54 protein-coding genes and 10 pseudogenes (2 of these 64 only partly in view) are annotated in these 56,861 nt (G+C 67.4%); 40 read left to right on the top strand and 24 right to left on the bottom strand.

From position 1 onward, the window contains the following. Positions 1–989, top strand: the 3' portion of a protein-coding gene (locus tag OG758_RS48680) for an AAA domain-containing protein (protein WP_326707986.1). It extends 349 nt beyond the left edge of the window; 989 of the gene's 1,338 nt are visible here — the last part of the coding sequence; its start codon lies off the left edge, out of view; the stop codon is at positions 987–989. Between the two features lie 389 nt (positions 990–1,378). Here the strand turns inward: OG758_RS48680 and OG758_RS48670 are convergent, their stop codons facing one another. Both OG758_RS48670 and OG758_RS48665 read right to left on the bottom strand, forming a co-directional pair. Then, positions 1,379–2,014 (bottom strand): hypothetical protein, encoded by a 636-nt coding sequence (locus OG758_RS48670; RefSeq protein ID WP_326707987.1) that lies wholly within the window; start codon positions 2,012–2,014, stop codon positions 1,379–1,381. Further along, a complete protein-coding gene (locus OG758_RS48665; protein ID WP_326707988.1) occupies positions 2,011–2,724 on the bottom strand; it encodes a hypothetical protein in 714 nt (237 codons plus the stop codon). The genes OG758_RS48670 and OG758_RS48665 overlap by 4 nt, the downstream gene beginning before the upstream one ends. Positions 2,725–2,899: 175 nt before the next feature. Here OG758_RS48665 and OG758_RS48660 point away from each other — a divergent pair, with 175 nt between their 5' ends. Further along, on the top strand, positions 2,900–3,328 hold the full coding sequence (locus OG758_RS48660) for a hypothetical protein (RefSeq protein WP_326707989.1): 429 nt from the start codon (positions 2,900–2,902) through the stop codon (positions 3,326–3,328). A 658-nt stretch (positions 3,329–3,986) separates the two neighbouring features. Here the strand turns inward: OG758_RS48660 and OG758_RS48655 are convergent. Further along, positions 3,987–4,322, bottom strand: coding sequence for a hypothetical protein (locus OG758_RS48655; RefSeq protein WP_326707990.1), 336 nt, complete (start codon positions 4,320–4,322; stop codon positions 3,987–3,989). Here OG758_RS48655 and OG758_RS48650 point away from each other — a divergent pair. Continuing rightward, the gene (locus OG758_RS48650) at positions 4,312–4,467 is read left to right on the top strand and encodes a hypothetical protein (RefSeq protein WP_326707991.1); all 156 of its coding nucleotides are present in this window, start codon (positions 4,312–4,314) and stop codon (positions 4,465–4,467) included. The genes OG758_RS48655 and OG758_RS48650 overlap by 11 nt on opposite strands. A 1,302-nt stretch (positions 4,468–5,769) precedes the next feature. Here OG758_RS48650 and OG758_RS48645 read toward each other — a convergent pair. The 4 genes from OG758_RS48645 to OG758_RS48630 all read right to left on the bottom strand — a co-directional run bounded on the left by OG758_RS48645 (position 5,770) and on the right by OG758_RS48630 (position 8,490). After that, entirely contained in the window at positions 5,770–5,949 is a 180-nt protein-coding gene (locus OG758_RS48645; RefSeq protein ID WP_326707992.1) for a hypothetical protein, read from the bottom strand. Positions 5,950–6,548: 599 nt separating this feature from the next. Then, positions 6,549–7,394 carry a hypothetical protein gene (locus OG758_RS48640; protein WP_326707993.1) on the bottom strand — a complete coding sequence of 282 codons (846 nt, stop codon included), beginning with the start codon at positions 7,392–7,394 and terminating at the stop codon, positions 6,549–6,551. Further along, the gene (locus OG758_RS48635; protein WP_326707994.1) at positions 7,391–8,203 is read right to left on the bottom strand and encodes a sigma-70 family RNA polymerase sigma factor; all 813 of its coding nucleotides are present in this window, start codon (positions 8,201–8,203) and stop codon (positions 7,391–7,393) included. Before OG758_RS48635 ends, OG758_RS48640 begins: the two co-directional genes overlap by 4 nt. Positions 8,204–8,271: 68 nt before the next feature. Further along, positions 8,272–8,490, bottom strand: coding sequence for a hypothetical protein (locus OG758_RS48630; RefSeq protein ID WP_326707995.1), 219 nt, complete (start codon positions 8,488–8,490; stop codon positions 8,272–8,274). 571 nt (positions 8,491–9,061) lie between these two features. Here OG758_RS48630 and OG758_RS48625 point away from each other — a divergent pair. The 8 genes from OG758_RS48625 to OG758_RS48595 all read left to right on the top strand — a co-directional run bounded on the left by OG758_RS48625 (position 9,062) and on the right by OG758_RS48595 (position 16,630). After that, positions 9,062–9,724, top strand: coding sequence for an AAA domain-containing protein (locus OG758_RS48625; protein WP_326707996.1), 663 nt, complete (start codon positions 9,062–9,064; stop codon positions 9,722–9,724). 125 nt (positions 9,725–9,849) lie between these two features. Beyond that, complete coding sequence (locus tag OG758_RS48620) at positions 9,850–10,059, top strand: hypothetical protein (protein ID WP_326707997.1); 210 nt, start codon at positions 9,850–9,852, stop codon at positions 10,057–10,059. A 332-nt stretch (positions 10,060–10,391) separates the two neighbouring features. Continuing rightward, on the top strand, positions 10,392–11,264 hold the full coding sequence (locus OG758_RS48615; RefSeq protein ID WP_326707998.1) for a serine/threonine protein kinase: 873 nt from the start codon (positions 10,392–10,394) through the stop codon (positions 11,262–11,264). A gap of 72 nt (positions 11,265–11,336) precedes the next feature. After that, positions 11,337–11,891 carry an ABC-three component system middle component 2 gene (locus OG758_RS49335; protein ID WP_442810406.1) on the top strand — a complete coding sequence of 185 codons (555 nt, stop codon included), beginning with the start codon at positions 11,337–11,339 and terminating at the stop codon, positions 11,889–11,891. A gap of 5 nt (positions 11,892–11,896) precedes the next feature. Further along, positions 11,897–13,921, top strand: a complete 2,025-nt coding sequence (locus OG758_RS48610) for a DNA recombination protein RecN (protein WP_326707999.1) — start codon at positions 11,897–11,899, stop codon at positions 13,919–13,921. A 972-nt stretch (positions 13,922–14,893) separates the two neighbouring features. Further along, positions 14,894–15,220: a hypothetical protein gene (locus tag OG758_RS48605; RefSeq protein WP_326708000.1), complete on the top strand. Its 327-nt coding sequence runs from the start codon at positions 14,894–14,896 to the stop codon at positions 15,218–15,220. Between the two features lie 267 nt (positions 15,221–15,487). Then, complete coding sequence (locus tag OG758_RS48600; protein WP_326708001.1) at positions 15,488–15,910, top strand: hypothetical protein; 423 nt, start codon at positions 15,488–15,490, stop codon at positions 15,908–15,910. 186 nt (positions 15,911–16,096) lie between these two features. Continuing rightward, complete coding sequence (locus tag OG758_RS48595; protein WP_326708002.1) at positions 16,097–16,630, top strand: NUDIX hydrolase; 534 nt, start codon at positions 16,097–16,099, stop codon at positions 16,628–16,630. On the opposite strand, the pseudogene OG758_RS48590 reads toward OG758_RS48595, so the two are convergent. Next, positions 16,608–17,950: pseudogene (locus OG758_RS48590) on the bottom strand (hypothetical protein). The gene OG758_RS48595 and the pseudogene OG758_RS48590 overlap by 23 nt on opposite strands. Before the next feature lie 126 nt (positions 17,951–18,076). Between OG758_RS48590 and OG758_RS48585 the strand changes: the two are divergent. The 12 genes from OG758_RS48585 to OG758_RS48530 all read left to right on the top strand — a co-directional run bounded on the left by OG758_RS48585 (position 18,077) and on the right by OG758_RS48530 (position 26,140). Beyond that, positions 18,077–18,307, top strand: a complete 231-nt coding sequence (locus tag OG758_RS48585; protein ID WP_326708004.1) for a hypothetical protein — start codon at positions 18,077–18,079, stop codon at positions 18,305–18,307. A gap of 385 nt (positions 18,308–18,692) precedes the next feature. Further along, positions 18,693–18,893, top strand: coding sequence for a DUF5999 family protein (locus OG758_RS48580; protein ID WP_326708005.1), 201 nt, complete (start codon positions 18,693–18,695; stop codon positions 18,891–18,893). Next, positions 18,890–19,555 carry a hypothetical protein gene (locus OG758_RS48575; protein WP_326708006.1) on the top strand — a complete coding sequence of 222 codons (666 nt, stop codon included), beginning with the start codon at positions 18,890–18,892 and terminating at the stop codon, positions 19,553–19,555. Before OG758_RS48580 ends, OG758_RS48575 begins: the two co-directional genes overlap by 4 nt. A gap of 107 nt (positions 19,556–19,662) precedes the next feature. Next, complete coding sequence (locus tag OG758_RS48570) at positions 19,663–20,688, top strand: thymidylate synthase (RefSeq protein ID WP_326715747.1); 1,026 nt, start codon at positions 19,663–19,665, stop codon at positions 20,686–20,688. Beyond that, complete coding sequence (locus tag OG758_RS48565; protein ID WP_326708007.1) at positions 20,685–21,245, top strand: nucleoside-diphosphate kinase; 561 nt, start codon at positions 20,685–20,687, stop codon at positions 21,243–21,245. The genes OG758_RS48570 and OG758_RS48565 overlap by 4 nt, the downstream gene beginning before the upstream one ends. 15 nt (positions 21,246–21,260) lie before the next feature. Beyond that, positions 21,261–22,439 carry a radical SAM protein gene (locus OG758_RS48560; RefSeq protein ID WP_326708008.1) on the top strand — a complete coding sequence of 393 codons (1,179 nt, stop codon included), beginning with the start codon at positions 21,261–21,263 and terminating at the stop codon, positions 22,437–22,439. After that, the gene (locus OG758_RS48555) at positions 22,436–23,041 is read left to right on the top strand and encodes a 3'-5' exonuclease (RefSeq protein ID WP_326708009.1); all 606 of its coding nucleotides are present in this window, start codon (positions 22,436–22,438) and stop codon (positions 23,039–23,041) included. The genes OG758_RS48560 and OG758_RS48555 overlap by 4 nt, the downstream gene beginning before the upstream one ends. Next, the gene (locus OG758_RS48550) at positions 23,038–23,643 is read left to right on the top strand and encodes an AAA family ATPase (RefSeq protein WP_326708010.1); all 606 of its coding nucleotides are present in this window, start codon (positions 23,038–23,040) and stop codon (positions 23,641–23,643) included. The genes OG758_RS48555 and OG758_RS48550 overlap by 4 nt, the downstream gene beginning before the upstream one ends. After that, positions 23,640–24,422: an aldo/keto reductase gene (locus OG758_RS48545; protein WP_326708011.1), complete on the top strand. Its 783-nt coding sequence runs from the start codon at positions 23,640–23,642 to the stop codon at positions 24,420–24,422. Before OG758_RS48550 ends, OG758_RS48545 begins: the two co-directional genes overlap by 4 nt. Beyond that, positions 24,419–24,931 carry a hypothetical protein gene (locus OG758_RS48540; RefSeq protein ID WP_326708012.1) on the top strand — a complete coding sequence of 171 codons (513 nt, stop codon included), beginning with the start codon at positions 24,419–24,421 and terminating at the stop codon, positions 24,929–24,931. The genes OG758_RS48545 and OG758_RS48540 overlap by 4 nt, the downstream gene beginning before the upstream one ends. A gap of 143 nt (positions 24,932–25,074) precedes the next feature. Continuing rightward, positions 25,075–25,518, top strand: a complete 444-nt coding sequence (locus OG758_RS48535; protein ID WP_326708013.1) for an NUDIX hydrolase — start codon at positions 25,075–25,077, stop codon at positions 25,516–25,518. Positions 25,519–26,002: 484 nt separating this feature from the next. Beyond that, on the top strand, positions 26,003–26,140 hold the full coding sequence (locus OG758_RS48530) for a hypothetical protein (RefSeq protein WP_326708014.1): 138 nt from the start codon (positions 26,003–26,005) through the stop codon (positions 26,138–26,140). 1,488 nt (positions 26,141–27,628) lie between these two features. Here OG758_RS48530 and OG758_RS48525 read toward each other — a convergent pair. Further along, positions 27,629–28,613: pseudogene (locus OG758_RS48525) on the bottom strand (UDP-N-acetylglucosamine--N-acetylmuramyl-(pentapeptide) pyrophosphoryl-undecaprenol N-acetylglucosamine transferase); the annotation flags it as partial. Positions 28,614–28,628: 15 nt separating this feature from the next. Here OG758_RS48525 and OG758_RS48520 point away from each other — a divergent pair. Both OG758_RS48520 and OG758_RS49330 read left to right on the top strand, forming a co-directional pair. Then, the gene (locus OG758_RS48520; RefSeq protein WP_326715746.1) at positions 28,629–29,459 is read left to right on the top strand and encodes a barstar family protein; all 831 of its coding nucleotides are present in this window, start codon (positions 28,629–28,631) and stop codon (positions 29,457–29,459) included. Positions 29,460–29,633: 174 nt separating this feature from the next. Further along, a pseudogene (locus OG758_RS49330) lies at positions 29,634–29,738 on the top strand (IS5/IS1182 family transposase); the annotation flags it as partial. 40 nt (positions 29,739–29,778) lie between these two features. On the opposite strand, the gene OG758_RS48515 reads toward OG758_RS49330, so the two are convergent. Then, complete coding sequence (locus OG758_RS48515) at positions 29,779–30,561, bottom strand: hypothetical protein (RefSeq protein ID WP_326708015.1); 783 nt, start codon at positions 30,559–30,561, stop codon at positions 29,779–29,781. 121 nt (positions 30,562–30,682) lie between these two features. Here OG758_RS48515 and fxlM point away from each other — a divergent pair. Next, positions 30,683–31,897, top strand: a pseudogene (gene fxlM, locus OG758_RS48510) (methyltransferase, FxLD system); the annotation flags it as partial. 308 nt (positions 31,898–32,205) lie between these two features. On the opposite strand, the gene OG758_RS48505 reads toward fxlM, so the two are convergent. The 3 genes and pseudogenes from OG758_RS48505 to OG758_RS48495 all read right to left on the bottom strand — a co-directional run bounded on the left by OG758_RS48505 (position 32,206) and on the right by OG758_RS48495 (position 34,654). Next, positions 32,206–32,586, bottom strand: coding sequence for a hypothetical protein (locus tag OG758_RS48505; protein ID WP_326708016.1), 381 nt, complete (start codon positions 32,584–32,586; stop codon positions 32,206–32,208). A gap of 645 nt (positions 32,587–33,231) precedes the next feature. Next, positions 33,232–33,969: pseudogene (locus OG758_RS48500) on the bottom strand (pentapeptide repeat-containing protein); the annotation flags it as partial. Between the two features lie 7 nt (positions 33,970–33,976). After that, the gene (locus OG758_RS48495) at positions 33,977–34,654 is read right to left on the bottom strand and encodes a transposase (RefSeq protein WP_442810405.1); all 678 of its coding nucleotides are present in this window, start codon (positions 34,652–34,654) and stop codon (positions 33,977–33,979) included. Here OG758_RS48495 and OG758_RS48490 point away from each other — a divergent pair. Continuing rightward, positions 34,636–35,175 (top strand): helicase associated domain-containing protein, encoded by a 540-nt coding sequence (locus tag OG758_RS48490; protein ID WP_326716288.1) that lies wholly within the window; start codon positions 34,636–34,638, stop codon positions 35,173–35,175. The genes OG758_RS48495 and OG758_RS48490 overlap by 19 nt on opposite strands. 125 nt (positions 35,176–35,300) lie before the next feature. On the opposite strand, the gene OG758_RS48485 is transcribed toward OG758_RS48490, so the two are convergent. Next, positions 35,301–35,639, bottom strand: coding sequence for a MerR family transcriptional regulator (locus OG758_RS48485; RefSeq protein ID WP_326715745.1), 339 nt, complete (start codon positions 35,637–35,639; stop codon positions 35,301–35,303). 947 nt (positions 35,640–36,586) lie between these two features. On the opposite strand from OG758_RS48485, the gene OG758_RS48480 reads away from it, so the two are divergent. Further along, positions 36,587–36,712 (top strand): hypothetical protein, encoded by a 126-nt coding sequence (locus OG758_RS48480; RefSeq protein WP_326715744.1) that lies wholly within the window; start codon positions 36,587–36,589, stop codon positions 36,710–36,712. A gap of 93 nt (positions 36,713–36,805) precedes the next feature. Here OG758_RS48480 and OG758_RS48475 read toward each other — a convergent pair whose 3' ends face one another. Further along, positions 36,806–37,333 carry a hypothetical protein gene (locus tag OG758_RS48475; protein ID WP_326715743.1) on the bottom strand — a complete coding sequence of 176 codons (528 nt, stop codon included), beginning with the start codon at positions 37,331–37,333 and terminating at the stop codon, positions 36,806–36,808. Between the two features lie 536 nt (positions 37,334–37,869). On the opposite strand from OG758_RS48475, the pseudogene OG758_RS48470 reads away from it, so the two are divergent. The 6 genes and pseudogenes from OG758_RS48470 to OG758_RS48445 form a co-directional block, all read left to right on the top strand. Then, a pseudogene (locus OG758_RS48470) lies at positions 37,870–38,223 on the top strand (transposase); the annotation flags it as partial. Positions 38,224–38,301: 78 nt separating this feature from the next. Further along, on the top strand, positions 38,302–38,685 hold the full coding sequence (locus OG758_RS48465; RefSeq protein ID WP_326708052.1) for a hypothetical protein: 384 nt from the start codon (positions 38,302–38,304) through the stop codon (positions 38,683–38,685). Positions 38,686–38,705: 20 nt separating this feature from the next. Further along, positions 38,706–39,710, top strand: coding sequence for an IS3 family transposase (locus OG758_RS48460; protein WP_326708051.1), 1,005 nt, complete (start codon positions 38,706–38,708; stop codon positions 39,708–39,710). A gap of 35 nt (positions 39,711–39,745) precedes the next feature. Next, positions 39,746–39,985 (top strand): annotated as a pseudogene (locus tag OG758_RS48455) (IS110 family transposase); the annotation flags it as partial. 13 nt (positions 39,986–39,998) lie between these two features. After that, positions 39,999–41,243, top strand: a pseudogene (locus OG758_RS48450) (IS3 family transposase). A gap of 432 nt (positions 41,244–41,675) precedes the next feature. Next, the gene (locus OG758_RS48445) at positions 41,676–43,202 is read left to right on the top strand and encodes an FAD-binding oxidoreductase (RefSeq protein ID WP_326715742.1); all 1,527 of its coding nucleotides are present in this window, start codon (positions 41,676–41,678) and stop codon (positions 43,200–43,202) included. 137 nt (positions 43,203–43,339) lie between these two features. Here OG758_RS48445 and OG758_RS48440 read toward each other — a convergent pair whose 3' ends face one another. Then, on the bottom strand, positions 43,340–44,683 hold the full coding sequence (locus OG758_RS48440; protein WP_326715741.1) for an endonuclease domain-containing protein: 1,344 nt from the start codon (positions 44,681–44,683) through the stop codon (positions 43,340–43,342). 190 nt (positions 44,684–44,873) lie between these two features. Between OG758_RS48440 and OG758_RS48435 the strand changes: the two genes are divergently transcribed. From OG758_RS48435 to OG758_RS48425, 3 genes and pseudogenes are all read left to right on the top strand, one after another. Beyond that, complete coding sequence (locus tag OG758_RS48435) at positions 44,874–45,950, top strand: FAD-dependent oxidoreductase (protein WP_326715740.1); 1,077 nt, start codon at positions 44,874–44,876, stop codon at positions 45,948–45,950. A 61-nt stretch (positions 45,951–46,011) separates the two neighbouring features. After that, positions 46,012–46,368: a hypothetical protein gene (locus OG758_RS48430; protein WP_326715739.1), complete on the top strand. Its 357-nt coding sequence runs from the start codon at positions 46,012–46,014 to the stop codon at positions 46,366–46,368. 493 nt (positions 46,369–46,861) lie between these two features. Next, positions 46,862–46,970: pseudogene (locus OG758_RS48425) on the top strand (glycosyltransferase); the annotation flags it as partial. Between the two features lie 103 nt (positions 46,971–47,073). Here OG758_RS48425 and OG758_RS48420 read toward each other — a convergent pair. After that, positions 47,074–47,883: a class I SAM-dependent methyltransferase gene (locus OG758_RS48420; protein ID WP_326715738.1), complete on the bottom strand. Its 810-nt coding sequence runs from the start codon at positions 47,881–47,883 to the stop codon at positions 47,074–47,076. 456 nt (positions 47,884–48,339) lie between these two features. Between OG758_RS48420 and OG758_RS48415 the strand changes: the two genes are divergently transcribed. Next, positions 48,340–48,537 carry a hypothetical protein gene (locus OG758_RS48415; protein WP_326715737.1) on the top strand — a complete coding sequence of 66 codons (198 nt, stop codon included), beginning with the start codon at positions 48,340–48,342 and terminating at the stop codon, positions 48,535–48,537. On the opposite strand, the gene OG758_RS48410 is transcribed toward OG758_RS48415, so the two are convergent. Further along, positions 48,534–48,743 (bottom strand): hypothetical protein, encoded by a 210-nt coding sequence (locus OG758_RS48410; RefSeq protein ID WP_326715736.1) that lies wholly within the window; start codon positions 48,741–48,743, stop codon positions 48,534–48,536. The two genes, OG758_RS48415 and OG758_RS48410, sit on opposite strands and share 4 nt — an antisense overlap. A gap of 117 nt (positions 48,744–48,860) precedes the next feature. Further along, positions 48,861–49,373 carry a DUF402 domain-containing protein gene (locus tag OG758_RS48405; RefSeq protein ID WP_326715735.1) on the bottom strand — a complete coding sequence of 171 codons (513 nt, stop codon included), beginning with the start codon at positions 49,371–49,373 and terminating at the stop codon, positions 48,861–48,863. A 173-nt stretch (positions 49,374–49,546) separates the two neighbouring features. Between OG758_RS48405 and OG758_RS48400 the strand changes: the two genes are divergently transcribed. Next, entirely contained in the window at positions 49,547–50,242 is a 696-nt protein-coding gene (locus tag OG758_RS48400) for a class I SAM-dependent methyltransferase (RefSeq protein ID WP_326715734.1), read from the top strand. A gap of 700 nt (positions 50,243–50,942) precedes the next feature. On the opposite strand, the gene OG758_RS48395 is transcribed toward OG758_RS48400, so the two are convergent. From OG758_RS48395 to OG758_RS48375, 5 genes and pseudogenes are all read right to left on the bottom strand, one after another. After that, complete coding sequence (locus tag OG758_RS48395) at positions 50,943–51,533, bottom strand: hypothetical protein (RefSeq protein WP_326715733.1); 591 nt, start codon at positions 51,531–51,533, stop codon at positions 50,943–50,945. A 140-nt stretch (positions 51,534–51,673) separates the two neighbouring features. Next, positions 51,674–52,619: pseudogene (locus OG758_RS48390) on the bottom strand (2-hydroxyacid dehydrogenase). A gap of 528 nt (positions 52,620–53,147) precedes the next feature. Further along, complete coding sequence (locus OG758_RS48385) at positions 53,148–53,372, bottom strand: hypothetical protein (RefSeq protein ID WP_326715731.1); 225 nt, start codon at positions 53,370–53,372, stop codon at positions 53,148–53,150. A gap of 66 nt (positions 53,373–53,438) precedes the next feature. After that, a complete protein-coding gene (locus OG758_RS48380) occupies positions 53,439–54,740 on the bottom strand; it encodes an IS4 family transposase (RefSeq protein WP_326715730.1) in 1,302 nt (433 codons plus the stop codon). Positions 54,741–54,977: 237 nt separating this feature from the next. Further along, positions 54,978–56,267, bottom strand: coding sequence for an FAD-dependent monooxygenase (locus tag OG758_RS48375; protein ID WP_326715729.1), 1,290 nt, complete (start codon positions 56,265–56,267; stop codon positions 54,978–54,980). 466 nt (positions 56,268–56,733) lie between these two features. Between OG758_RS48375 and OG758_RS48370 the strand changes: the two genes are divergently transcribed. Beyond that, positions 56,734–56,861 carry the 5' end (the start) of an IS5 family transposase gene (locus OG758_RS48370; RefSeq protein ID WP_326716287.1) on the top strand. 649 nt of this gene lie beyond the right edge of the window, so 128 of the gene's 777 nt are visible here — the first part of the coding sequence; the start codon lies at positions 56,734–56,736; the stop codon falls past the right edge of the window.

The raw sequence follows: 56,861 nt of genomic DNA, 5'->3' as shown, positions 1-56,861 counted from the left end.
GCCAGATCATCGTCGGCACCGCCGCCAAGTGGGCCACCGTCCGCGACACCACTTTCGGCTGGGCAGTCCTGGACGAGGCCTACCAGATGCGCTCGGACATGCTGCTGCAGATCGTCGAGCGCTTCGACCACGGCCTGTTCGTCGGCGACCCCGGCCAGCTGGACCCGTTCACGATCGTCGGCACCGAACGCTGGATCGGGCTGCCGCACGACCCGACACAAAACGGCGTCACCGTCATGCTGGAACACAACCCCCACATCCCCGTGCACCGACTGCCAGTGTCCTGGCGCCTGCCGGCCTCCGCCGCCCCCACCATCTCCCAGGCCTTCTACCCCTTCACCGACTTCACCGCCGGAACCGGTGCCGGCACCCGCGCCCTGGACTTCCGCACCACAAGATTCGGCAACACCCGCCTCGACGAGACCCTCGCGACAGCCTTCAGCACCGGCTGGGCCCTGCACGAACTGCCCCGCCGCCACGTCCCGCGCACCGACACCGAAACCATCCAGACAGCCGCGCACCTCGCCGAACGGCTGCTAGCCCGAGGCGCGGTCGCCACCTGCGAACGCAACCCCAACGGCCGCGCCCTGGAGGCCGCCGACATCGCCATCGGAGTCGCCCACCGCGACCAGGCCGACCTGGTCCGCGCCGCCCTCGCCCGGACCGGCCACCCCAACGCGCCAGAAGTGGCGGTCGACACCGCGAACCGACTGCAGGGCCGCGAGTTCGAAGTCGTCATCGTCGTCCACCCGTTGTCCGGCCGCCGCGACGCCACAGCATTCCACCTCGAGGCCGGAAGACTGTGCGTGCTGGCCTCCCGCCACCGACAGGCCTGCATCGTCGTCGCCCGTGAAGGAATCGCCGATCTCCTCGACAACCACCCCTCCACCGACCCAGTACACCTGTCCGTGCCGGCCAAATTCCCCGACGGCTGGGAAGCCAACCACGTCATGCTGGCAAAACTCGCCCAGCACCGCGTCGCCGCCTGACCTTCGCACCTGCACCCGTAGCTGCTGCTCTACACCGGTCTCGGCGTCAGAGGGAGTTTCCCGATGCTTCGTCCTGATACACGGCTTTGACGAGGTACCAGATTCCTCGCCGGGTTGGGGTTGATTCTCTGGTGAGTCGGCGTGCCATGAGAGCGATCCTCGCGAGGTAGATCATGGCGGTGGAGCGGGTCGGGAGGGCTTCGTAGTAGCGGGCCGGGCGGCTTGTGGAACATCAGCCAGCCGAGCGTTCTCTCCAGCGCCCACCTGCACGGGAGCACCGTGGAGCCCGCGCGTGCCGGGGGCGTGGCGGACGTTTCGAGATCGATACCGAGACGGGCCGCGTGGTCGACGAGGTACGCAGCACGGGGTGTCCTGCCAGTCGCCCGTCCCTACGCGGGTGGCGCTGGGCAGCCGGTGCGGGAAACGCCGAGGTACTGCTCCAGGGCCTGCTTGATCACTTCGTACGGTGAGCAGTTCTGCCGGTCTGCCTCGGCGCGCAGCCACTGCTCAAGGTCTTCAGGGAGATGCTTGGCGCGGTTGGCCAGGTTCTCCAGCCTGGTCACCCAGCGGCAGTTGTCCGGGCTGTAGCCGAGGTTATTGTCCCTGCGGTCGATTTCTTTGCCGTCGGCGTAGCCGTGGGCCAGGGCCCAGGCACGAAACGTGGCGAAGTCGTTCCAGGCGTCACAGACGGTGATCCCGCGGCCCGTATAGCGGTGTGCGGCACGGATGTTGGGGCTGGAGCAGCGATGACGCATGCCGGCCCAGATTCCGTACAGCCGTGATGCGTGCTGGCCGTGCGTGGTCGTCTTCTCGCGCCCCAGGCAGCCGCAGCTGCGGGTGCGCCCGCTACGCAGGTTGGACAGGCGTACTTCCCGGACGGTCTTGTCGGTGCATGAGCATTGCACGAGGGCGAAGTTGACGCGAGCGCCGGTCGAAGTGGTGCGTACGCCCCGCAGCTCGATGACTGTCAGGCGCTCGTACACGTCGCCCACCTGCGTCGGCGGCAGGGCGGAGGTCGTGCTCACCGGGCGCCGCCAGCGGCCGGTCGAGGGCTGGTGCGGGCCGCTTCCAGGGCGCGGCGGATGACGGTGTAGGTGTCTGCGCCCTCCGCTGCCGCGCGGTCCTCGAGGGCCGTGTGTAAGGGCTCGGGCAAGTAGCGGCTTCGGTTCATCAGGTTCTCCAGGTCGGTCACCCAACGGCAGTTGTCCGGACTGTACCCGCGGTCGTTGTTGATCCGGTCGATGCTGAGGCCCTCGGCGTAGCCGTGCGTGTGTGCCCAGGTGGCGAAGGAACGAAAGTTGTTCCACTCGTCGCAGACGGTGATGCCGCGGCCGCCATAGCGGGAGTACTTCTCGGAATCCGGGTTCGAGCACCGCTCGCGCATGTTCGTCCACACGGAGTGGAGACGAGTGCGGGACTGCCCGTGGAAGCGGTAGCGCTCGTAGTACTGCAGTCGGCCGTTCCACACCCGTGTGACCGCGATGCGCTCCTCCGGGTCAACGTTGACACCGGCGTAGCAGTGGCCGCACGGCGTGGCGATGCGGCGCTCCAGGTCGTCCTCTCGTGCATCGGTTTCCCGGCCGCAGTTGCGGCAGCGCAGAGGAACGAAGTACCGGTTGCGCATCGCTGACTGCCCGCTGCGGCCCAGTACTTGCTTGGCGACCGGCGGGCCGGTGACGGTATAGATGCCGAGTTGGGTACCGGTCGGCAGGGCTTCTCGCTTCCGGGCAGGCACAGGGCGCTCCTTCGGATCTTGGGGACAACAAGGCTGTCTTTGTCACACCTATCGTGCTTTGACTCACCCAGAAGTGAGACTGAGTATTTGAGTTGGCGGCTTGAGGCGTGCCCGGGGAGATCGGCTTCGAGAGCGGTCCTGGTGTCGGAAAGCGGACAGGTCTAGCTTCCTGGTTATGACTGACCAGTTCGACGCCCAGCTCGACAAAGCCCTGGACAATGTGCGCGACATGCTGCCGGAGAGTTCCGTGCTCCGCCTGGAGGCAAAGCTCCGTCAGATCCACGCCGAACGGCCCGACTTGGAGGGGCAGGAGGTTGTGAACATGGCCTTCGACGTCCTCGAGGGGGAGAAGGTCGACGCCCGCCTTGCCATGGAGGAGGCACGTGCGCGGGTCGATGAGGCGGCTTCCGCCAAAGCTCGCCTCGCGTCCATGCAACGGATCGCAGAACGCTCGGCCGAACTGGACGCTGTCGAAGCCCGGTACCCCGGGAGGGCCACCATCGCTGAGGCGCTCGCCGACGCCGGGATCTCGTGGGCCTACCTCGGCCTGAGCGAAGAGGATGGCGTCCTCGCCGAGGAGATCCGCCGAGGGTTTGGAAAGTAGGAACCCTCCTCGACAACGGTGTGACTGAGCGCTTCGGCTCGCCCGGTGTCCCGACGCTCGGGCGCTCAGTCCGCCGACTCACACGCTCATCCGCCATCTGAAGTGCTCAGTCGCAAGAAGGCGGTTCGGGCCCTTGCTGCTGGGAGATCTACAGGTCGAACTCGAGGTGCTCGATGTCCGTGAACCGGACGAGGCCAGGTCCTCGATGACGCCGCCCCACGCGTCCGCACCAGGGGCCAGCGTGGATGCACCCCCGCGGTGCGGGTGCAGGGCCGGTCCTGGCGTCGTCTCCGCTTCTCCTTCGACCTCGGTCTCGAACCGGTCGCCGTGCCGCAGGTCTTGCGGAAGGACGGCTTGAGGCCGGTCAGGGCTCCAGGGACGCGTTCGCACGGACGCCATGGTTCGTCAACGGCCGTAGGGCTGGACCAGGTCCACGAGACGTACGTCCGTCCGTCGCTGTGCGGCCGCGGCAAGATCCCGGGGGAAGCCGTGTTCCGAGATCCGGGCGAGAAACCCCGCACGAAGAACGCCTACACGCCCCGGACCTGGCGGGCGGCGAGAAGGAGACGGACGTGACTGTTCACGGCTCCCGATCTGCGGCGGTGTGCGCGAGATGGGCTCCTGCCGACCGGGGACCGCGCGGCGCGACTCTGCCGGATCACCGAGACGCGGCCGGCCTGCGTCGCACCTTCCTCGGCTTGATCTTCGAGACCCGCAACGTCGACCTCCATGCCGTGCTCGGTCTCGGTGAAGTCGGTACGCGCAGGCAGGCGACCTCGTGCTCGCGGCCGGCGATGGCGAAAGCGGTCAGCCCGATGGAGCGGTCGCGGATGCCGAGCTGGCTGTCGGGCGCGGCCACCACGGTGGCGCGCAGGTGCTCGGCGAGCAGCGCGGGCGCCGGTCCCCGGCCCCGGGTCTCTTCGGTCTTCTCCATCGCCTTCACCTTGGCCTTGAGCTGGACCAGGTGGTGGTCGGTGCGGCCGGTGACGACCACGCCGGACAGGCGGCGGTCGATGGCCGAGGGCGCGGTGCGGGTGCCCTTCTTCCAGCCGGGCTGGAACCACAGCCACTCGACGAACGCGGTCAGGCTGCCGGGGGTGATGGCGGTGACGGGCAGTTCGAGCAGCGCGCAGAACTGAGGTCAACGGGGTCGTGCGGGTCGTAGGCCATACCCGTCAGGCCGTCCACGACGAGTTCCGGGCTGGCCCCTGTGTCGGGGACGATGGACGGGATGCCCGCTCCAGTCGGTGACCTCGTACACCCGTACGGGGCCCGGGTTTTCGGCGGCGCGGCCGCCATGGCGCCACCACACGACCTCGACGTTCGGCACCAGGCGGGCAAGGTGCGTGGCAAGCTCGATGACCGAGTTCTCCGCTCCGCCGCGAGCGGTGGAGAGCCAGGTAATAACGGCGTGGGGGACCACAGAGTGCCTCCTGATGGGAGTTGAGCCGCTGGTGCGGCCGCGCGGCCAGTGCCTGCACCAGCTCGCCAAGGCCCATGACCCGGCAGGACTTGAGCCGGCGGGCGAAAGGGGGTGTGGTGCTCGGACCCCCCAAGCACATCAACTCGTGTCCTGGCCCGGAATGGGAGGAGTGTGTGCCCGGGTCCGGCAGCGAAAAGGCCCCGGTCGCGTAGACCGGGGCCTGCGTTCAGCAACTCACCAAAGCTAAATATTGTTCGCTAGTGAAACATTGATGCTGCGATAGGGCGGCTGGCTTCGACCTCCTTCTCCGCCACGGCCGGGTGCATCAGACCTACGTATTGGGCAATCAGACAAAGTGGATCAAGCTCCGTGTCCTCCCGCTCTGGCACCGCAGGTTCTCTCTCGGGGCACAGGCAGAGGCGATGGACCAGGTCCACGTCGCGGACCACTTCTAGGGCGCAGAGTCCACCGGCATCGTGAACTCGTTCGGTCATCAGGAGGAAGTCCCCGGCGTTGGCGCCAAGGCCGATCAGGGCTCCCGTCAGGCTCAGACAAACGACGATCTTCTTAAGTCGCCTCCAAGGCGGCGAATCTAACCCGTTCCGTTCACACGTATCACTCCTTCGGGCCGAGCCCTCGGACGAGGGCTGCTTCCATCTCGAAATCCGCGCAGCGACGGCATGAAAGATCATTTCCAACTCCTCCACAGGGCGGGTGCTGAACGCAGAACCGACCCCCGAAGGGATCGGCCCTGCGAACAGCACCCACGGCCGCATCACCGGAGTGTGGGAGAGCCTCGCTGCGCCCGAGACTGGCTTACTTGCCACTGAACGTACCCAACTGGCGTCGCCGCTACATCAGTCCCGCGAACGAGCGCACAGCGCCACGCGTCGTACCCCGGAATGACGGCGTCGCATCTCACCGCGCCTGGACGGCCGACAGGCCGAGGCCTCCAGGCGGGCCGGAGGAGGCGTCCGCCGGCCCGCCGCCGGCCACCACGACGAGCAGAGGGAGCGCGTCAGCGGGAGGCGGCCACAAGCGTCCCGAGCACGGCCGCGGCCACGGTCACGGCACCGAACGCCACGGTCAGCGGAGCCTGCAAAGACGGCCGCAGATGGACCGCTACGGCGCTCCCCACCGCGAAAGCCAGAACCATCACGACCAACAGCAGAGCGGTCACGGACTGGGACAGGGGCATGAGCGTTTCCTTCGCCTCAGGCGCGCCGCGGGGCGCGCGTCGAACTAAGCGACGGAGAGAAGTAGCCCGAGGCCTTCACCCTTTGAGAGCAAAAGGGACAAAGCTGCGCCCGCATTCTGTAGGTCATTCCGCAATTGAGCATTTTGCCCGTGGGGGATGTCACATCCCGGGAGTCCAATGGGCCATATTTGACAGGCAGTTCGACGCTGTCGCTCGCTCCGACGGCTCCAGGAGCGAACAGCAGATCGGTCAGCGGATGGCGGCCACGAGTACCCCGAGTACAACCGCGACCACGGACACGGCGCTGGGCTCCCTCTGGAGCGAGGAGATGCGTGTCGTGGACGGGACAAGGTAGACCGGGATTGGCCAAGCTGGCAGGCAGCTACTCGAGGTCCTCTCACGTAGGCCAGCGTGGTGCGGCGGCCCCCCGTCCCCGCACCCTCTGAACCGGCGGCATCCTCGACGACCTACCCCGGCCGGCGAGGCTGCTGGTCCGGCCGACCAAGGTGGGCGTCAACCGCGGCGCTTCGACACAACCTGGCGGCCGTTACTCAGGTCCATCTCCAGACCTCCGTGAAACCACGGGGCTGTGCGCCCCTTCAATGGCATTCACCGACTGGCGGATTCTCCCCGCTCGGGATGAAGGGACGGTCGGGGACTTCTGGAATCCGGGCGCGGCGAGACTTGCGAGCTACCGGTCGTGCGTCGGGATCCGTGCGTGCCGGCAGGGTGCTGGGGGCATCGGACGGCTTCGCGGCGGTGTCGAGCAAGGCGCTGATGTCGTCGGCGAAGTGAGGGCCGGGCATGGGGAGGTCGAGGTCGGGCTCGCGTAGGTAGCCGACGGCGACGGCGGTGGGGATGTAGTCCATGAGTTCGTTGACTGCAGTGGAGTGGGTGCGTTCGCTGTCGCGGGCGAGGTGGCGCAGCAGGCGCAGGATTGTGGTGGTGGGCATCTGGGTGACTGGGTGGGTTGCCGGGTGCCATTCCGTCCCGGGCGTGGGGAGCGATTCCTTCTGCTCGGCGTCTTGTGGTGGGGGCTGGACGTCGTTGGTCTGGCTGTGCCACCAGTTGGCTGTTTCGCTCTCGCCCAGGGCGAGGTGGTGGAGGTAGAGGCAGTAGGCGGCGGCGGGTTGGCCGGCTCCTGCGGCGTACTCCCACCAGAAGCGGGCGCCTTCGCTGGTGTCGGTGAGCTGCAGGACACAAGCCAGGACGAGGGCGCTGCGGGGTTGGGGAACTTGTTCGGTGACGAAGTCAGCGACGTCGGCAGCGGGGGTGTGGGTGACGACGGTTTCGCACAGGGCACGGAGGTCTTCGGCGGCGGCGTTGGGCTCGGTGCTGGTGTCGCCTGAGTGGGGGTCTGGGTGCCAGGGCGGGACGATGTCGCGGGGCACGGTGCGCTCGGGGACGAGCAGGGCCCTGGAGAGGATTTCGTCGATGCGGGTCATGCGGTGTTCCCTTCGGTTTTGGACGGCGGGCAGATGAGGCTCTCCAGGAACCGGCGGGCGTGGCGTTCGTCGGAGCGCACCGACGCCATCGAGACGCCCAGGAGGGCGGACGCACCCCGTTGCGTGAACCCGCACAGGGAGCGAAGCACTGTGACGTCGAGCTGGTGGTCAGGCAGGCGGCTGATGGCCTTGAACAACTCCAAGCTTTCGGTGAACTGGTCCATGCGGTCGGTCAGGGTGGACACGGAGCGCAGGGCGACGGTGTCGAAGGCAACTGAGCCGAGTTCGGGCCGGCCGTCCAGGTGGGGGGTGCGGGACATGACGGTGGCCCGCAGGACCTCCCAGGCGAACCGCCGATGGTCGGGGCTGGCGAGCGCGTCGTTCCAGCGAAGCCACAGAATGTCGAAGGAGTTCGACACGGCGATGTCGCGCGGAATATCCTCGAGGAAGCACTGGGCGTAACGCCTGTAGCGGTCTTCGACCAGCTCGCGGAATGCGCAGTGTTCCAGCGGCGGGGCGGCCGAGGTGGTGAGCGTCTTCTCGCTGCAGCCCTCGACCCACTCCCTGCTCTTGTGGGCCTCCAGGGCGGCCTGGCGCCACAAGGAGTGCAGCGGCCAGTCCGGGAGCTTGAGCTCGGCGCCCAGGCTCAGGACGATCTCCCAGCGCGGGTATAGACCTGTGCCGCGCAGGAGTTCGGAGATTTTGGACTTGGCCACCCGAGCACGGCCGCTGAGGTCGTTCAAGGTCAGTCCGCTGCGCAGGTAGGTCTCACGTACGGGCTCGAGCCAGGCGCGGTGGGCGCTGCCCACGCTGTCTGCGATGGGTCCGAGCTTGCGTCCCGGGCGTGGTCTCCCAAAACCGGGCGAGTCCATGGAGGTCACGGGGCCTTGCCCTCCTTGTCCGGCAGGGACGCGGCGCGATGCCCCGGGCCTGAGGCGCTGTCTGTGCGCGAGGCATGCATGATCTGCTGCACCGTCAGGCCGAGGGCGGGGGCGAGGGTTGCGATCGCCGCGGCCTCCCCGAGGGCCACCAAGGCGATGCTCCATGTGAGAACCCCTGTGGTGGCCACGATGAGCCCCATCTGTTTGCGTTCCATTCCGATCACTCCGTTGTGTCGGCCGTCTGTGGCCCCGCGGCCCATCCGGACGCCGCGGGGACTCTCCGGAGGGCGGGTGCCGGCCGTCTCCCGGAGAGGGCAACCAGCATGGAACGATGGGGAGTTGTTACGCCACGTGATCATGGAATCACGGAACAATGAGTATCGCGTCACGACCGACAATCGATCGCCGATGACCGGATCCAGGGGCCAGTCGGCGCGCCCGAGTGGAAGTTCCCGATTTTCCTTGCAATCGCGGCGCGCACCCCCGTCAATGGAAGCGGACGCCATTGGTGTCGGCCTTCCATCCGGAAGGGCCCGCTCCCGTGCCGAGAAGTTGGGAGCGAGCAATCACCGCTCTCGCCTGGCCGCTGATGGAGGCCAGGCGAGAGCGGGACTCCACGACGCTAGCCCAGAGCACTGACATTGCCGGGCAGGCCGCAGAAGCACTCCCCCAAAACCCGCATCGTCCATGCACTAAGCACACTCAAGAGGTGCCGTGACGAGCAGGCCCTGAGGATCGGCGGGCCTTATCCGTCACCGGCCCTCAGCGCAGGCGAGTCAAGGGCTGGTGGCCGATGCACTCGGCGCGGGTGCGCCGGGGGCGGGGCTCGCGTCGGCGGCTGAGGTGGACACTGCGCGGCGGGTGGATCTGCGGCGTGATCCGCAGGCCGCGTTGGGTGGCGTCGGCCCGTCGTGCACGCCGGCGGGGCGGTGGCCGGCTGAGCCCGGGCATCCGCTGGCGTTGTGCCAGCAGTTCGCGGTGAACACCATGTGGGCCCAGCTTCAGCGTGCGGGCGGGGTGTTCGCGGTGAACGGGCCGACAGACGGCCACTGGATCCCCGAAGAAGGCCGGGCCGTGCGCCGCATCCTGGAAAAGCTCCGCGACCAGGGCGGCGTCGACCTCGCAGGCAACGTGTATGTCATCAGCCCGTTCAAAGCCGTGGTCCACGGCGCCCAGCGCGCCAGCCGCGGCCTGCTGCCCGAGAAGCGCGTGGGCACCATCCACACCACCCAGGGCAAGGAAGCCGACGTCGTCATCCTCATCCTGGGCAGCGGCCCACGCCGCCCCGGCGCCCGCGCCTGGGCCGCCTCACGCCCCAATCTCCTCAACGTCGGCGTCAGCCGCGCCAAACGCCGCCTCTTCGTCATCGGCAACCGCGAAACCTGGCAAGAACAGCGCTACTTCACCCCCCTCGCCGACCAATTGCCCGCCCACACCTGGAAGCTATGATCGACGCCTCCTCGCTGCTGACGGCCGTGCCGTAGCCGTCACACGGTGCGGTCCAAGGCCACGCGCGGCCGGTCGCCTGCGATCCACGGGCGACGGCCAGATTCCAAGTGCTCACAAACCCCACCATGCCCGGGAAATTCCACGCCCAGCTCGTTGTGGAGCGCAGGGAAGAACTTCCTCACCTCGGGCGACTGGAAGGTGGTCTGCCACCGGTAGCCGGGGCCATCAGCCAACGCGCGGCGTACCAAGCGCCGTCCCAATCCTTGCCGGTGATGGTCAAGCACGAGGAGATCTTGCTGATGCTGGCGACCTTCGGGAATCTGCAACGTGCATGAGTGGAATGCACGGGCCCCTACGGCCTCTGACCCGCTACCTGCACACTGAAGGCATCACGGTCACGGAGGTCAATCGCCCAGACCGGCAGCCAGGAGCCGGTGGGCAACGCCTTGATCGGTTGATTCCAGGACGAGTACGCTGACGACCGTTACTGTGCGTCGTGCAACGAGAACAGTCGGCCGAACGCCGCTGGCCGGACTGTCTGCCGGACGTGGGGGTGGCCGGATTGAATAGCTCCATAGCCGTGGCAGCGGGCGTTCCCCCCATCCACTTCGGAGTGCACGAGCTCCGTACCGGAAGCGCGGACGGGGCACGAGCAGACTTCGAGAAGATGCTCGCTCAGCTCGCCAGCGCCACCACTCCGAACGTTCGCATGATCGCGGCTAACCCAGGTGACTGGGGAATCGACGCCTTTGCTGGCGACCTCGGGGGCGCCATCACCGTCTGGCAGTCCAAGTACTTCATGCCTGTCACCACGACCAAGCAGTCGCGACAGATCCGCGAGTCGCTCGCAAACGCGCTGAAGGCAGCAGCGGCAAACGGTCACACCATCGAGATCTGGATCTTGTGTATTCCCTCCAGCATGGACGGCCCTGCGGCGAATTGGTGGGACCGCTGGAAGAAGGAGCAGGAGAGGGAGCACAACATCGTCATCGAGCTGTGGGACGAGACCTCGCTCGTGAAGAAGCTCCAAAGCCCCGAAGGCGACCAGGTGCGCCGCGCCTACTACGAACCCTTCACACCGGCGCCTGCCGCACCCATCCAGGAACAGCTTCGGCTGGTTCTGGACGTGGAAGATGACAAGGCGGCGGCGCTCGACTCGGCTCTTTTCGTGCGGCAGATGACGGAGGCTGGCCACATCGAGCTGGGCTCCGCCAAACAGCAGTTCTTCAATGCCGATCTGGTCGCGCGGGAGATCGCGCATAAGGCTGTACCTGCAGAGGTGGCTGCGCTGCGCTCCGCTGATGCCACTCTGCACGGCGTGTGGGAGATGCAGTTCAACGAGTGCTCTGCCGAGGATGCCATCAAGGCTCTCCATGGACGGGTCTGGCGCGAGGTGCGCAGCGAGCACGACAAGCTGCCGAAAGTACTGCGTCTCGAGTTGGTGCACAGCTGGGGGTTGGTGCACCGGCTGGTCGACAGCCGTCGGGCTGGCTGGGTCAAGCACTGGCGGCAGATCGCGAGCAGTCATCCCGACGTCTGAAGTCTCACGACAGCCTGCCCCCGCTAGACAACTGATGAGGAGCACGTTGTGGAAGCACACCGGCCGGTAGTGATGCCAGAGGACGAGGTGCCCTTCCGGCTGGCTCAGCTGCTGCTGCTCCTTACCGCTGTTACCGAGCAGGACGCGAGCGGCGCGAGCTTGGAGCGCATTGGCTACTACGACTTCCTATCCGCGAACCCTTTCCTAGTGGTCCCCTCCGAGGGCCGAGAGGCCAGCCTCCTTCGGCTGGCCGGGTTCGACCCTCAAGTCTTGGCGTACGCCTCTTCCTCGCAGCGGTTCACCAGTCGTAGGCAGCGCATCCAGCACGACCTCGCGCTTCTGATCGCATATGGGTGCTGCCAGGTCCACAACCGCAATGGTTCTCTCGTCTACTCCATCACGCTGGCTGGGCAGGAGCTCGGAGGACAGTTCACAGCCACCTACGCCACCTCGTTTCGTACAGCGGCCAGGATCGTCGTGCGTCGGCTCCGCAGGCTGAGCGACAAGGGGTTGCGGGAGCAGACCGCACGGTGGCTTCGGCCGGACGGGCACGGCGGTCCTGCAGCCGCCCTCATGAGTGTCCTGGGCCCGAGTCCTCATGCGTCGGCAACGTCTTGGGAGGGATGATCACTATGGAGCCGCTTCCCGGCATTCGGATCCGCCGCCTGCGGCTGGCCGGGATCGACCGGTCCTACGAGGTCGACTTCACGATCGAACAACGGGTGCGGAACCTGTCCGTGATCGCCGGGGCGTTCAGCTCGGGCAAGACCGCGGTGCTGGAGTTCATTGCGTACGGGCTTGGCGCCAAGCGGCATCCTCGTCATCAGGAGGTGCTTCGAAGAGTCCGCTCCTGCCTCTTAGAGATTGAGCTTTCCGGAGAACCACACGTAATCGAGCGGTCGGTGGGTGAGCCCTCGAAGTTCGCCTTCGTACGTCGTGGAACGCTGGACAGTAAACCCGCTAAGGGCGAGAGTAGGCCGATCGATCCGCCGGGGGCACCGGACAGTCTGTCGGCCCTCCTACTGAGCCACTGCAAGCTTGAAGGTGTCCAGCTACGGGAAGCCCCGAACAGCCGTACATCCCGCACGGATCCACTTAGCTTCCGTGACTTGATGTGGTTGGCATTCCTGCCCAACGAACGCGTCGCGGACAAGAACTTCCTCTTCGAGAACCACTACATGCGCAAGCACAAGTTGCGGCAGGTGGTTGACGTCGTCTTCGGCGTCCACGACGACCGTGCCGTCGAGCTCGGCCAGCGGATCAGGAAACTCGGCGACCGGCTCAACCAGGCCAATGTCGAACTCGCGGCAGCGCGTTCCTTCGTCCAGGAACAAGCCCCCACCGCCGTCGCCCACGACGAGACCATCCCATCGCCCCTCACGTTCGAGCGGGAGCTGGCCGACATCACCTCCCAGCTCCAGGCACTGGACCAAGCAGCTCAGGCGGGGACAGCCTTTGCCGCCCAACTACGTCGTGAACACCAGCAAGCCGCACGCAGTTCCCGCCGGACGGCATCGGTGCTTCGGGACTGCGAGACACAGCTCGCGCGCCTGATGCCGCTGCGAGCGCAGTACGCGGACGATCTGCTGAAACTCGGCATGCTGGGCGAGGCACAGCAGCTCTTCGACCCCTTGAGCGTCACCACCTGCCCGGCCTGTCTGAAGAGCCTGCCGGCACCCCCGACCGCCGCGAGCGGGCAGTGCAGCATGTGCAGCCGCGAACTGACCGATGCTGACGGGGCACAGACACTGGGGGCCGCGGACGCCGGCAGCCAAGCCGAGGGCAACCGCATGGATGTCGCGGCCGAGATCCGGTCAACCAAAGCCCGCCTCAAAGAGATCACCAACTACATCGAGGACCTGGACGAATCACTGGTCTCGCTCAAGCTGCAGGCCGAAGAGGCGGCAATTCTTGAGGAGCAGGCTGCCGCCGCGCTGGACGAGGCAACTTCGCCCTCGGTATCGCCATTCCTCGCCGCCCGCGACGACCTCCACCGCCGGCGAGAGCAGGTCCTCCGCCTCATCGACCAGGTCGAAAGCACCGCAAAACTCCAGGAGGGACTCGCCAAGCGCGCCGCCGCGGTGGAGCGGCACGAGGCGCAGATCGCCCGCTTGAAGGAGGAACGCGCACAGCTCGGTGACGCCACGTACGACCGAGACCGGATCATCGCCCAGGTCAGCAGCCGCTTCGGCGACCTCCTGCGTGAGTGGCGCTACCCCAAGCTCAGCCAGCCCTTCATTAAGCCTGACCTCACACCGTTCGTCCGCGGGGGACCGTACCAGGAGGCGTCTTCTGGCGCCCGCACGCTGCTGACCCTGGCCTGGCAGCTGGCCGTCTTCGAAATCGCCGTCGAGACCGGCGCCGCGCACCCTGGCTTCCTCATGATCGACAGCCCGCAGAAGAACCTTGGCCACGGCGGCGGCGGCACCCTTGATGCGTTGATCGCCGATGCCGTCGCGATCGACGACTTCTACCATCACCTCTCTGTCTGGCTCGCGGACCGAGGTACCAAAGCACAGCTCATCATCGCCGACAACAGCCCGCCGCTCCTCACGGAAGGCGACGTGGTGGCCCGCTACAGCCGCAACGAGGACCATCCTCCCTACGGGCTGATCGAGGACGAGACAAGCGCAGCACCGGAAGAGGTCACCCGGTAGAACCTGGCGACGCCACAGCGCACCCGATGGTCGGCGGGTGCACTGGTCGTTCGCAGCCACCGGGCCAAGAGCACGCCGACGCTCGCGGCGCATGCACGACTGCGTTCCCCACCCTGAACTTGGTGTCGCCGGATGCCGGCGCATCCGGCGACACCAGGCAACTGCCCGTTCGGCTCGCCTGACCCAGACCGGGCCGGATTCACCTCTTCGGATACGAACAGGCAGGAGCGCGGCGCGTCCGTGCTCACCGCTGGCCCAAGAATGCTCTGCTGAGGCCTCCGGCGCGCGTAGCTCCGGCTGTGTGCGTGCGGGTCATCTCCCGGGGATGGGCTGAGCGCCAGAGGGTGTGGGGCACCCACTGCGCACTTCTCTTCGCTTCGCTGTTTCAGCTGGATGCTGACGCGTGGCTGGGCTGACCCGGGAGGCCTGGAGGGTCACGCTATGCCGAATTCGCTTCGTCGCCGCACCGCTGCGGTGCGGCGTATGTACACAGGAGAGAACTCCTCCGCTGCGGGGCGCGCAGTGCGGGCGGGCCGGATTGGGCTCGGACTGGACGAGTGCACGGCGCAGCAGCAAAGGCTACGGGCGCTCCTGGCGCTGGGCTGGTTCAACTCCGACCTGGACACGGCACACGGCCACTGGTGCGCATACGGACTGTTTTCCTACACCTTGACTCCCTCACCTCGGAATGATGGGTTTGAGATCGAGACGAACTGGGCTGAGGGAGTGGTGCGTTGGCTCGTCCCCGGAGGCCGCGACTGGCCCGGCCGTATTCCAGGGATGCGGCTCGAGTCAAGCGACGGCTACACGTGGCGTCTGCGGCACCTGCCCACCGATGCCACCCTCACCATCGCCGAGAAGCACCGCCCTGCCCGTCAGCTCGTAGCCCCTGCAGTAGACGCTGATTGGATTCGACCAGCAAGCATTGCCCTCACCGACGCCGAGCACGATGCCCTCCAAGCCGTCCCAGCGATGACCCCGGCCAGCACCACGCTCCTGGCTGCCGTCACCGTCCGCATCTCCCTACGCGACCGCGGCAGAACGTGGGCGATCGGCGGGTGGTGGCAAGACCCCCTCGATCGCGCCCCAGGACGCTCGGTGACACAGGGCCTGCGCCGGCTTGAGGGACACGGAGACCGATGGGAACTGGCCTGGACGGGCTACCCCTTCCCCGACGACCTGGCCATCGCACTCACCCACCCAACCGCTGGCCTCGTCGGTGCCCACCGACACCGCACCCGCAACGGCTGGAACATCCACTACAACGGAGCCGTACTCACGCTGAGGTCCCTGGAGTAGCACGCTGCTGGGCGTCTACTCCGCAGCGACTACGAGGCCCGGTTCGCCGGCCAAGCCACCGCCCGGACGCGCCGCTTTCGAGGCGGCGTGTCTGCAGACAAGTGGGCCGCCACTTCTCCATCGCGCGTTGGGCGATCTGGCGTCCGATGCTCGTCCACGCCGGTTCTACGGAATTGGGGACGGCACTGGAGGTCGGTAGCGGTCCGACCAGACCCGCGAGATGAGCGCCTCCTGAGTGACATACCGGTCCGGGCAGGGGCTTTGGAGGTGGCGCCGCAACAGGTCCTTGTCGACACCTCGTTGCTGCAGGTAGGCGGTGATGGTACCGGCGGCAAGGTAGTTGTACGTGAGGGCCTCGGTGAGTTCGTCACACCGACACTCGATCCCTCGGCACCGCTGCACGAACTGATACTGGGATGCTCGAACTTCGACGCAACCGACTTCGCCCGCGACATCCCCTCCCCTGTACGGGACCGCCTGTCCGTCGGTCGCTCGGGCGACGACCCAGACGACCGGCGAAGGCGCAGCCGGAACACCAACGGAGGCGTACTGCCTACCCAACTTGCCGTCATCGAGTTCGACGACCGGAACATCGGCATCGCCGAACGGGACTATGCGGGACGGCGCGCGCCGGTCAAACGAGCGGGGCATGTGGATGTGCATCCGGCCGGCTGCGGGTCGGTGCTGTAGCACGCGATCGTTTCCTGTGCCCCATGCTGACTGACGGCATCATGACGACTGGGGAATGGTGAAGATGAGGGGGTCTTCGCGGGCCCCACTCCGCCATCTCGTCAAGCTGACGCGAAAAGCGGCGAACTTACGTCCGCCCCCCGATTGGTCTGAGATCCTAGAGACCGATCGAGAGGGGCCGAAGGTATGGAGTGGAAGACTCACGGTGAGCGAGAGATCTACACCAACAAGTGGGTGAATCTGTGTCTGGTCGATGTCCAACAGCCTGACGGACGCAGATGGGAGTACCACGTCGTTCGCCTCCGGCACTTGGCCGTGGCCGCCGTCGTCAATGATCAACAAGAGGTCCTGATGATGTGGCGGCATCGCTTCATCACGGACTCATGGGCCTGGGAGTTGCCCATGGGCCTGGTTGAGGAGGGCGAGTCTCCAGAAGACGCCGCGGCCCGCGAAGTGTTGGAGGAGACGGGCTGGCGTCCTGGGCCCATCAAGCCCCTGATCTACGCCGAGCCTGCCAACGGGATCACCGACTCGCAGCACCACGTCTTCCGGGCGGACGGCGCGACCTACGACGGGCCGCCCACGGAAGAGAACGAGTCTGACCGCATCGAGTGGATTCCGCTCTCAGAGGTACGGGGGATGATCGACCGTCGGGAGATCGTGAGCAGTGGGTCGCTGGTCGGCCTGCTGTACCTGCTTATGGACGAATCAATCCGCTAACACCGGTGGGAGGAACTCCCGTAGTCGCGCCTCAAAGGCCAGGGCTACGGGTTCCTGCCGGTGCGGGGCTAATTGGTCGTAGAACTCGCGGAGATGGCCTGACACTCGCTCGGAGGCTACGGCCGATGCCGGCTCCAGAGCTTGCGTGGCGGTGCGGCACGCCTGGTCGAGCTTTCCCTGGTCGAGCTGTGTACGTGCCAGCCAGAACGCGTGAAATGCCCGCCCGCGCTGGTTGGTACGGTCCTCCCTTCGTAATGCGTCTGCGATCAAGGGTTCAGCAGTCTCTGCTTCACCCAGTCGGCCGTGAGCGATGCCCGTGTCCACTATGAGCTTCGGCTCGTTGAAGTAGGTCACCCAAGACGGGTCCAGGTCACTCGTCTGGATCTGCCCGAACTGATGGTGGGCTTCCCCGATCGCCCGGTGAGTGGAATCGCGGTTGCCCAAAGTGGCATGAGCGAAGGCTTCGCGCATGGACAGCATGGACAAAACGCGTGGGGTACTGCCGAGAGATGACCGCGCTTGGTCCTGAGCGGCGGCGACGAGTGCCAGAGAGTCCGCGGGCCTGTCCTGATACGTGGCCTGCAGGCTCATGCAGGCAAGGACGTTAGCGATGAACTGGCGGTCGTCGACTTCCGTGGCCAGTTGCAGTGCTTCAGTGAAGTAGGCGCGGGCCTGGTTGTACTGGCGGGCATCGAAGTAGGTCCAGCCGACGAGGCACGCGAGCTCGGCTGCGATTTGGTACAGGCCGTTCTTGATGGACGGTGGTCGGCTCTCCTTGAGTAGTCCAACCACGTATCGGAGTTGGCCGACGATTGCTGGCCTCAGCGCTTCGCCGCCATGCTGGTCGTCTCGTCGCCAGTAGTCTTCGATGGACGATCGGAACGCTTCAAGTGTGGCTGCACTGAGGCTTGTTCGGGTGGCCAATGCCAGGATGCTATCCACATCGGGCCCTGGCAGAGAAGCGGGTGTCCGCTGTCCTGACTCTGGCTCTTGAGGCGCCTCGCGCTCTGTGACCACGAGGGCCTGAGGCGTTTCCCACGTCCGCCGGGCAAGCCCAAGCATGTGCCCCGGGATTCGTAATCCGTCTGCGATGCGTTCGATGACGTCCATGTGCGACAACCGACGTTGGCCTGCGATGACTTCGCCAACTCGGCTGGGCGTCAGGTCGCAGCGTCTGGCGATCATCGACGGGTAGATGCCCGCCTTGGTCTTCACCAGCCGGAAGACTCTGGCGAAGTCTCGCGCCCGACATGCGTTGATCATCTCGGGGTCGGTGAGCAGCTTTGCAGGAAGTTCCTGGGGCCGGTCGGCGTCGGGCACTGGGCAAGCTCCCACACTGCGAGGGCTACGCAACGTCGCGGATTCTCTACTTGCCGCAATGTTACCCAAGTTGGGTAATCAGCTGGACCTTTTGGCGCCGGAACCCAAATCGCGATCCTCTTATTCATGGAGAGCAACCAGCAGACCAGACCAGGCATCGGTGAGCTGGCCATGGACAACGCCAGGGACCGTATGGGCGTCGTCATGGGTGAGATCGGCGGCCGTGTGCAGATGAGGCCGATCCGTGGCGGCGTCGAGTGGGATGCCGTGCCGGACAACGTGGTACCGCTCAGTGTGCGGAAGGAACTGAGCGCGCGTCTGGCCGTGAAGAACGGCAACAGGCGGGTTGGGTTGTGATGCGCGCCATCGGCCGGTACGCCGGGCTCCTATTCATCATCTGCATCAGCGGATCGTGCGGCCTGGTGATCGGCATGGTCCTCGCGATGGACCAATAGACCGGTCGCCCGGAGGTATGCCAATCCCTCCAGCACCCCGTCAACGTTCGGCGGTGCCACGCAAACCCGCTTCCCAGTCGTCCAGCCCTGGCCCAGGCGCCCAGGAGGAGGCTGAACGTTCCAGTGCAGGCGCAGTGCAGTCCGGCCCGTGGGGCGGCGCGCAGCTCCGCGACGGGACTTGGATCGGTCTACGGAGCGACATCCCGTGTCTCCATCGACGACCGGCGCCTGCCGACGAGGGCAGCTTCCCCAGCCTCCACACACGACCGAGAGGAAGAGCAACCCACATGTGTCAGCACATGCCCGCCTGCCCCAAGGCCGACGAGTCCGACCGCGATGCGGCCAAGAGAATGGCACGTGACGACATCTCGGGCTGGACGCTGCTGTGCAACGGTGTCCTGCTCTTCGACGACACCGGCGAGTTGCTGCCCAACGGGACGGTCATCGCCCCGCACCGCCCTCTCGCCTGCGAGCGGGGTGCCGCATGAGCGCCTCTGCCGACATCGCTATTCCGTACATCACCCTCCGTCGGGACGAGGAAGCCGAGAGCTTCCTGATGCTCTGCGCCCGCATGGAAGACGACCGACAAATGCGGCTCGCCTACATGGACGAGGGACGCGAGGACCGTGACCTGCACGGTGTGCTCTGGTCCCGTGTCTCGCAGTCTCTCGGCACTGACAGGCTGCCGACGGGAGATCCCCGTTGGAAGCTGGTCCACCCGTCCCGGCAGCGGGAGACCATGCTTCGCCTGCGCTGCCAGGTGTGCTTTGCGAGCACTAAAGCCGTGCGCCGTCAGGCGCCTGAGCGGTCCGGTGTCCTGTTCCTGCACACCGCCCAGAGCGGCCTGGGGCAGCCTGTTCGTACCTGGCAGCCGCCCGTCTGTGTCGAGCATGCGAAGTTGGCCGCCGCCCGGTGCCCTCGCCTGGGCCGCGAGGGGCACGTCGCGCTCCTGGCCCGCCGCTTTCGCCTCTACGGAGTGATCGGAACTCCGCACGCGTTGGCCTGCGACGGGGTGCGCGTCCTGGCGGGCGACGACACCCCGATTCCCTACGGCGATCCGCGGCTGCGCTGGTTCCTCGCCTCCCAACTCGTGCGCGAGCTGTCCGACTTTGAAGTCGTGGACCTGGCGGAGCTCACGCCCGCCACCTAGGCCCCGCTCGGCGTTCTTGTGCTGATGGCGGAACGCCGAGCGGCACCACCTCCCCGAGCACACCCCCTGCCTAACAGCCGCTTTCGGCTGCCCGCTGACCTGGAGAAATGATGCTCACCGCACCCACCTACCGCACCGTCGAGGGCGCCTACCTTGATCTGTTACGGCTGGCCTGCGAGAGTCCCGAGTTCAACATCGTGGCCCGCGGCAACGACGCACGAGAGGTCATCGGCGTCAGCTTCCGACTGCCCAACCCGCGCCAGCGCCTGCCCTACATCGCCGCGCGGAAGGCCAACCCGGTCTTCCAGTTCGCCGAAGCGCTCTGGTATCTGGCCGGCCGCCGGGACCTGGAGATGATCGGCTACTACGCGCCGTCGATGCGCTCCAGTTCCAAGGACGGCGTCACCCTGGGCGGATCCGCCTACGGCCACACTTTGTTCAATCCGCCCGCTGTCGGGGACACATGGTCCCCGTTCGAGCGGGTGCTGGAGTTGCTGCGCACCGAGGCCGACAGTAAACGCGGGTACCTGCCCGTGTTCTCGGCCGCTGAACTGGCTGTTGCCGGCAACCCGGACATGGCGTGCCTGGCCGGTCTTCACCTGTTTGTCCGCGATGGCCGTTTGCACATGGTGTGCACCATGCGGGCCAACGATCTGGACTGCGGCCTGCTGTCCGATGTGTTCTCGTTCACGATGATCCAGGAGTACGCGGCCATTCAACTCGGCCTGGAGCTGGGCCACTACACCCACATCATCGGCTCGGCGCACGTGAACGAGTGCAACGTGGAGCGAGTCCGGCGTGTGCTGAACGAGGCGGAGTTGCGCCGGGCTCCGCACGCGTTTCCGTTCCCTGCGATGTCGGTGACGACTGGCCCTGACACGATCATGCGGCTGCTGGAACACGAGGCGCTGCTGCGTACCAACACGGTGAAGTACAGCGTGGACGAGGTCGCCCGCCTGAATCTCGATGCCTATTGGCAGCAAGCGGTGCTGTTGTTCGAGGTGTACCGGCAGATCAGGCATGACGAGAGCGACGCCGTCGGCCGTGACGTCCTGGACTGTCTGCATCCGGGTCTGCGGTGGCTGTGCGAGAACAAGTGGGAGGCCTGCGCGAGGGCGGAGGGAGCGCGGTGAGCGGCAGGCCGCCGGCGGGCGGTGTGGTCAGGGGTATCGACTTCGAGCGGTGGGCCGTCGTGCTGTGTAAGCCGGACGCTGTGGAACGCGGCCTGGTCGACGCTGTCCTGGACCGGATCGAGAGCGCGGGCGTGTCCATTGTCGGGCGCTTGGAGCTGGTCGCAACGGCGTGGCAGGCGCACGTGCACTACTGGGACCTGCTGGTGGACCGCGATTGGTTTTTGGACCGGGACATCGCTGCGTGCTTGGACGAGGCGTACGTGGGGCAGCGCGTCACCGTTGCGCTCGCCCACGGGGAGTCGGACATGCACGCACGGCTGCGCGACCTGTTGGGCGATTTCGATCCCGCGCACGCTGCCGCAGGGACGATCCGCGCGGACCTTGGCCAGGACAGCCTGGAGGCGGCGCTCGCCGAGAAGCGGCTCGTGCGCAACCTCGTGCACACCTCCGACGACGCGGATGCGGCCCGCCGCGATTTTGGCACCTGGTTCGGTGCCGGCCGTCGCGACCTTCTCACCCCAGCTTTCCCGGCGCAGAGCACATCTGCTGACGCCTGACCTCAGGAGACCGTGATGAGCACTCCCATCATCGGCAATCGCCGCCCCCTGCCTATCCTTCCCGTCGAGCAGATCACCAGCTTGAAGCCAGAACTCGCGGACGTGGTCGAGTACCGCAAGTCCGGACTGTCGTTGAACTGGATCATCGGCTGCCCGCTCAACTGCGGTTATTGCGTGCGGCACTTGTTCGAGAACTACTCGATGAAGGTCCCGCGGCGGCTGATGAGCGACGAGGACGCCGTGAACCGCCTCGTCCGCCACCCGTACTTCCGGCCGCACACGACGCCGATCCAGCTCCTCAACCGCGCCACCGACCCCATGCTGACCGTCGTCAAACCGCACCTGTTCAACGTGCTGCGGCAGCTCGACGAGCGCGGCCTGACCAACCACGTCCTGGTCATCACCCGGTGGCGGGTGACGCCCGAGGACTGCGCCGTCCTCAACAGTTTCACGCACCTGCGCCTGACGGTCCTGGTCACGCACTCCAACATCCAGGAACCCAAGATCGAGCCGGTGAACAGCAACATCGCGGCGAAAAGTCTGCGGACCCTGTACGAGCACGCCGAGCGGTACCGCACCGTCCTGTACTGGCGGCCGATCGTGCCCGGCCTGAACGACTGCGACGCCGACATCGCCCGCGCCCGCGAGCTGTCCCAATCCGCGCACGCGACGGTCTTCACCGGCCTGTTCTTCCGCAAGGAGATCGCCGCGTACTACGAGGCCCACGACATGCCCATGCCGTACGAGGAGACCGCTCGCCGCAAGATCATGCCGGAGGTCGCCGAGCAGCGGATTCTCGCCGCCTTCGAGCGCGACAGCGGATGGGGCGCCCTGTTCCGCAAGACCTCATGCGGCGTGGCCTACGCCCACGGGGAGGCCGACTACAACGGGCACTTCGGCATCCATGAACTGTGCGAGATCTGCCCGCCCGAGCAACTCGCCAGGTGCGAGGCCGCATGGGTCACCCCCGAGCTGACGGCCGTCACCCAACAGGCGCGAGAGCTCGGCGCGAGCGGCCCGATCGCCATCACGGATCGTGCCATCGTCGTGGAGGGACTGGACGAAGCCCCGCGCTACTACCTCCAGCACGGCTTCGGCTACCAGTGCCACGACCGCGCCAAGCCCCACCACCACCGCCAGCACGGCCGCGCAGACATCGGCTGGACGACGGAGAACGGACCCACCACCCCATGAACTTCTCCTCCTGGCCCGAGCTGCTGGTCGTCGACGTCGAAGGCAACGGGCACCACCCGCCCGATCTGGTGGAGGTCGCCGCTCTGCCCGTACGCGACGGACAGCCCGACCAGAGCACCGCCGGCGCCTGGCTGACCCGACCGCGCAGGCCCGTCACGTCGTTCGTTGCCGCTCAGTTGCACGGCCTGACGAACCAGATGCTCGAACAGCAGCCGCGCTGGGAGGAGATCAGCGAAGAGGTGCATGCGCGCCTGGGCACTGCATGGATTGCCGCGCACAGCGCGCACGTGGAATACCGCGTGCTGTGCGCGCACCTGCCGCAGTGGCGGCCGGCCGGAGTCATCGACACGGTCCGGCTGGCCAAGGCCACCTACCCCGACCTGCCCAAGTACGGCCTTGACGCCCTGATCAAGCACGTGAAGCCAGACCTGAGCCAGGCCCCCGCGCAGCGTCACCGCGCCACGTTCGACGCATACGCGACCGCGCAGCTCCTCATCGCCATGGCCCAGCACTACGACCGCTGGGACCACATCGTCGCGGCCGCCGTCCCGCCCGGCCTGCCCGGCACCCCCGAACCAGAACAGGAGCCCACCTTGTGGTGAACGACCCGACTCCCCTGCGCATCGGCGTCATGGGAGCCCATTCGACCGGCAAGACCCTGCTGCTGCGCCGCATCGAGATGGAGCTGCGCGCGAACGGGGTACCGGTGGCCCGCACCGGCAACGTCGGCCGCCGCGCGGCCCTGGTCCCCCTGCCCAAGATGCAGCACCACACGGCGGAATCAACCGCCTGGGTCGCCGCGATGGGCATCGCCGACGAGATCGCCGCCGGCGCCCGCCTGGAAGACGAACCGGTGAAGGTCGTTTTGGCGGACCGGGCGTCCTGGGACGCGCTCGCCTACTTCCGCGCCGCCTGTGAGTGGCGCCGGCAGCCCATCTTGCGAGCGGACCGCGAATCGCTGTACCGGCTCGCCTCCGCCCGCGGGCACTACGACCTGCTCCTGGCGACCGTCCTGGACCCCGAGGCCCCCGTGAAGCGCAAACACGACGACGACGCCCGCTACCGCACGCTGGTCGACCGCCACACCCACGACCTGCTGCGCGAGGAGAACCTGCCGCATGTGCGCGTCACCAACAGCGAGGCCGGCTACGACCTCGCCATCGAGCACGCGCTCACGCTCTGCCTGACGCAGGCACCGGTATGACCAGCTCCCTGCCCGGCGGAAGCATCCGGATCGCCGGGAAGACCGTCTCCCGCCTCGGCCTGGGCACCATGCGCCTGACCGGAGCAGGAACCTGGGGCGACCCCGACGACCGCGGCCAGGGACTCGGCGTGCTCCGCCAGGCCGTCCACACCTACGGCATCACCCACATCGACACCGCGGACGCCTACGGCCCGCACACCGTTGAAGAGCTGATCGCGGACGCACTGCACCCCTACCCGGACGAACTCCTCGTCGCGACCAAGGTCGGCCTCCTGCGGCCGGCGCCCAACGTGTGGGCCCCGCACGGGCATCCGGCCTATCTGCGGGCGTGTGTCGAGGCGAGTCTGCGCCGTCTGAAGGCCGAACGGCTGGAGCTGTGCTACCTGCACCGCATCGACCCCGAAGTACCGCTCGCCGACCAGCTCGGCACGCTCCTCGCCCTTCAGGACGAGGGGAAGATCGGGCACATCGGCCTGTCCAAGGTCACGCCGGAAGACCTTGCTCTGGCACAGAAAGAGACAGCGGTAGCGGCCGTGCAGAACACCCTCAGCATCCACGACCGGTACGACCCCGTCGTCGACCTGTGCCGCGCGCAGGACATCCCGTACGTGCCCTACCGGCCCCTCGACGCCGGCGCTGCGGCACACGGCGGGAATGTGGCCACCGCCCTTGCCTGGCTCCTCGCCCGCGGCCCGCACATCGCTCCGATTCCAGGGACAGGGAACCCCCGGCACCTCCAGGCCATCGTGGAAGCGGTCGACGAAGGCGGCTGGACATGATGCTGGCCACCAAGCCAGACGCCACCGCGCTGCGAAAGCATTCCGGCTACGCGAACTGGCGCCCAGCGATCACCGGAGTCACCGTCCTGGCACTCGTCGGCGTGGACAACCTCGTCCTTCCCTGCCTGATGGGCGGCCTTGTGCTGCCCACAGGCGCCGTCGAGGACGGCCAAAGCCCGCAGCACGCCGCACAGTTGGTCCTGTCCGGCATGCCTGGCGACCTGCCCATCCAGCGCCGAGTCGCCGTAGACGAAGAGCACACCAGGCGCCGTAAGATCATCTCGCACCTCGTTGTGACCGCTCCTCTCACCGTCGAGGAAGCCCAATGCCTCGTCTACCGCGATCCGCGCGCAGACACGGACGTCCTGCGCACCACAGAGGCCGTCTCACTACTGACGGAACCCGCGAGAGCACGCGCCCTTCTCGGCCTCCAAGCCCTCGCCATCAACGCGATGGTCTACAACCACAACGGGGCGATCGAGCACCTCGAATCCGTTCCGGCCCCGTAGACCGGCCTCCTACTGTGGCCTCGGCTGACCCTCGGCGCCGGCGATGCCACCCCATCGGACGTCGAATCCGCAATCGCCGACGCGCACCCCCGACCCGTCAGTAGCGTCGGCACTGTCTCCGACCCCAACACCCCCCAGGGACCATGAACCCGGAAGTCGCACAACCCGTGATCGACACCCATGTCATCCTCCGCGACGGCGACCAGCTGCTCTTCTCCCAGCGCGGCGGCCCCTACGGCCACGGCCGTTGGCACCTGCCGTCGGGCAAGCTCGATCAGGGCGAGCCCCTGCGTCTGGGCGCCGCACGGGAGCTGCGCGAAGAAACCGGCGTCACCGTCGACCCGGACCACCTGCGCCTGGTGCACGTCGTCCACCACCACCAGGACGACACCGTGCAGCGGATCGGGTTCTTCTTCGAGGCCACCGAGTGGAACGGCACGCCCGTCAACCAGGAACCCGACAAGTGCATGGGGCTGGAGTGGTTCACGGTTCACGAACTACCCGAGGACCTCATCGAGTATCCGAAGGAAGGCCTCCTCGGCTACCTCAACGATGACGGTGGCCTGACAGAACACGGCTGGGTCTAGCGCCGGCACACCGCACGAGAGGTCGGCTCCGGTCCGCCTGTAGTTACGGGACCGGAGCCAACTGCCGGGTGAAGTGTCACGCCTGGCGGCGCAACTGCGTCCATCGCAGCAGAGCCGGCCGTGGTGCGGCAGCCGGAGGCGGTGTGCACCCGCATCCGTCCCCTCTTCCCCGCTGCGGTCCGTCTCATCGGGCCGCGAGCGCGGAGGCCCCCGGCCGACGCGCAACACGACACGACGCGGCTCCGACCCCGAGCACGCACGCGCCGGCCTCGCCCTGCCGTCTGCTCTTTCCCTTCTTCTTCCTTCCCCACCTGTGGCCGGGTCGGAGTGTGCGTGAGAGGGGTTGTCGGCACGACCGGTACGCCCGTACCGGCGGGTCTGACCTGCCGTTTTCCTCTCTCCAGCGATGGAGGGTGCACTAGGGAGTTTGAGGCCCCCTTTGCGGGTGACTTTGCTGGGGGTTTTGAGGGGTAGTTTGTCGGCGATGCTGATGGCGGCCGCGGTGCTCGAGCGGGGCGCCACAGGCACTGGGCCTCCCCTGCCCGGGCACTACGGCTCCGTGGTGATCGGCTCGATCCTGACCCTCACCGGTTCCTGGCCGTCTGACCGCCTGACCGCCTGATCGCCGTCGGCTTCCGCCCAACTGCCCAGCCCATGACGGACAGTTGGGGCTATTCATCTGATTCGCAGGCCGTCACACGGCCAGCGGTGAAGGTCAACACAAGTGCCTGGTCCAGAGGCTGGCAACTGCCACCACCGGCTGTGTTCCACCACGTCCTGTTGCACGGTCCGCGCTCGTGCAGGCGGGCTCAAGGCGGCGCCGATGACCGGGAACGGCAAAGAGCAACGGCGAGGCAGCCGGCAAAGACCGAGGAACAGCACACTCCATCCCCACCAGCCAGGCATCGCGACGACGCTGAGGGCGAGCTACACGTCGCCGAAGCCGATCACGCGGGCCTGGTGGCGATCACCAGCCACAACACGACGCTCAGCACGCCGGCACCCCACAGGGCGGCCGTGAACGATCTGCGCCCGGACTACGCAGCGGTGGGCAGGGACGCTGCGCAGCGGGGATCCCAAAGTGCGCAACCCAGCTGGCGATGGCCGGCACAGCGAGTGCGGCAAGGGCGAACGACGCCACATCACCCTCCACTACCGCCGGCCGGTACGCACACCGGTACGCGTCTCGCTGCAGCACGCCGCCGGGCCGCCGGGCCGCGACAGCGCACCGGTTGCGCAGCAGCCAGTCACCGCCCGCGCGAGGGCTCGCGGATGGTTGCGCAGCACGATCCGATCGTCCACTGCGCAACGGTGAGCGCGGACGCTGCGCAGCGGTGGGCGGGGACGCTGCGCAGCGGGGATCCCGGAGTGCGCAGTCAGAGTGCACTGCGACTGCGCATCGTGGGTGCGCAGCATCGTGGGTGCGCAGCATCGTGGGTGCGCAGTCGCGGTCACTGCGCACTCCCCCGCACCGGTACGCGTTGGGTTTCCCAACGCGTACCGGCCGCCTCGGCCCATTCCGCGTCACCCGGCTTCGAGGACGGCACGGCGACGGGCCGCGCCCGCCGCGCTCCGGTGACCGGTACGCGTTCTACAAGGGGCGAAAAAACGCGTACCGAAACGCGTACCGGTCTGCAGAAAGCACAGGTCACAGACCTGCCAGACGTCCCCACGGCCAGCAGAACGCAACCGGTTCGCTCAGGTACGGGTACGCCTTTCGCCGTACCGCTTCAGATGCCCGGCACGCGTTTTGGCGGGCACCGCAAAATGCGTACCACCCGCTCACCGTCGACCGGTACGGGCTGCACAAGTACCTGGTGCGCAACCCGCCCCAGTCGGCACTACGCAGTCGGAGTCCGGGCCTGACAGGCCTGCTGCGCAACACCCGAAGCCCCGTTGCGCAGCGAACCCGAACACCTGCGCACTGCGCACTGGCACTGCGCACTGGCGCTGCGCACTGGCGCTGCGCAACGAGTACGGGTTCCCACGAGGCGCTGCGCAGCCGCAGGCCGTAACCCGGGCACCGGTCGCACTGCGCACCAGGCCGCGGGAAGACTGACCACTCTGCGCCGTTCCTCAGTGATCACAGGCCCGTCATATGTCCAGGCCGTCAGATTTCGGCGAGGCCGCGTGTTGTGGTGCGGGCGGCTTCGAGGAGCACGTCGACGAGCCGCTCCGCCGCGTCAGGCCGCCCGTGTTCGCGGGCGGCCTGAGCCATGCCCGCACGCCGGGCCGGGTCGGTCAGAAGCGGTCCGAGCGCCGCCTGCAGCCGCTGCGGGCTCGTCTCGCCCTCCAGCGCGACGGCGGCACCGGATTCCTGCAGGTGGCGTGCGTTGTGCGCCTGCTCGTTGCCCGCCGAGGAGGCGAGGGGAATGAACACGGCGGGCTTGCCGAGCGCGGTGAGTTCCGCGAGGGTGCCCGCGCCGCTGCGGGACACGACGACGTCGGCCAGGGCGAGTACGTCCGGCAGCTCCGGGCCGACGAAACCCGTCAGGTGATAGCGGCCGGACAGTGCTGCGGGCAGGGACGCGGCAACGGTGCGCAGCTCGTCGACGTTCGCCGGGCCGCACTGGTGGACCACGTTCGCGCGCTCCAGCAGCCAGGGCAGTGACTGGGCGATCACCTGGTTGATCTGCTGGGCGCCCTGGGCGCCGCCCGTCACGTAGAGGGTGGGCAAGCGCCGGTCGAAGCCGGTCAGCTCCAGCGCGGTGACGGCCTTGTCGGCGTTGCCGGTGAGCACCTCCGGCCGGACCGGGTTGCCCGTGACGACGGCTGCTGCACGCAACGTCCTGCGGCGGCAGGGAGAGGGAGGACTCCGAGGACACCGCGATGCGGGTGGCGGACCCGGCGGGCTTCCGGTTGGCCAGGCCCAGACGCACGGTCTGCTCGTGCAGGACCAGGGGGCGCCGGCACAGGCGGGCGGCGAGGCCGGCGGGGACGGCGACGTATCCGCCCGTGGCAAGGACGACGTCCGGGGCGAATTCGGCGATCCGGGAGCGGGCCTGCGCGACGCCGAGCGGTACGCGCGCCATGTCCTTCACGTTCGCCGGGCCCAGCATCTTCAGTGGGTTCGGCGAGCGGCGGATCTTGCCCGTAAGATCGACGCCCTCATGGGGAGTGCGATGCGAACGTCAGGGCGGGGTGACGAGGGGCAGAAGTACGCCCTGAACTCGGACGAGGACGACGACGACTTCTGGGGTTGTGCTCACGAGGCCGAGGGGTTGTTCACGCCGCTGGCGGATGAAGAGGGAGCACGCCGAGTGCGCCTTGCGGGTTGCCTGCCGCAGGGCGGCCTGCTGAAGAGCGTTAATCACGTCGGCGGTCGTCGTGCTGTGGCGGGCAACGCCTGGCTCGACCTCCTCGACGGCGACGGCACCACCATGGGGTCCTACTTCGTCAACGAGGTCACGGTCGTCGGCATCCAGCCATCCGCCCATGGAGTGGGCCTCGTCGACCTCACAGTGACGCTGTGGTGCGAGAACGCGGTGGCTGGAGCGGAACCGGTGTGGGACTTGATCCGCGCGGGGAACCTGAACCGCACCGGCCTGTGGCACGATCTGGCGCCCGAAGACCGACACGCGTGGCTGTCGGTGGCACTGTGGTCTGGCGAGTACCAACGTCAGGGACGGCCCGACACTCCTGCGGGCCAGGTGTTCACCTTGGACGGCCGGCACATCGTTGACAGGGACAGCTTCTACTGCGCGATCGGTGAGGCCATCAATGGGCCGGGCGGATACTTCGGCTGGAACCTTGACGCTCTGGACGACTGTTTGAGCGGCGGCTGGGGCGCCACCGCTCCGTTCGCCTTGCACTGGGATTCCTCGGCCGAGGCCAGGGCGCGGTTGGCAGAGCGTGTGCCCACCGGCGATGGCGAGGTTTCGCTGTTCGACCTGCTCCTGGAGATCTTGGAGGAACGGGGCGTGAGCGTCATCCTTCGATGATCGATGGTCGGTTCCTCGGTTCCAGGCGCTGGCATGGGCAGAGTCATTCCGACTCGTTCGGACAGCGGCGTGCAGGGATGCCGAGGTCGACAGCGGGTCGGCGTGCCATGGGCTGGGACTCGTCGCGCTTGGAGCGCAGGAGGGCGCGGGTGAGGTTCAGTCCTTCGATCTCATCGCAGGTGGTCAGCCGATGGGACGTGGGACAGGATTCTGCGGGCCGTTCAGGCAACGCGCTTTGACAAGAGGGCCTACATTTTCCACGGCACCATCACCGTCGCCGGAGCCGGCTCTGGCGCCTCCCGCGAACAGAGCCCACTCATCACTCGGTGCGTGACGGCCGGCCCACGGGCCGCCAAGCCGAGGGCCAGGCGACAACCCGGTTGACCGGACCGGTCACCCCCAGACTGACCCGTGCGTACTCGAGGTACTTCCGCTGTGCGTCTCTGAACTCCAAGTACGCCTGTTCCCAGCTCTGTTCGGATTCCGTGGGCACGCCCCGCGCCAGGTGCTCCAGCCGCCACAGGCAGTGATTCAGCGTCTTGGACGCCGTGTTCGTGTCAGTGTCTCCCAACAATTCACAGGTCTCCCCCAGCGCAGAACGGCGGGACTCAGCCGCGCCGAGCTCGGCAAGCACTTCCGCGGTGAGCTCCAGCGGCGCCGGACCAATTACCAGCCCGCGACCCGCAGCGATGCGCTGATAGCGCCCCGCGAGCTCTTTGACCGCGTGGATGTACTCGCCATAGGCATCCAGACGCCGCTCGTCCCAGCGAACGGACTGCTCACGCCGCCATCGTGCCCGGTCATTCAAACTGCTCGCCAGGAACGACGTGACGGCGCCCAGCGCAACACCCACCAACGGAAGTATCTGCCCCAACAGACTCACAAAGGCTCCGATCTCGTAGTCAAAACCGGTTCCCCATTCTCCCGACCGGAGCCCGGCGAAGTCGGGGATACCGCCGTCCGCAGCCACTGGTGACTCCTCGGACACGCCCTCGCACCGGCACGCCGCACGCGAGGGCGTCATGGGATCGAGTGACAACACCGCGTCCACGGCGGCGAACGGCTGTGCCGGCGATAGCGTCATCGCGGTGAACACCGACACGCTCACCGAGTCCGAAGCCGAGGCCGCGTCCGAAGCCGAGGCCGCGTCCGAAGCCGAGGCCGCGTCCGAAGCCGAGGCCGCGTCCGAAGCCGAGGCCGCGTCCGAGGCCGAGGCCGCGTCCGAGGCCGAACGGCTCCGCAACGCCCTTGTCGACAAGATCCAGGCCGATGGCCACGCCCGCACCCCGGCGGTCGAGGCCGCCCTGCGCGCCGTGCCCCGGCACCGGTTCGTCCCCGAAGCGCCGCTGGCCGACGCCTACGCGAACGCGACGGTCGACATCAAGTACGACACCGACGGGGTCCCGGTCTCCTGCGCCTCCCAGCCCGGCATTGTCGCCCTCATGCTGGACCAGCTCCAGGCCCAGCCCGGTGAGCGCATCCTCGAACTCGGTGCCGGCACCGGATACAACGCCGCCCTCATCGGCCACCTCGTCGGCCCCGACGGACACGTCACGACCATCGACGTCGATGACGACCTGGCCGAGGGCGCCCGAGCCCGCCTCGCCGCCACCGGCTTCACCAACGTCGACGTGCTGACCGGCGACGGAGCCCTCGGCCACGCCGAAGGGGCACCGTATGACCGGATCATCGCCACCGTCGGCGCGCACGGCGTCCCTGATGCCTGGCTCGAGCAACTCGCCGCCGGCGGCCGGATCGTCACCCCGCAACGGCTCAAGGGCAGCGTCTCGCGTTCCATCGTCTACGAGCAGCACGAGGGCCGTTGGGTGTCCCGCGGCAGCGCGATGAACTCTTTCGTTCCGCTGCGCCGGGGCATCGCCGACGATGACCGGCGTGACATCCCGCTCGCCGCGGACGGCACGGTACGGCTCCACGCGCCTGCGGCCCAGAACATCGATGCCGACGCCCTGGCCGGGGTGCTGGAGCAGCCGCGCACCATGGAGTGGACCGGCATGAGCGTCCACGCCATGGAGTCGCCGGAGTGGATGGAGCTGTTCGTGTCCTGCAGCGTGCCGTCCGGCCTGGTCCGCATGCACTTCCCGCAGGCCGCCAAGGGCACGCTGCTGACACAGGACCCCTACCCCTCGTCCACCGCGGCCGTTGATGAGGGCGCCGTCACCTATCTCGCCCGCCGCCTGTCCGACCACAAGACGTCCGAGGGCGGCACGTTGTGGGAGTTCGGCGTGATCGGCCACGGACCCGGCAGTGATGAGCTGGCCGCGAAGGTCGCCGACGCCATCCGCACCTGGGATCGTGACTACCGCGGCCGGGAAGCCACCTTCGAGCTGCAGTCTCTCGATGCCCCCGCCGTCGAGGAGCGGCCCGGCCGGTTCGTCATCGACACCCCCCTGAACCGGGTCCTCGTCGCCTGGCAGTGACACCCCGCCCCCACGGTCGCTGCCCGGCGGCCACACGCCGACGGGCACCGTCGTTCCCGCACTTCTCCGCTCCCCCCGGGGCCATCTGTGGGGCGGCCGGCTGGACGTGGTGGGGCTTTGTCGTGGTCCGCGATCGCTCTGCGCCGCGCGAGCCCTGGATCGTCACGACGTTGGTGTTCGTCGCCGTCACGTCGGTGCTGTGCACGGTGGCCTCGGCCGACGCCCCGTTGCTCTCACCGATCGTTTCGAAATGGCCACAAGCAACCATCGATGGGTGATCTCGGATCAAAGTTGCGTCAAGGCACCGTTCACCGGGGCTGTGTTGAGACCTTACGGAGGAGCTCTTCAGTGGTACAGGTCTGGTCGGGGTCCAGGACGAGACAGATGTTGAAGCCTTGGTCATCGTGCTGAACCTGGGCTTCGAGGTCGCACCAGCTGTTCGGATCGCCGTTGTTCGCCGACACCGTGAACGACTCGCCTTCGGTCACCGAGTCCGAGGCTGTGAAACTCTGCGGTGAGCCGTCCTGCACCCAGAACTGCCAGCTGCCGGCCGCCATGCTCGTGGAGCACTTGTAATCGGGCACGGCATGGTTGATCCCACTCGCTGTCAAACTGTGATCGGCCGACATGTGCACTGTGGCGCCGGCCGCATTGCCCCAGTCGCCGACCAGGTCGCCTTGCTGGATCACGGCCGCTTCGCCGCCGGCGCCGGCGCACGAAGTGCATGTTCGTTCCGGCGTTGCTGAGGTTCCGTCTGGCGGCTGCGGCGGCGTCCCGACGTTCCCACCGGACTGCGCTGGAACAGGCGGTTTTGCGCCTTGGACCTGAGTCACTGCTGTCTCCGTTACTCACAGTTGCTGGGCGAGTCGGGAGACCCTTGCAGGCATCCAGAGCGCCGGCGGGAGCTTCTACAGAGTCTTCACCCTCGGCTTCATCTCAGCGTGCTGTCGGCAGGTCGGCCCCACTGCTATCCCGAGGTCGATGACGCACTCACGTCGAGGACCGTGCCCGGGCGCATAAGCATGGAGGCCGCCGCGAGGTTGGGCCACACCGTCGTCACGTCCCGCCCGCTGCGGCGAGATGCCGAGCTATCCCCCAGATGAGACAACTTCAGGTGTCTGGAGAACCGTCGAACTCGATCTCGTACCACCAGCCCCTGCCGCGGGGCAGCGTTGGCACGGCCTCGGCAAGGGCGACAGCAACGGGGTACTCCACCTGGCCAGCCTGCGGCGGCCGAGCCGCGGGTGCGCGTTGGCCTAGGCTGCGCGGGCGGCGCTCGCGGCGCGACTCGCCAGTGCCCGAGCACGCGGGTAGGACTTCTCTGTTCCGTCGAGTCAGCGTTTGACACGGTTGCGGACGGCCAGGAGCGCCAGGCCCAGAAGGACGGGCTCGGTCACACGGGACGCCATCTCGATGTAGGTGCCGGAAGTGGTCAGGTCTTGGTCGGCGGAGCGGAACACCACTGAGTTGAGGGTGACGTTCAGGGCCTGTTCGAAGCGCTCGCCGGTGAACCTGTCCCCGGTGGGGTTCTGGGGATCTGCCTTGTCGATCTCGAAAGTGACTTTGCCTCCGCCGGCCGGGACGGTGCCGGTCGCTGCCTGCTTCGGGGCGTCCTTCGGGAGCCCGAGGCCCATCAGCAGCACGATGGTGACGAGCATGGCGGCGCCGAGCCACGCCAGTGCCCGGGAAGCGCGCATGCCGTAGCCAGACAGCGCCCAGTAGGCGGTCAGAAGACCCCGCTCGCTTCGGGGTATGTCGTCGGCGTGGCGGCGCATCTCCATCTCCCCGTAATAGAAGTCAGCGGCCCCAGGCTCGTGCTTGCCATCCTCGAACGCTTTGCGAAGCGCGCGGTACACCGGCGCCAGTTGCAACGGCCCGACGCGCCCGGCGCCGTACACGGCCACGTTCCAGCCCGGGACGGCCCCTGGTTGGCTCGCGCGCCAGTGGTGTTCTTCGGCGAGGGTGCGGCGTTGGGTGAACCGGATCGGACGCCAGCCTCGCCAGTGCATTGCGGGCGGGACCGTGTCGAAGGTGCATGCGCCCTCGGAAGATTTCAAGTCCAGTGAGACGGTCGTGACGCTATGAGGTTTGTGGTGCGGGTTCCTGGCGTTTGGCCGGGTCGTTGATCCAGGCGGTCTGGGGTATCTCGGGTGGTCGGGGGCGGCGGCCGAAGCGTTCGGGGTGGCGGGCGTATGCCTCGGCGAGGGTGACCGCACGCTGGTCGCGGACCTCTTCGGCGGTTCCGAAGTGGACGGAGGCGGGGGTGTGCCAGCCGATGCCCGAGTGCCGGTGCTCGTGGTTGTAGTACGCGATGAACGCGTCGAACCACTCGCGGGCGTGGGCCAACGAATCGAACCGTTCGGGGTAGTCCGCCATGTACTTCGTGGTCTTGAACTGGGCCTCGCTGTAAGGGTTGTCGTTGGAGACCTTCGGCCGCGAGTGCGACCGCGTCACGCCCAGATCGATCAGCAGCTGGGAGACCTTCTTGCTCGTCATCGAGGTGCCGCGGTCCGCGTGCACGGTCTGGGGCACGATGCCGTTGCGGGCGATGGTCTCGCGGATCAACTCCTCGGCCCGCACGGCCGATTCGGCCCGCTCGACGGTGTGGCCGACGATGTACCGGCTGAAGATGTCGATGATCACGTAGGCGTGATACCAGATGCCCTTGACCGGTCCGGACGCCTTGGTGATGTCCCAGGTGAACACCTGCGAGGGCCCGGTGGCGACCAGCTCGGGCACTGCCTTGGCGGGAAGCACTACAGGTCAGAGCGTCGTCAGCAAGCCCTGGGCCTGACAGTTCAACTGAGACGACATACCCGTCGTGGCCGGCGGAGTGGCAGCGGCACTACGCCGTGGTGCGGGAGACGCTCGCCGAGGAAACCATCCTCGCCTATGTCGAGCCGGGCGTCACCGTGCACGGGATGAACATCGGGAAATGGCTCGCCAAGCAGCGCAAGCCCGAGGCGTGGGCCGCCCTATCCGACGGGCAGCGCGAGCGTCTGGAGGCCGTCGGCGTCGTCCCGCAGGCACCGAGGCCGGAAGCGCCCGCCAAGCCGTCCACGGCACCCGTGAGCGCCTTCGAGCGGGGCGTTGCAGCCCTGCAGTACAAGGCCCGCACGGGCTCCCTGACGGTCCCCAGGGGTCACGTAGAACGACTCGAGGACAGCGCCGAAGTCCGGCTTGGGGTGTTCCTGTCCAACACCAAGACCAGGCGCGCCAAACTCACCCCCGAACGGCTCGCCGCCCTCGCCAACCTCGGACTCGACTGGGCAGCGTGACGTCGCGCTACTGCGTCCGGGTAGGCGTGATTGTAGAAAGTGAAGATTCCCGGAACGTTGTGCGTCCCGGTCAGCATGCGTGGGACGCAGCCAAGCCCCTGGGGGAGTTGCAGTTCTCAGCTGTCTCAGGCCGCGGTCGTCGGGTTCGCTGATTCGGCGGCGCGGCGGTATTCGGCGTTGATGCGCTGGGCCTCTTCGAGCTGGTCTTCGAGGATGACGATGCGGCAGGCGGCCTCGATCGGGGTGCCCTGATCGACGAGCTCACGCGCGCGGGCCGCGATGCGCAGCTGGTAGCGGGAGTAGCGGCGGTGGCCGCCCTCGGAGCGCAGCGGGGTGATCAGGCGGGCTTCACCGATGGCACGCAGGAAGCCCTGGGTGGTGCCGAGCATGGCGGCGGCTCGGCCCATCGTGTAGGCGGGGTAGTCGTCGTCATCGAGACGGCCGAATGAATCGTCTGCTGTCATTGCACCTCTCTGTGGAACGCGGGGAGGGGCCCTGGTGCCGTATGGCACCAGGGCCCCGAAGGAACTGCTACACCATCTGCCGGCCCTGGTACTGCGCCGGCCTTCTGTGTCCGCACGCCCACCCGGGAGAGGACGGGGAATGCGGGGATCGCGGTTGCTTGACCGGAGACCACCTCACTATCGATGTCCTGCGGTACCCGGGCTCAACACTCCGCCCGGGCGATCCTGATGGCGCTCAACTCCTCCGTTCTTCCCTCTTGACCAACACTTACCAAACGGGAACTGCGGAACTGCGTACTGCTGGTTACTACGAACTGCTCGTGGCCTCGAACAGCGCCACTCTTCGGCAGCCAGCCCCGTCGCCCGTCCTGCGTCTGCTCTGGCTTAGAACCCCACTGCCGAACCTCCCGGCACGCGCGCCCGCAGCCGACGCCTTCACCGAGGTACTGCTCACTGACTTCACTGCTGGGTACTGCGAACTGCACTTACGGGTACTGCCACGGCGGCCCCTGATTACTGCGAGCCACCCGGTCCGGTCGCCAGTCCCGTCGCCGTCCTGCAACAACCCTGGCTTCGGAACTCCACCACCGCACCGTCCTGCCAACTGCAACTGCATGTACTACTGACCGGCAGTTCGTCTCTGCCAGGCCCTGCTCGATCTCGGCTACGAGAGAAACCATAGCCACGCCGCCACCCAATGTCTACTCCGGTCAACATAGATTTCCGCGTGTTCGACGGTGAGGTAATCGACCTCAAACGTGGACGGAGGTCAGCGCCTGTCACTGCGAGGGTCGGCGGGTGGCAGCCGGGGCCTGTGCAGCGGTCAAAGGAGCGGGCATGGCGATCCCAAGGCCAGGGGGACCACACAAGGAGGGTCAACGCCACACCCACCCGTTCATCTGCTGGCCGATGAGGCCCTCGGCGCGGGCTATGGGTGAAATGGTGGGGTGCCGCAACGGCGGAGGCCGTACGGGCCCCCAGGTTCGGGGCGGGCCCAGGCGTCCGTTCAGGGCTCCTATGCGGACGGCCACATCGCCGTCCCCGGCGCCGAGCGCACCACGGACTTCGACTGATCCAGCCCCAAGGTCCAGCCACCGAGCCTGAAGAGCTGCCGGCACGACAGGCCCGGCCTCCATGAGGCCGGGCCCGTGACGGACGCAGCGGGACTACTGAGTGCGGATGGCTCCGCGGTCGATGAGGCCCTGGATGTAGGGCGGCCAGTCCCGCTCCAGGCTCGCAGTGATCGCCGCGTGGACCTCGGCACGGACCTGCGGGGTGACGTGCTCGACTTCGCCGTCGCGGTAGTGCAGGCGCAGGCCCTCGCGGCTGGCGTCGCACAAAATGGCGTGGGCCTTCTGCATGAGCGTCATGTAGAGCTGCGGGACCGGGGCCTTGGTGAGTTCGTCGATGACGGCCTCGTAGTCGATCCCCAGGTCGCCCCACTCCTTGCCCTGCTTGTCGAGCCAGAGGGTGACATCGGAGAAGAAGACAGCCTTGCCCGGCCCCTCGGCCGGATCCCGGGCCAGGCCGCCCGCGAGGTCGAGGGCGGTGCCGGCCTCCTCGCTGACGAGGCCGCGCGGGATCGTGCGCGGGGCGATGGCGAGCGCGCACTCGCCCCACCCGTCCTGGGTCCGCTCCGGCCAGGGCAGCCCCAGCACCAGCCACCCCTGCGGATACTGCAACGCGTTGCTCACCGTGTTCTTCCCCCTCATGGTGACATCGATGGTCCGTGTCGATCCTTCCGCCCTCCAGTGACGGCGGACAAGACGGCCTCCAGCCAGTGGTGCACCGGGTCAGATGCGCTCGCGGTCGCTGTGGTGCACCGAGTTGAGACCGATGAGCAGGCGAGGCGCTGCTCCAAGACGTGGCCGAAGGCGGAGTCGAGAGCCGCGCACCCTACGGCGGCATCGACCCGGCCCTGGTAGGACGTTGCGGTCCCTAATGTCGGCGTACACGAGAACGTCCCCTGAACCGTTCCGGATTCGGTAGAGACTCGATCGTTTGAGAGGATCGAGTCATGGCACGTCCCTAAGAATGTGAGGTGGTCCGGGAGGACCGGGTATGGCTGATGGCGCGTTGCCCTCGAGGGCTCGGAAGGAATGGCCGCCCGGTCCTCTGGGACGCTCCGACCTCTGATTGAGAACTGCGGTCATCGCTGGTTAGGGACCTGTCGGCGGGGTGTACTTCGGACCATGTAGTGCTGGTCACGAGGGATACGGAGCGACGGGCTCTGGAGCGCCGCAAGGTCCGCGGCGCTGAGGCCGTAGCGGCGAAGGCAGTGGAGGCCGCCCAGTCGCAGATGACCGCGCTGCCGGGCGAGAAGCGTGCCGCGAAGCTGGTCTGCGATCTCGCCCACCAGCTTCTGACTCTGGATGAGCGGATCAAGGACAACGACCGGGAGATCCGCGAGACCTTCCGCGCCGACGAACGCGCCCAGATCATCGAGTCGATGCCCGGCATGGGCCCCATCCTGGGCGCGGAGTTCGTCGCCATCGTCGGCGACCTGTCCGGCTACAAGGACGCCGGCCGCCTCGCCTCGCACGCGGGCCTGGCCCCGGTCCCGCGGGACTCCGGCCGCCGCAGCCCTCTCTGTCAGCCTTGGGTGAGACGTTCCGCTTCGGCGGGTTAGCCTGAGAGGGCACGACAGGAGAACCACCCCCTCATGACCAGCACCAAGCCCGCCGGATCCGACCCGGCTCCCAGGCCAAAGCGCCGTTCCTTCAGCCCGGAGTACAAGCTGCGGATCGTGGCCGAGTACGACGCCGCACCCAGGAACGAGAAGGGCGCGGTCCTGCGCCGCGAGCGCCTGTACCACTCGCATGTCAAGGAATGGCGGGCTGCGCGGGACGCCGGGGCCCTGGAAAAGCTGGTCGACAAGCGCACCAGCCCGGCCCGTCCGAAGAAGTCGGCCGCCGAGGCAGACAACGAGAAGCTGCGCCGCCAGGTGGAACGGCTGGAGAAGGAACTGGCCCGGAACAAGGCCGCGCTGGAAGTCATGGGAAAAGCTTCCGCGCTCTTGGACATGCTCTCCGAGAGCGCGGACTGAAGCCCGCCGCCGACCCTGTCGTGGACGAGGCGTTCACCGGCGTCGAGGCTCAGCTGGGCATCACGGCCACCTGTCGGCTGACCGGCCGCTCCCGCGCCACGCACTACCGCCGGCTCCGGCCCCCGCCACCACGCAGAGCACGCGCCCCGCAGGTGCAGCCGTCGGCCCTGACGGCCCAAGAGCGGGCCGCGGTACTGGAGTTGATGAACGGCGACGAGTACGCCGAGCTGGCGCCCGCGCAGATCTGGGCCCGCGAGCTGGATGCCGGGCGCTATCACTGCTCCGTCTCGACGATGTACCGGATCCTGCGCGAGCAGGATCAGTCCGGCGAGCGCCGAAGACAGGCCACCCATCCCGCCAAGGCAGTGCCCGAGCTGGTCGCCACCGGGCCCTCGCAGGTGTTCACCTGGGACATCACCAAGGCGTCCGGACCGGTCAAGGGCATCTGGTATCACGCCTACGTGATCATCGACATCTTCAGCCGGTACATCGTCGGCCACACCGTCGAGCGGGCCGAATCGGCCGTGCGGGCCGAGGAGTTGATCCGCGAGACCATCGCCCGCAACGGCATCGTGCCCCAGACCGTGCACGCGGACCGCGGCACCTCGATGACGAGCAAGAAGGTCTCCCAGCTGCTGATCGATCTGGGCGTGACGCGGTCGCACTCGCGGCCGAAGGTCTCCAACGACAACCCTTACAGCGAAGCCCAGTTCAAGACCACGAAGTACATGGCGGACTACCCCGAACGGTTCGATTCGCTGGCCCACGCCCGCGAGTGGTTCGACGCGTTCATCGCGTACTACAACCACGAGCACCGGCACTCGGGCATCGGCTGGCACACCCCCGCCTCCGTCCACTTCGGAACCGCCGAAGAGGTCCGCGACCAGCGCGCGGTCACCCTCGCCGAGGCATACGCCCGCCACCCCGAACGCTTCGGCCGCCGCCCCCGACCACCCGAGATACCCCAGACCGCCTGGATCAACGACCCGGCCAAACGCCAGGAACCCGCACCACAAACCTCATAGCGTCACGACCGTCTCACTGGACTTGAAATCTTCCGAGCGGCAACTACCACCGCCCCAAGCGCTACAACCGGCGTCACATCTTCTACCTGGCCGCGCAGACCGCGATGATGCGGCCTGGCCCCTCCCGGGACTACTACCTCAAGAAACGAGGCGAAGGGCTGTTGCACACCCAGGCCCTGCTCGCGCTGGCCAGGCGACGGGTCGATGTTCTGTGGGCGATGCTGCGTGACAAGAGGCTGTTCACCTCCGCCCCGTCGGTCACGCAGACGGCTTGACTCGGTCATTGAGATTCCTTCCCAGTACCCGCTTGAGCTGCGCCGTCGTGCGGTGCGGATGGTCGCCGAGGTGCGGCCGGAGTACGACACCGAGTGGGCCGCGATGAAAGCGGTGGCCCAGAAACTGGGCATCGGCACGACCGAGACGCTGCGCAAGTGGGTACGGCAGGACCAGATCGACGCCGGTGCCCGGCCGGGCACGACAAGCGAGGAGTCGGCCGAGCTGAAGCGGCTGAAGAAAGAGAACGCCGAGCTCAAGCGAGCCAACGACATCCTCAAAGCCGCGGCTTCTTTCTTCGCGTCAAGCTCGACCGGCCACACACACGCTCGTAGCGTTCATCGACGAGCACAAGGACCGCTTCGGCGGCGTCGAGCCGATCTGCCGGGTCCTCACCGACCACGACTGCAAGATCGCCCCCTCCACCTACTACGCCCACCACAAACGCCAGGCCAAGCCTGCGGCCCGGACTCTGCGCGACACCGAGCTCAAGACCCTCATCACGCAGGCGTACGACGCCAACTGCCGTGTCTACGGGGCCCGGAAGATCTGGCGGCACCTGAACCGGCAGGATGTCGCGGTGGGCCGCTGCACCGTCGAGCGCCTCATGCGCGACCTCGGGATCTCCGGCGCGGTCCGCGGCAAGAAGGTGATCACCACGATCCCCGACGCGAGTGCGGAGCGAGCACCGGACCTGGTGGACCGTGATGTCGTCGCCCCAGCGCCGAACCGTTGCTGGGTCGCCGACTTCACCCACGTCGCCACGTTCGCCGGCGTCGTCTACGTCGCCTTCGTCGTGGACACCTTCTCCCGCCGCATCGTCGGCTGGTCCGCGGCCACATCGAAGGAAACCCGGCTCGTCCTGGACGCTCTCGAGATGGCCCTGTGGCAGCGCGACCGCGACCAACACCCCTACAAAAAGGCGAGCTGATACATCACAGCGATGCCGGGTCGCAGTACACATCGTTCGCACTCGCCGAGCACCTCGACCGAGCAGGCATCGCCGCGTCGATCGGCTCAGTCGGCGACGCCTACGTCAACGCCCTGATGGAGTCCACGATCGGCCTGTTCAAAACCGAGCTGATCAAGCCCCGCCGCCCCTGGAAGACACTATCCGAGGTCGAGCTGGCCACCGCCGAGTGGGTCGACTGGTACTGCCACCGCCGACTGCACGGTGAAATCGGGCACATCCCACCCGTCGAATACGAGACCAACTACTACAGCGAGACCACAAAACCCCAGGTCACAGTCAAGATCTAGTGTCTCGATCGAACCCGGAACGGTTCAGTCCCGCGAGTGACCAGCCGGGTTCTCCAGGCGGAGAGTGGTGATTACGGGGGCACGCCCACAAATTCTTATCAGAAAGGCGGTTCGTCGGGCCATTGCGAGATGCTGACCTGACTAGCGACATCGGCGAGCCCATCATCTTTGAGAGAACCCGCGTATTCTGACCGCTTGGGCCAAGGGATAGCTTCGAGCAGGGCGCGGTGCATCCCAAACCGGTTATGTGACGGGATCCCGCTGAGTTACTCCTTCAGGCTGTCGTCATCGTCCTCAATTGGCGTGTCGGGAAACACCGCATGGTCGCCCCGTTACCGTGCGGGGGTCGACCACAAAGGACTGCCCGGCGGCTGGCGGGTAAGGGCTCCCTCAGCCGCGTACCGGCGTAGCCCGATCGAGAGGATCTGGACCTTGAGCGATTTTTCCCGCCGCTACCTGCTCAGGGCGTCAGCGGCCGCCGGCGCCGGGGCGGTCGTCGTCCCGGGCCTTATGGCCGCAGGCGCGCCGGACATTGCGGCCGCGAGCACCTCGGGCCTTCTGGCCGCGAGCGACCCGACTAAAGGGTCGTCGGGATGTCGGCCGGCGAAGCTGACCGGTCACATCGTCCGCCCCGGTGACGCTTCGTACACGGATGATCGCATCGACTACGACCAGCTGTTCTCCCACTACCCGCTGGTCATCGTCTTTGCCCAGAAGACCCAGGACGTGGTGAACGCCCTCACCTGGGCGCGGCAGCACAACGTCGCACTGCGGGTACGCAGCGGCCGCCACGCCCTGGAGGGCTGGTCGAACATCGACAACGGCATCGTGATCGACGTCAGCCAGCTCAAGTCGGTCCACATCGACGCCGACGCTCGTATCGCGACGGTCGGCGCCGGCCTGACCCAGCAGGAAGCGGTGACGGCGCTCGCCAAGCAGGACCTCGCGGTCACGACCGGAAGCGAGGGCAGCGTCGGCCTGGTCGGTGCGACGGTCGGCGGCGGCCTCGGCCCCCTCAACCGCTACCTCGGCATGGCCTGCGACAGCCTGATCGGGACCGAGGTCGTCGTCCCGTCGGGTCGCGAATGCGCCAAGGTGATCCGTGCCGACATGAAGGACCACTCCGACCTGCTCTGGGCGCTCCGTGGGGCGGGAAACGGCAACTTCGGAATCGTCACGCAACTCACCTACAAGGTGCAGCCGCTCAAGCGCATCGCCTATGTGCAGGCGACCTGGGACGGCCTTACGGACCTGCATGGGATCTTCGATGCATGGCAGCGTACGGTTCCGTTCGCCGACAACCGCCTCGGATCCGAAGTCGAGATCCACAAGTCCCAGATCCTGCTGTTCGCGTGGCTCGCGGAGGGCACGGAGGCAGAGGCCAGAAAGTTGCTGGCCCCGATCCTGTCGATCGGCACGCCCGATGTGAAGGTGCAGGTCGGTAACTGGGGCCCCATCTTTGCCGGAGCCCAGGTCCCGCGCTCGCAGGAGCCCGCCAACGTGAAGTTCTTCTCACAGTTCGCCAAGAAGCTGTTCCCGAAGAAGGCGATCGACGTCATCGGCTACTACATGCGAAACGCTCCCACGGAGGACAGCAACTACTTCGTCGATGCCTTCGGCGGGGCGATCAAGAAGGAGCCCCGCGGCGGCACCGCGTTCGTGCACCGCGACGCGATCTTCTACGGCGAGATCGGCGCAGCCTGGGGGACTCCTTCAACGACACCAGGCGTCTGCGACCCGCTCACCTCGACGTGCCAAGCCTGGACCGCCGAATTCAGCCAGGCGATGCGCAGCTTCGTGGACGGCGCCTACGTCAACGTGCCGAACGTCGGCATGCAGGAGTGGGAGACCGCCTACTGGGGGAGACGCCACTTCGAGCGGCTGCGCGAGATCAAGGCGAAGTACGACCCCTACAACGTCTTCCAGTACGAGCAGAGCATCCCGCCCGCGTCACGCTGATCGACAGTTCGCCGTCGGGGCCCCGCCCCGGTCAGGCTCGGCCTTTCACGCAGAAGGGCCCGACGCAGTCGAAGGGGTGTCGTTAGCCTCGATCTTGCATGAGGGATCGTCAGCTTGCTGACGATCCCTTTGCTCGCTCAGAACAGTGCTGGGCCCTCGCCGCTGGTGTCCACGATGACTGGCCGGAACTGGGCAGGGAGGCCGTCCAGGCGGTCAGGACCGGCCGCGGCGGCCACGGCAGGGGCCGTCTCGGCCAGCCAGGTGCGAAACCGCTCGGCGGCTTCGCGGTAGGGGACTCGCGCCAGGACACGGTGCTCGCCAAAGGGGCAGAAGTCGACGGCGACCGTGAGCAGGCAGGAACGGGGCGCCTGGTGACTGCCCGTCCAGGACACGTGCAGGACACCGCAGGGTGTGCGCCCGCGGGGAGCGGGGTGGGTCGGGCGCAGCGATCGGCAGGCTGTGTGGGCGGTCCATGCGGCGAGGTGGGGCAGGGGCAGGGTGGTGCGTGCGCGGCAGCCGGGGCAGCGGTGCCAGTGGCGGAGCCAGTCGTCGGTGTCGGTGTGGAAGAGGCGTGTGTAGCGGTTCGCCACGCGGATGTCGTTGCTGTACAGGTGGTCGGGGCGTTCCAGTGTGTTGCAGGACTGGCAGAGGGGGGCGCGGACGTAGCCGTGTTCGTGGCAGTGGTCGAGGACTGTGGCGGGCGCAGTGCGGCAGACAGCGCACGCCCACCCAGCCACCCTGCGGGAGGTACCGGGCTTCCTGCTGAGCACCGAGTACAGCTGGCCTTCCAGCTCTTTGTTGTACGGGCGCAGTGAGGCGGTGGGGCCCTCGGGGCTCGTCGTCTGCCGACCGCCGGCCTCTCGGGCCTGCCGGGGGTAGGAGGGCGGCTCCGTGACGGCTGCGCTTGCCTGGCGGGTCCGCGCGGCTTGCACCCACTGCGTTTCGGCGTGCTCGGCCGCATCCAGCAGCCTGACCACAGCGCGCGGCAGCCACCACGTCCGCCGCGTCCCGTCGCGGGTCTGCTCCACGAGTATCTGTCGCCAGTCGATCCCCGCCAGATGGTACGGCCGGCCGACTTCACGTCGTGCTGCCCGCGCGGGGCCGCCCAGCTCCTGCAGTTCCCCCGTGATGCGCCGGCGCCAACGCAGCGGCGTTTCCTCGTTGCACTCCTGCCTCGGCGCCCCACGAAACGGACCGATGCGGACCAGGTCCTGCCGATCCATCCCCACCGCGTTCAGTTCCGCGGCCGCCCGGCGCACCTCAACCTCCGGAACACTCCACTGACCGCCGCTCGCCCTCACCGTCGCCACCACACGGCCGCCGAGCAGGACGTACCCCACCCGGGCACGGGCAGGAGAGCAGGTGAATGCCCCAGAAGCCGTCGGCACAGCACTGTCGGCCGTCAAATCGACCCACAGAGCGTCCGCGGCACCCAGGGTGATCAGGCCGTCCGTGCGACCGGGCATGACACGCTCTGACATACCGACAGGCTAACGGCCTGCAACGCGGCAACGGGTCCCAAGCGCCTCGGTCAGCCGGGCCGCCGCCCGCAACTCCATATTCCTGAGCATCTGGTTCGTCAGCACCTCCCATGCGCGTAGCCTCACCACCAGAACGTCAAGAACCGGGCAAGTCACCCTCGCGCATCAGTGGTCCCCGAGCCCAGACGAATTGAGCAACAGAGTCACCGGGGTCACCAAAGACTCCTTCGCCTGGATCCGCGGCGCGGGAGGCCACTGGCCCGGCGGAGCCCAAGACCTCCGCGAGTACGCCATGGCCGACTACCGACGCCTGGAGAACGAACTGCCCCATCTCACCCTCCGCCGGACCGGCTCGCTGACCTGGGCCGACACACCAGCGCAGGACACACGGCCGGGCCCAAGCCAATTCCGCATCGGACGAAGTGACATCGCAGCCCTGGAGCCCAACCTCCGACACCCACCCGACCAGGCCATCCACACCCCGAGCGACGCAGGCGTCGACCCAACGGCCATGACCCACGCACTCGCGGCAGCCGCCGGCGCCCACGGAGCAACCGTGCTCCACAACACCGCGGTCACCTCCTTGCAGGTGGCAGGCGGACACGTTGACGGAGTGCTGACTTCGACGGGGCTCCACGCCGCCACCACCATCGTTCTCACTGCAGGCGTACCCAAACTCTGCGAGCCGCTATCGGCCGACCTGGCCATTGCCGCCTCCCCGGCCACCCTCGCGCGGGTCACAGCACCGCCCGGCCTGGTCAAGACCATCATGGCCGGCCCTGGCTTCGAGGTCCGAGAGGTACGGGACGGCGACCTCTTGCTGGTCGTGCCGCACGTTGAAGGCACAGCAGCAGCGCGTGAGCAGGCCGCTCAAGACGCGTTCCAGCACCTGCAGGCGACCTTCCAGGAAAGCGACCAGTGCCGCCTGCTCATCGACGGAGCAAGCGGCCTCGACGTAGACCACCGCGTGCCACTCGCTGAAGCCTGGGACTCCGGAGCCTCCAACTGGACAGCGGCTGAACGCCAGGCCTACGCCAACGACCGCGCACTGATCGCCGTGTCCGCAAAATCGAACCGCAGCAAAGCCGACCAAGACCCGGCAACCTGGATGCCGCCCGCCGAAAGCGACCACTGCGACTACGCGAGGGACTGGATCGTCGTGAAGGTCCGCTGGCAGCTCGCCATCGACCCAGCCGAACAGACCGCACTCTCCGAAGACCTGACCCACTGCCCCAACGCCCCAGTGAAGGTCACCCTCGCCCGATAACGGAAACGCATCGCCCGATGCGTTCTTCGCCCGCTCCACCTCGGGGACGGCACTACAGATCTTGGCAGAGGCCGAAGATCCGAAGCTGAAGGAGATGAAGTCGCAGCTGCTGCGGATGCTCCGCCTCGAGGACATCTATGTGTGGGAGCGGGGAGCGATCGAGGCCTACTACCCGCCCCTGGAGGCGAACGAGTCGAACAACAAGAACGACCGGGCCCGGGGATTCTGCGAGCACTACACCACAGCAGACTCGATCCGTTCCCTGCCGGCCTTCCGCGAAGCCGCTGCATGCGAGTTCGACCTGGTCTTCGAAACCTTCTTCCGGTCGGCGCTGCCACTGCCCAACACGGCCGAGATTCCCGAACAGGCCGCATCAGCCGAGGACGCCGCGCCTGCTACGGCGGCTGCCACCGGCTGATCCCGCTCAGGTGGCTCCGCGGGAGAGACACCGAACCAGACGACGCCACGCAGCCGTTCACCGTCTCGGATCGGCTCCTGCGATCCTGTTGCTACGACGTCATAGCTCTCGTACAAGAGCATCAACGCGAGCTGCGCCTCGCCTGCACACAACAACTCACCGTCAACCTCTTTCGCCCCGCACGGGCCGCGCCCCTTGGAAGCAAGCACGCCCTACTGGGATCTCGGGCTGGAAGGCGTGCCCGAACGCTCAATGCGTCCCCGCCACACCCAGCCCGTGCACGCCGTACTCTCCCCCCGGATCAGACACCGAAGCAAGCGGCGCCGCAGACCTCCTCCACCGCGACCTCCTGGCCCAGTTCGGCATCTGAAACGAGACCATGCCCAACTGGCGCACGCCTCTGCTTCTCCCGTCAACTACCGCCAGGCGTGCGCCGAGCCGTGCCCCGACAGCAGCACCAGCCAGCGCCTGCAATCCGACAACCCACTGAGTTCTGCCCCGCACGGTCGGCGCCGCATCCGCCCGGAACCTGGCCCTCGCCCTTGTCCGCACCCGCTACACCAACTGGGCGGATGACGATGATGAGTTCACCCTGACAGCTCGGGACATTGGTCCCTACACAGATGAGGAGCGGCCGAACTTCAGGTGTGCGCCCCGCCGGCTCGGACTCCTGTCTGACCGCTGCGTGACAGCAGCCGACCTGGGTCAGCGACGCGCACGCGCGAGCAAGGCCGCATGCGGCAACGTCAGTAGACCTTCCTCGCCAGCAAACTCGGAGCTGAATAGATCGAAGTGACGCTTGATCTCGGCCCGGATCCGAGGCGTCTGGCTCTGCACCAGCTGCCCGCCGAAGGCCACTCCACTCGCAGGTCCGCTCCACCACTCGTCGGCGCTCGCGCGGTGATCCCAGCGCAAGATCTCGCACACCGCCTCGCGCAGCCCTGCCGCATCCATCAGCCCCGTCAGGCCGCTCTCGTCACGGGGAAAATCATCGTCAGAGGCCAGCCCTGCGGGCAGGTGTGGTGGACGCACCGCACCCGCGGCTTGGATCGCGCGGCCGATCACAGTCTGTCCTGCGGCCGGCGGCATCGCCCATATCGTCAACGCGATCCAACCATCCGGCCTCACGACACGGCGCAGTTCGGCCAGGGCCATCTTGGGCTGGCCCACGTGGTTCAGCACGAAGTTGGCCACGACGGCGTCGAACTCTCCGTCGGTGAAGGGGAGCCAACGAAGAGCGGCCACGCGCACGTCAGCCGCGGGTGCGGCCTGCTTGGCCAACTCGACCATGGTCGGCTCCGCATCCACGGCCGTCACCGTCGCCGCCCGGGCACACGCGGCAGCAGCGACCGTCCCCGGCCCAGTCCCTACATCCAGCACACGCGAGCCTGGCCCTACCTCGGCGGCATCGAGCAACTGCGGCACCGGATAGGCGCACAGCTTGGCGAAGCTTCCGGCATAAGCGGCACCCTGACCCGCCCATATGAGCCGCTCACTCTCGTCGAACGTCGTCATCGACACCGGCACCCTCCCCGACTGCAGCCAAGATCGGCATGTTGTCACGACCCTAACTCACCGTCTGACCAGCGCGGACAGCTCAGAAATAGGTGCTCACTCGAAGCCACTCGCGCTCTTCGAACCCCCGCTGATGACGCAACCCAGGACGTGGACAACGGACACTTTCAAACACTGCCCATAACTTGCACGCGATGCGCTGGCCCGATGAGATCCGCTCCCCGGAGACTCTGGCCCCGGCCTCGGTTGAGCTGTCCGAGGAAGAGATCGTCAAAGCCCTTGCTCTCATGGACGCGCTGGCCACCGACGACATCCCCGAAGACGTCGCCGTCGACCGGTACACCGAGGCGATCTCCAACCTGATCACCGCCAAAGAGAAGGGCACGGAGCCTCCGCACGCCGCCGAGGCGGAGGCGCCGACGGGGCGGAGGCGCCGACGGGGCGGTCGTCGACCTCATGGCCGCCCTCCAAGAGTCCGTGCAGAAGGCGAAGGCATCCCGCGGCGAGAGCGGCGAGCACGCGACCGTGCACGAGCTGCCGAAGAAGAAGACTGCGGCCAAGAATGCCGCCGCGAAGAAGACGGCCGCCAAGAAGACCACGGCGAAGAAGCCCAACAGGAAGTCGCCGGCGAAGAAGCCACAGCGCAGAGCCTAGAGAGACGTGAAGCCGACCACACATACGAGCGCAACGAGGGCTACCGCTGTAGTCAGCATCACCGGCCGCAGCATGCTCGTCCGGCCGGTCTCGGGCCCGGCAGCCTGGGCCGCACAACAGCAAGCTTCGCTGTTGAGGACGGGTGAGTCGAGCCAGTAGGCGCCGAGGAGCTCGGCGCGAACGGGGGTGCGGTCGGTGATCTCCATACCCAATCAACGATCAATATGATCAGCCCGCACGGCCCGTCAACGAAACGACCGGCAATCCACGCATCTGGTTGATTGTTCTCTCGCCACGCCATCCTGACCACGACCAAGGACAGCTCAACTGACCTGGGCAAGCCACACACGGAAGCGGGCGTTGAAGGGCTCAACGCCTTCGCGGAGTGCGGCTGACAGCGACTCAGCCGCACTCTGTGCGTGGCTGATGACGTGTGACGGATAACCATAGGCCTCCTGATGGCTGGCGAACTCATCCTCATCCACGATGGAGACGGATCGGTCTCCGCGCGTCCGACAGACGTCCAGATCCAGGTCGACCATGGTCACTTCACCCGGGTGTGGCCACTCAGACGGCGTGGTGACGTCGCAGTACACATCCAGCCTGGCGGGATCCTCCTGGAACAGAGCGGTCCACCAGCCATCACGGGGAAAGAGCATGACTCGTCGCTCTTGAGTGGCGTAGACCTCGCTCTCCTCCCCCTTGCTGTAGATCGTCCCGATCGGCGAACCAAGCCAAACTCCGTACTCGTCCTCACCCAGCCACACCATGGTGTAGTGCCAGTGCAGACTGCCGTCGAACTTACGGACAACGACCCGAACCTCTCCTCCGCCCATGGGCGGGAGACTACGATCTCCATGCTGGCCCGGTGAACCTTCCCAGTCGTCCGGGTCGTACCCCTCCGCTGCCAGGAGTTGGAGACCCAAAGCCGAGGCAACCGTTGACGGGACGGGCCCTGGTTTGCACAAATCCGCTCGCTGTTGGCAGCCACCGGCGCGATGCTGTCACGATGCCTGCAGAGCACGCTTACCACGACGAACTCGGCGACCACTTCGCGAAGAACGCCGACACCAGCCCCTATAACGCGCACACCGACCGGCCCGCGATGCTCGCCCTTGCGGGGGACGTTGCCGGGCTGAAGATTCTCGATGTCGGCTGCGGGGCCGGGCATTACGCGGCCGAACTCCTGGCGGGCGGTGCCGAGGTAGTCGGAATCGACGGCAGCGCAACTCTGCTGAGTCACGCGCGGGAGCGATTGGGCGACCGGGCCGAATTGCGCATGCACGACGCGGAGAAGCCTCTGGACTTCATCGACGACGACTCGTTCGACGGCGTCGTGTGCGCATTGATGCTCCACCACATCGCCGACCGGCCGCGTCTCCTGGGCGAGCTGCGACGCGTCCTGCGTCCCGGCGGGTGGCTGCTGGTCTCCACGACCCACCCGACGGCTGACTGGAGAAAATTCGGTGGCTCGTACTACGCCGACGACTGGGTAGACCTCCCGCTCGCCGGGGGACCGTTGGCAGCCCACTACCAGCGCATGCCGCTGGAAACGTTCCTGAACGAGCTGCTCGTCACCGGATTCATGCTTGAGAAACTCATCGAGCCTCGCCCTACTCCTGGCCTGCGAGAACTCGACGAAACGGCCTACAACAAGCTCCACCAGGCTCCGTGCTTCCTTGCGGTCAGGCTCCTGCGACCCTGACCGCACGCAATCCCTGCCTCCCGTCGACGTCCAGGAGCAAGCCGTCCAGCTGGCCGCCGATGAGCACCGCGTACGAGTGGTGTGCCAGCGGGCCAGGGCGGGGGTCGTCGTGCTCTGCGCCGTAGACCCGGCCGTTCAGCAGTTACTCGTCACCGTTCATCCGGCCAAGCCTTCCAGCCACCACCGACAACGCCACGGACGGCCGGGCCCCTGCACCCGGGGCGGCCGGGCCTTGGAAACAATTGTTTCCAAGCCGTTCGACTCCGCTCGAACTGCCGCAGCAGCCCCACGGCCAGAGTCCAGGGGCGGTCACCACGCCTTGCCGGCGTCAGGTGCGGAAGCGGGAGCCAGCCGCCGACCATCCCCGCAGCCGCGGGGCAACACCTGGCTACACCCGGACGTCGTGTCAAAGACCGGACCATCCCCGCAAGCGCGGGGACGACGGAGCCGGAGCCGGTCCACGGGTAAGCCCACGCGGACCATCCCCGCAGGCGCAGGGACGACGTAGTGCGGGCGATCGTCGCCACCCCGGACGTCGGATCATCCCCGCAGACGCGGGGACGACAGCGTGATCCAGGCGAATTCGTACTGCCCGAACGAACCATCCCCGCAAGGACTTCCGCCCCAGCCATGTCGCAGGCCTCATGTCCACTACACCTCGGGCAGGTACGCACCACGAGAGACAGGCCTTCCCGGTGACTCAGGCGAGGACGTTGACGGCGCGGGCGACCACCAGGCCGAGGATCAGCAGGGAGACCAGGGACTGCACGCCCATGGCGATCTTGGCCCAGGGGGCCAGGGGCATGACGTCGGTGGGGCTGAAGGCGGTGGCGTTGGTGAGTGCGAGGTAGAGGTAGTCGATGTAGCGGGGCCGCCAGCCGGAGCTGTTCAATCCGGGGTTGAGCTGCTGCGGGAATGCGAGCGCGGGCATCGGGGGCATGTGGTGGGCGCGGACGGCCGCTCCGCCGCTGTCGAGTTCGAAGTACAGCACGGAGAAAGCGAGGACGGTACAGACCCACACCGTGCCGCCGGTCTGCAGCAGGCTGTCGGCGGAGCCCGTCTCCTTCCCTCCGTGGATCAGGTCGTCGACCAGTTGGACGGTCGACCAGACGGCACTCAGCGCGAGCACGCACACCAAGGCGATCGACGCGGTACGCAGGACCGCCGAGCGGCGGCTGATCCTGCCCGGGTCACCGGCGATCAGTGCCAGCAGGAGGAGGCCCTCCACGGTGGGGAGGACCCAGCGTGGCGCCAGTCGGAGGTCGTCGGGGAGCAGGATGGTCAGCACCATGGCCGCGACGACGGCCCCCGCCATTGGCCACCGGTGCTCGCCGAAAGATTGGTGCGGTTCCGGGCACTCGGTCGGCTCGGGTGGGTGTCCGGTCACGATGGCAGGCCTTTGCGGTCGAATGCGACGTCGGACTCGGCGAGTCAGGGTTCGCGGGGCAGTACGACGTTCTCCAGCGGCTCCCCCGCGAGGTGGTGCAGGACCTGGGTGCGGATAAGCCGGAGAGCGCGTGGGCGGAACGCCGAGCTGTTGCCTCCGACGTGAGGACTGATGAGTGTGTGGGGCGCGTTCCACAGAGGGTGACCGGCCGGGAGCGGCTCGGGGTCCGTGACGTCGAGGGCGGCGTGCAGTCTGCCGGCCGAGACTTCGGTGAGCAGTGCGCCGGTGTCCACCACGGCGCCTCTGGAGACGTTCACCAGCAGGGAGCGGTCCGGCATCGAGGCGAGGAAGCGGGCGTCCACCAAGCCGCGCGTCCGGTCGGTGAGCGGGACGGTGAGGATCACCATGTCGGCCCGGGGCAGGAGCTCGGGCAGCTCGTCGATCGCGTGGACGCGGCCGCGCGGGACGGTGCCGACTGTGCGGGCGACGCGCAAGAACGCGCACTCGAAGGGGGCGATCCGGTCCTCGATCGCGGCGGCAATCGGGCCGTAGCCGACGAGCAGGAACGTGCGGTCCGCGAGCGCGGGACGGAAGCCTCCGCGCCACTCCTGGACGCCCTGGGCGCGAACGAAGTCGGGGATGCCGCGCAGGGACGCGAGAGTCAGCGTCACGGCCAGTTCGGCGGTGCTGGTGTCGTGGACCCCCCTGGCGTTGCAGAGAGCGACGCCCCGGGGAACGTGCTCCACCAGGTCGTCGACGCCGGCCGAGATGGACCGGACGACCCGCAGCCGTGCGGCCGTACGGGATGACGAAGAACTCCACACTGGCGAGGGTCTCGGCGTCCGGTGGGCTGCCGATGCCGTCCCACACCTCGACGGGCAGACCGTCGGGCAGGCCGCGCACGTCCGTTGCCGGGCACGGCAACAAGAACCGGGCGGCGCTCCGATCAGCGGGACGGTCCAAGGCATTCACGGGCCGAACGTAGACCATTGGTCATCGATGAGGGCGTGGACTCGACCGGCACCGTCCGCCGCATCCTCGTTCGGACGAACGGGGATGCGGCGGTTCACGAGGAAGGTCCGGGACCGGTGCCCGCTCCGGTCTCGTCGACGAGTCATACGCGTACACGGGCGCGGACCATCCCTGGCGGGCGCCGATGATCTCGACGTGGCAGGCACGGCCGACGCCCGGTGCCGAGGAGTGGCCCCGGCACGAGGTGCATGCCGGGAACAGGCACTCCCGGACAACGCCTCTCCAGTCTCGGCCCAGAACACGAGCCCGTGCCCGTCAAACCTGGCCCAGCCGGACCCAGGCTCAGCCGACCCACTGGCCGTCGTCCACGCCCCATCCGGCCGCGGAGACGTGCCGGTCTCCGCTGCCGACGTGTCCTGCCCCAGAAAACTGTGGGTACATCAAACCTGTGACCTGCAGTGCCCACGGTTCCGAGGGACGTCGGGCGGAGCGACGTCTCGAAGAACTGTGGGCAAGTCACTGTGCACAGGCCGGGCAGGCCTAGGGTCAGGAGAACCAGACGATGAGCCGTACGTTGGATGCGCCGTCGCTCAGCGCGCGCATCACGCTCCACGCGGGCCCCCAGTGCGAGGCATCGCCGGCCGCCTGCTCCCGGCTCCGCTTGCCGGAGACATCGGTCTCCTGCCAGTCGGCGGCAAGCAACTCGGCCCAGGTGATCCACGTCGTGCCGTGGACGCTGTCGAGCCCCCAGGCAGCGTGCTCGCCAGCCACGGTCTCGGAGACATCCACAGGGAGCCCACGGTCCGCGGCGAGGGGCTAAAGGCCAAGGCCATGAAGTTAGGGGCTGATCGGTGTTGTCAAGAGGATGTTGATGCTGAGGGTGGCTTGGTAGGTGCGTCGGTCGACTCGCAGGCTTTTGTAGGCGTATCGAGACAGTGGGCGTTTCACTGCGCGGGGACTGATGCGGAGACGTCGGCCGGGCATCGGGCGGGCCAGAACCGCTCGGCCGATGGCACCGACGAGGTCGATGGTGCTGTCCTCGATGATGCCGGCGGCCTGGATGAGCTGGTCGCGGGCGGTCTGTAGAGCGATGCTGAAACTGGCTCTGTCCGGGTCGGCACCTGCGCTGTCGGCCGCGTCGGTGATGACAATTCGGATGGCCTGATAGGTACTCAGGAGAGCGTAGATCTCCTGAGTGATCCCGGCCCAGGTTCTTGCACGAAGGACCCGCCGCCCCAGCATCGTTTTCTTGATCTCGAAGTAGGCCGACTCGACCTCCCATCGCTCGTGATACAGCTTGACCAGGTCGAATGCCGGGTAGCGGCGGGCATCGAGCAGGGTGGTGGCCAACCGGTAGACACCGGTGTTGCGTCCGCCGGATGTGGCGATGGTGATCTCGCACTCGATGATCCGGACTTCGAGCGGGCCGAACCGGGACAGGAAGGATCCGTCTTCGAGCCGGCGCAGGCAGGGCGGCTTGCGGATGGCGCTGAGGCGGGCCAGGAAGTCGGCCCCGGTGGCGGCGACGGAGGCCAGGAACGCGTTGGTGGCGAAGCCGCGGTCCAAGAGCACGATCATGCGGTGGTGAAGAGAACGCATGAGTCGTTGGCCGTAGACGGTCTCACCGCTGCTGCGGGGGCCGAAAGCCGCGTCGATGATGGCCCGGGTGCCGCAGGCGACCAGCGCAGTCAGGCAGATCTGCGGATAACCGGAAGCCGCGGCGTACTGGTTGGAGACCTTCCCCAAATGGGCCCGGTGGGTTGGGCTGTCGGGAACATCGAGGTAGGTGCCGTCGATCGCGACGGTCAGCATTCCCCTCCAGCGGGCGCCGCCCGTCCGGATCGCGGACGCTGGTCCACGAAGCAGATCGAACAGGTGCCGCACCGGCCCAGCTCCGAGGCGGGTCCGGGCATCCCATAACGCTGTCGCCGTGACGGTGGGAATCGACGCAGCCTCCAGGCCGGCCGTGAGTTTGCGCCAGACGGCCAGATAGCCACAGTCCTCGAACAAGGTGGCGGCCATCAGCAGGTAGACCACGACACGGGCAGGCAGTTTCCGCAGCCGGCGCTGGCCGGCGCTGGTCTCGGCGAGGACGGCATCGACCATCTCGAACGGCACGATCCGGGTCAGTTCCCCCACATGTCCAGGCGCGAACACGCCCTCGGATACCACGATTTCACGAGTGATGACACACTGGCCTGACAGCGGAGCCTCCGGTGCTGTGAACGGCTTGTCTTGGCGGACCAGTCAGTTCTACCGGGGCTCCGCTTCCTGCGTCAGGCCATCACGCAGAACACCTTCCCACCAGCGCAAACACCCTTAACTTCATGGCCTTGGCCTAAAGGCCGGGGCATCCTCGGAGGAATCCGGTGACACCTACGGCTTGGCCGACGAGGTGATCGGCGATCCGGCCGGGGCTGCGGAGTCCGGCACCCCCGCGTAGTCGGGCAGCTCGACGCCGTTGATCGCGCGCCCGACCAGCTCCGTGAACCATTCGCTGGCGAAATCGGGGCCCGGCTCGGCGTCTGGCCCGGGGACGTCGCGGCTGCGGGCGTTCAACCGGCCGATCTCCTGGTTGGCCTCGACGAACGAGCGCATCCGCGCCTCGTAGCGGGCGAACCCGGCGTCGGGGTCCCATCCGGCAGCGGCTAGCTCTCCGGCCAGCAGGTAGGCACCGACCAGGGCCAGCCCGGTGCCCTGCCCGGACATCGGCGACGAGCTGAACGCCGCGTCCCCGAGCAACCCCACCCGTCCACTCGACCAGCGGTCCATCACCACCTGGGCGACCTGGTCGAGGTAGAAGTCCGGGGTGTCGTCCAGGTACGCGAGGATGTCCGGAGTCAACCAGCCCAGGCCCGCCATCCGCTCCCGCAACAGGACCTTCTGGGCCGCGACGTCACGGTGGTCGACGTCGAAGTCGGCCGAGGCGAAGTAGAACATGGCCATCGCCCGGGTGGCGTCCTGGATGGGCCGCAGGAGGGCGGAGCGCCCGGACTCCTGATCCTGGCACTCGAGCAGCCAGCGGTCCAGCCCGAACTCGTTGGGCACACTGTAGAAGGCCAGCACGTGCCCGAGGTGGCGGAGGAACCGCTCATGCGGCCCGAAGACCATCGCTCGCAGCTCCGAGTGCAGCCCGTCTGCCCCGACCACCAAGTCGAAGCGCCGCCGGTTGCCGCCCGCGAAGACCACGTCGACCCCGTCCGCGTCCTGGGCGAGCTCGGCGATTCGGTCGCCGAAGACGTACTCGACGCCGTCGCTGGTGTCGTCGTAGAGCACCTGGGACAGGTCCCCGCGTAGGATCTCGATGTCCGCGATGAACCCGTCGCCACCGTCGTCGTCGGCACGGAAGGTCTCCAGCACCTGCCCGTCCGCGTCCACGGTGTGCGCGCCGGCGGTGTCGGTGCACGCCGCGCGCACCGCCGCGTCCAACCCCATGCGCCCGATGGCCTCCTTGGCGACCCCGCGCGCGTCCACCGCCTGCCCGCCGGAACGCAGCTCGGGAGCCCGCTCCACCACGGTCACCTCAGCCCCCCGCCGGCGCAGCCAGTGGGCCAGCGCGGGTCCTGCGATGCTCGCCCCCGCCACCAACACCCTGGGACCGCTCACTCGCATCCCCTGCCCGCCCGTCCGGATCGCGTGCCCCTGGTCGGAGTCGTCGACGCTCATCACTGTCTCCATGTGCTTCCTCCCGCGCTGGAACGTTCCCAGCACAGGCCCATCGCTGTCGGTGTATCCAGCCGTATCGACCACGGATCCGCACAAAACTCATCGGTCACGGCAGACATTGATGAGAAACGCCAACTCCGGTAAGACTCACATCAAGCCAGACTGGTGTAAACCAGCCTGTCAGCTAGGCCGCCGCCTGAGTAGCTGCTGTCTTTCCGATCTTGAGAGATGCGCATCGAACGGGAGTCCCGATTGGGTGATCGTGGGGCGCTTGGCGCATACGGACAGGGCCTCCTGAACAGCTCGTTGGTGTCGAATCACTGAGCAGCAGGAGGCCCTGATGCAGCAGTCTTCCGTACCGACGGCCGGGCAGTCCAGCTCGGTCGCCTGGGAGTGTGACTGCCTGGCTCACCGGTTCGGAAACGCCGCCGATAACGGGTTGCGGCAGCCGCGCTACTCGACGGACATGACGGACGTGGAGTGGGCGGCCGTCCTGCCGTTGCTGCCGCTGCCGGGCTGGATGCGCGGTCGCGGCGGCCGGCCGGAGGCGTACTGCCACCGGGCTGTACTCGATGCGATCCGCTACCTCGTGGA

Source organism: Streptomyces sp. NBC_01474 (assembly GCF_035918215.1).
Taxonomy (GTDB): domain Bacteria; phylum Actinomycetota; class Actinomycetes; order Streptomycetales; family Streptomycetaceae; genus Streptomyces; species Streptomyces aureus.
Note: the sequence above shows the minus strand (reverse complement) of the source record. Positions and strands in the feature narration are given on the sequence as shown.

Coding starts and splice junctions, on each gene's coding strand:
- OG758_RS48640 (WP_326707993.1), bottom strand. CDS start 7,394: ATGACCCGCATCGACGAAATCCTCTCCAGGGCCCTGCTCGTCCCCGAG.
- OG758_RS48570 (WP_326715747.1), top strand. CDS start 19,663: ATGATGCTCACCGCACCCACCTACCGCACCGTCGAGGGCGCCTACCTT.
- OG758_RS48405 (WP_326715735.1), bottom strand. CDS start 49,373: ATGGGCGGAGGAGAGGTTCGGGTCGTTGTCCGTAAGTTCGACGGCAGT.
- OG758_RS49335 (WP_442810406.1), top strand. CDS start 11,337: ATGCCAGAGGACGAGGTGCCCTTCCGGCTGGCTCAGCTGCTGCTGCTC.
- OG758_RS48585 (WP_326708004.1), top strand. CDS start 18,077: ATGGAGAGCAACCAGCAGACCAGACCAGGCATCGGTGAGCTGGCCATG.
- OG758_RS48520 (WP_326715746.1), top strand. CDS start 28,629: ATGGGGAGTGCGATGCGAACGTCAGGGCGGGGTGACGAGGGGCAGAAG.
- OG758_RS48410 (WP_326715736.1), bottom strand. CDS start 48,743: ATGGAGATCACCGACCGCACCCCCGTTCGCGCCGAGCTCCTCGGCGCC.
- OG758_RS48440 (WP_326715741.1), bottom strand. CDS start 44,683: ATGTCAGAGCGTGTCATGCCCGGTCGCACGGACGGCCTGATCACCCTG.
- OG758_RS48660 (WP_326707989.1), top strand. CDS start 2,900: ATGACTGACCAGTTCGACGCCCAGCTCGACAAAGCCCTGGACAATGTG.
- OG758_RS48630 (WP_326707995.1), bottom strand. CDS start 8,490: ATGGAACGCAAACAGATGGGGCTCATCGTGGCCACCACAGGGGTTCTC.
- OG758_RS48395 (WP_326715733.1), bottom strand. CDS start 51,533: ATGGTGCTGACCATCCTGCTCCCCGACGACCTCCGACTGGCGCCACGC.
- OG758_RS48575 (WP_326708006.1), top strand. CDS start 18,890: ATGAGCGCCTCTGCCGACATCGCTATTCCGTACATCACCCTCCGTCGG.
- OG758_RS48605 (WP_326708000.1), top strand. CDS start 14,894: ATGACCCCGGCCAGCACCACGCTCCTGGCTGCCGTCACCGTCCGCATC.
- OG758_RS48485 (WP_326715745.1), bottom strand. CDS start 35,639: ATGACAGCAGACGATTCATTCGGCCGTCTCGATGACGACGACTACCCC.
- OG758_RS48595 (WP_326708002.1), top strand. CDS start 16,097: ATGGAGTGGAAGACTCACGGTGAGCGAGAGATCTACACCAACAAGTGG.
- OG758_RS48610 (WP_326707999.1), top strand. CDS start 11,897: ATGGAGCCGCTTCCCGGCATTCGGATCCGCCGCCTGCGGCTGGCCGGG.
- OG758_RS48540 (WP_326708012.1), top strand. CDS start 24,419: ATGATGCTGGCCACCAAGCCAGACGCCACCGCGCTGCGAAAGCATTCC.
- OG758_RS48375 (WP_326715729.1), bottom strand. CDS start 56,267: ATGAGCGTCGACGACTCCGACCAGGGGCACGCGATCCGGACGGGCGGG.
- OG758_RS48555 (WP_326708009.1), top strand. CDS start 22,436: ATGAACTTCTCCTCCTGGCCCGAGCTGCTGGTCGTCGACGTCGAAGGC.
- OG758_RS48545 (WP_326708011.1), top strand. CDS start 23,640: ATGACCAGCTCCCTGCCCGGCGGAAGCATCCGGATCGCCGGGAAGACC.
- OG758_RS48530 (WP_326708014.1), top strand. CDS start 26,003: ATGCTGATGGCGGCCGCGGTGCTCGAGCGGGGCGCCACAGGCACTGGG.
- OG758_RS48465 (WP_326708052.1), top strand. CDS start 38,302: ATGACCAGCACCAAGCCCGCCGGATCCGACCCGGCTCCCAGGCCAAAG.
- OG758_RS48400 (WP_326715734.1), top strand. CDS start 49,547: ATGCCTGCAGAGCACGCTTACCACGACGAACTCGGCGACCACTTCGCG.
- OG758_RS48560 (WP_326708008.1), top strand. CDS start 21,261: ATGAGCACTCCCATCATCGGCAATCGCCGCCCCCTGCCTATCCTTCCC.
- OG758_RS48415 (WP_326715737.1), top strand. CDS start 48,340: ATGGCCGCCCTCCAAGAGTCCGTGCAGAAGGCGAAGGCATCCCGCGGC.
- OG758_RS48420 (WP_326715738.1), bottom strand. CDS start 47,883: ATGACGACGTTCGACGAGAGTGAGCGGCTCATATGGGCGGGTCAGGGT.
- OG758_RS48580 (WP_326708005.1), top strand. CDS start 18,693: ATGTGTCAGCACATGCCCGCCTGCCCCAAGGCCGACGAGTCCGACCGC.
- OG758_RS48620 (WP_326707997.1), top strand. CDS start 9,850: ATGCCCGGGAAATTCCACGCCCAGCTCGTTGTGGAGCGCAGGGAAGAA.
- OG758_RS48645 (WP_326707992.1), bottom strand. CDS start 5,949: ATGCCCCTGTCCCAGTCCGTGACCGCTCTGCTGTTGGTCGTGATGGTT.
- OG758_RS48535 (WP_326708013.1), top strand. CDS start 25,075: ATGAACCCGGAAGTCGCACAACCCGTGATCGACACCCATGTCATCCTC.
- OG758_RS48615 (WP_326707998.1), top strand. CDS start 10,392: ATGCTCGCTCAGCTCGCCAGCGCCACCACTCCGAACGTTCGCATGATC.